The sequence below is a fragment of the Algimonas arctica genome, from assembly GCF_014652695.1.
Classification (GTDB): domain Bacteria; phylum Pseudomonadota; class Alphaproteobacteria; order Caulobacterales; family Maricaulaceae; genus Litorimonas; species Litorimonas arctica.
Map to the genome: position 1 here is coordinate 1 of NZ_BMZH01000011.1, position 56652 is coordinate 56652.

A 56652-nucleotide genomic window follows, 5' to 3' on the forward strand; every position below is an offset into this window, starting at 1 on the left:
CCTAATTTAAACTCTTCTGTATATCGAATGCGACTGCCCATAAGACACTCTCCTTGCTTCCAGTTTTACCCAACAAGGTGTCTACAAAGCTAGGGGCACATCAGGCAGAGCCCGCGCGCTTGGGGGCGCACCCAAACAAAGCCTTGTGACCCGGCAGATCTTCATCACGTCCGGGACGGTGAGACAGGATGGCGGACTTTCGGTCCGGTCCTCTCTACCGATGGATAAGAGTCGCGTCCGGTTCATCAGTTTTCACTGAAAAACCGTTCCCGTCCCACACCCATCATCAATCACTTCGTCGGATGGAACCGCGCGCGCCGCATTACCTCGCCCACCGTCCAGCCCACCAAACCCCCGCCAGCATAAGAGCAATGCCTCTCTCGTGTCCGAAGCGGGTGAGGCTAAACTGAGGGCGTTTTGGACAGCGGGGATGGGGTTGTTGGGATTGCTGTGGGGGTTGGGATGGGAGTTAGGGTGAGGGTGGATGGGACTTACGCGTCAACTTGAGACGGATTGTAGTTGTGCGCTTTAGGTGAAAGCGGACATATCTGAAAGTTTCAACAATTTGTCTCAAGCAATCCGATGAGCAATGCCCGTAAAGAGAGCAAAGCGGACAATGAAGTAAGCGTCTTAAAATGTTTAAAATAAGACACTGGACGCACTCCGGTTAAGGAGTCACTTTGTAATAATATCGATGCGCGCGCAGTCCATTAAGGAGCCAAAAATTATGCTTTCTAAGTCAATGACACGTGCACCAAACGTAATGACCTCAAGAGCCACGCTTCTTTTTCTTGTTGTTTTAGTGATGCTCTCATCCGTTTCAGGCGAGGCATTTGCCCATGCTGTCGCAGATGGTGATAAAGGCTATATCCAAGAGATTACGGGCGTAAATTTGATCGCGTTTCTCTATCTGGGCGCTAAGCATATGGTGACAGGGTATGACCATATTCTGTTCCTGTTGGGCGTCATCTTCTTTCTCTATAAAATGAAAGATATTGGCGTCTATGTCAGTTTGTTTGCCATTGGTCATTCGGTGACGATGCTCGCAGGCGTTTATTTCAATTTCGGGATTAACAGCTATATCATCGACGCAATTATTGGATTGTCGATTGTTTATAAGGCGCTCGACAATATGGGCGCTTATCAACGCTGGTTCAGGTTTCAGCCCAATACAAAAGCCGCAACCTTAATCTTTGGGTTTTTTCATGGGTTTGGACTCTCGTCTAAAATTCTCGATTATGAAATTTCATCCGACGGGCTCTTGCCTAACCTTCTCGCCTTCAATGTCGGCGTCGAAGTCGGTCAATTACTCGCCCTTGGAGCCATCTTGATTGTGATGGGATTCTGGCGACGTACCCCGAGTTTTCTAAAACATGCTTACTCAACAAATGCCGTGATGATGGGGGCAGGCTTTATGCTGATCGGTTATCAACTTACCGGCTACTTCGTCTGATAGGAGGACAACACATGTATAATACTGATATGCCAACACGCGCCGAGCTGCCCAGCAGCCGTAAACTCATCCGTTCCACACTTATTGCCTTAGCGGCCGCAGCCACTCTGCTCGTCACAGTGGTCTTGCCTGCCGAATATGCCGTTGATCCGACGGGGATAGGTAAAGTTCTGGGACTGACTGAAATGGGCGAAATTAAACAGCAACTTGCGCTCGAAGCTGCTGCGGATGAGCAAACCGCTGTGCTTATCGAGACGTTAGAGACAGCCGAAACACAAGCCGACGAGCGCGCAGCTGATCAAGTTGTTGATACTGAAAAGGTGGTATCGCTCGCGCCTGTGGAAACAGCGCCGGAGCGGACAGATGTTGTGACCCTAACATTGGCTCCGGGCGAAGCCGCTGAGGTGAAGCTGACAATGAAAAAGGACGGTATCGCGAAATATGAATGGGTAACAAATCAAGGCCATTTAAATTCTGATCTTCATGCCGACGGTGCAAATAAAGCCTTCGTAAGCTACCGCAAAGGCCGCTCCGAAACTTCCAATACGGGCGAGTTTATAGCAGGTTTTGAAGGTGTGCATGGCTGGTTCTGGCGCAATCGCAGCGATGTTGATGTTGAAGTGACGTTACGCGTGTCAGGCGCCTACAGTGAAGTTAAACGCGTTTTATAAAACAAACCCATGGAGAATTGAGGTGATTATCAGATTTGTATTATTACTGGCTGTAATATTCACCCTGACTTTCACCTCGACTAACGCTGCCGCTCATCCGCCGGAAGAAATGCCGTGGGAGGCTAAAAGAAACTCGGACTACACGGCTGAGCAAACCGAAGACCCCGTTGACGCGCAAAAAATTTGAAGCTGCGCCGAAGCCCGCCATAGACGTAAAGGTTGAAGCGACAACCAAAAGTGTAACAGTGTCAGAGGTAATCACGAGTCCGCCTGAAAGCGTTATTAAGACTGATGAGGTCAAGAAAAAAGGCTGGTTTGTACGGTTGAAAGAAAAGCGTGAAGCCTGAAAGGTAGCGAAACAGAAGCCGGAGAGTGAATAATAAGAACACTGCGAGCGACCTAAAGTCGCCCTAAGTAGGACGCTGAACTCACGTTCTCTAGGGGGCATTCTAACGGTTTCATGCGATATTGCGCGATCTCCCTGATATTTAGCAAAAAGAATGAATGGACGGGTCTCCCTAATCGTCACTTTCCTACGGGCCGCATTTAGGCTTACGATGAGGGGAGCGGAGAACCATTCATGTCAAAAACACACGCCAAGACGCCAACGACATTTATGTCCGACAGTGATGTTGTGGATCGGGTGCTGGGGCATATTGCGGCCGGGACGACGGATCGGGGCACGGACGTCTGGCGCGAGCCCGTGGATCACTATCGTTCAGAAGACCGTCTCGCCGCCGAACTCGCCCTCTTCAAATCCGTTCCGACGGCATTTTGTCCGTCCATCGCCTTGGCCAAGCCGGGCGAATATATTGCGCGTACTGCGGCGGGCACACCGTTGATTGTGGTGCGCGGCCATGACCATAAAGTGCGCGCATTTAAGAATGCATGCCGTCATCGGGGCGCTGAATTGGCGGCGGGGACGGGCTGTGCGGGCGCGTTTGTCTGTCCGTATCATGGCTGGTCTTACGGTCTGGACGGCGCATTGCTGGGGATACCCCATCAAGACGGTTTTCCTGATATTGATAGGTTAGAAAAAGGGTTGGTTGAAGTTTTCGCCACGGAGACAAAGGGCCTGATCTTTGTCTGTCAGGATGATCCGGCCTCTGACGCGGGCGATGCGCATGATCTACTGTCTGGCGTGCCGGATGTGCTGGCCTCTGACCAAATGATCTTTGCCGAGAATGAGGGGGTCGGCGAAGCCAATTGGAAGCTGCACCTCGAGAGCTTTCTCGAAGGCTATCATATCAAAGCGACGCATAAGGAGACGTTTTATCCGTTCGGCTATGACAACCTGAATGTGATCGAGGTTTGCGGTGCACATGCGCGTGTGACTTTCCCGTTTCAACGGATCACCCAACTGGCGGAGGTTGCGCCCGAGGCGCGCGACGTGTCGGACAAGCTGACCTATTTGAACCACCTGTTCCCCAATGTGATTTTGGCCGAATTGTCCCATCACCGCACGCTCGGCATTTTGGAGCCACTTGGTGTCAGCCGGACAAGAATCACGACTTATCATATGACGAAATCAAGTGCGGAAACTGATAAAGACGCGCTGCTTAAAACCGCCGCGCGAGATCTGGAATTTGTCAATGGGACGGGGCAAGTCGAAGATATCGCCATGGTCGAGGGCATTCAGCGGGGGCTGAAATCCGGTGCCAATGAGGCCTTAACCTTCGGACATTTCGAACCCGCAATCGTGCATTTCCATCAGCAGATGGCCGCGCGGCTGGGATCAATGTAACAGGTGAGGATCGGGTGGCTGACAGGTATTTTACCACCCTGATTTGCGGCTTCACTTAATATATTTGTCCATCCATCCGTCGATTAATGCGCCGTCACACCACGTTATATGTGTGGGGCTATAGCTATCGAGGCTCTTGCAGCGGGCTAACCTCGCGCCCGCTTCGATTTTATTGTCCGCGCTCATTAATTTTTCGAGCTTTATTAAATAGTCATTTGACCCTGTTGCCCCGGCTTCGGCCGCGAGAGACACCCACATATGCGCTATGATCACATCGGCTGGCGTGCCTTGCCCTTCGGCGGTCAACCTCCCAATCTGTAGAAGTGAATAAGGGTCACCGTTTGTGGCCCCATCCCTGAACCATTGATAGGCGAGTTCTGGGTTCGTATCGATACCCTCCTGAGTTTCGAAAATCCGCCCGAGCTTGGTTTTTGCTGCCGGCACGCCGGCCTTCGCCGCGTGGTTGAACGCCAATAACGCCTTGTCGGTATCCTGTTCAAGGCCGCGACCCTCTGCCAAAAGCAAGCCATATACATAGAGGCCTATCGGGTGACCCTTCAGCGCCCCTTTCTCTATCCACTTCGCGCCTTCAAGATCGTTTTGAGTGACGCCCAGACCGCTCAAATACATTTCCCCAACATTGACTTGCGCGTCGGTATTGTTTTGTAGCGCGGCTTTGTGGAGCCAGTAAAATGCGGCCTCATGATCGGGCAGTGCCAGCCGACCCATCCGAAGCTGCGCCCCAATATGCCCCTGATCGGCGGCGCGTCGAAACCAAGTTTGCGCTTGTTTCAAATCTTTTTTGAAATCAATGACATCGTCGTATAGATCATAAATATCGTCTTCATATAAGGTGCCGAGTTCGAATTGGGCGTTGGCGTCCCCGGCTTCAGCCTCCTGGAGGAGGATTTTATTGACGTATTCTGTGATGGAATCAAAGTCGTCGCTTCTGTACGATTGAGCAGAGGACAGGCTCGGGATCGCAAGTAGAACCGCAGTGCAGAAAATGATGAAATGCCGCATAAGTGGTTTCTTTCTTGGCAACTTATGGCAAATAATAAGCCGTGTTCGTTTGTAAGTTTATAGGATTATTGTAATTTCGGAACCCCTAAACTTTAAGGGGCGCTCTATGGGCCTACCGAGACTTATCCCTAAGTCGCTGATATTACACATTAAAGCGATTATCCTTGCCGATTTGTCTTTTAAATTTACCTGTGTCACTCATTAAAGCTGAAACTGCGTGCAAAGTTTGTCGCTGTTTCAGCGTCGAGGGGATGGAAGAGGTATAATAATGTTACTGTGGTTTGCATTTGCAATATTAATGGTGTGCGGTTTGTTTTTTTCTCTGCGTCTCAGGAATAATGCGTTAGAAAAAATTGCTGAAGAGTCTGAGAAAGACGTCTCTGGGACTGATGATTAAAGCCAATCTTCACGCCCGGTCGCTCAGGCGATAATAACGGATTTCCAGAGATTCTAAACGAAGGCGGCTTCAGCCTCTGCGGCCTCATAAAGGCCCAATGCCTCTAACCAGTCTTCTTCCAACCCCTCAATCTGTTTGGCGCAGAGCCCGCGGTCTTTGCTTAGGCTAAGTGCGCGGTCGGGGTCGTTTTGAAACAAGTCGGGTTTGGCCAAGGCCTTATCAATATCCGCCAGCTTTTGCGTGGCTTTGTCGAGCGCTTTTTCCAATTTTTCCGCCGCGCGTTTGAGCGGCGCGATGGCTTTGCGCACGTCGGCGCGGGCTTTGCGGTCATCCGACTTGGACGGGCCAGTATCAGTCTTAGGCTTTCGGTCCGGCCGGGCGCGTTCGGCTTGCTCCGTGCGGTAGTCATCCAGTGTGCCATCGTAATTGACGACCGTGCCGCCATCGACGAGCCAGAGCCGTTCGGTTGTCGCTTCGAGGAGCGCCCGGTCATGGCTGATGAGCAGGACCGCGCCACTATATTCATTGAGAGACCGGACGAGTTCTTCGCGGCTATCAATATCAAGGTGATTGGTCGGCTCATCGAGCACGAGCAGATGTGGTTTGTGAAAACCGATGAGGGAGAAGAGCAATCGCGCTTTTTCCCCGCCCGATAGATCGCCCGCCGGTGTTTCGGCGTTCTCCGCGCCCAGTCCGAATGACGCCAGCCGCGCACGGCGTTCGGCCTCGGTCGCGTCGGGCATCAGCGTGACCACATGGTCATAGGCGGAGGCGCTCTCGTTCAACGCATCAACCTCGTGCTGGGCGAAATAGCCGACGCGCATTTTACGGTGCGCGCGAATATGGCCGGCTTGCGCTTTGAGAATGCCGAGCAAGCCCTTGGCGAAAGTCGTTTTGCCTTCGCCGTTGCGGCCCAACAGGCCAATGCGGTCATCCGGGTCGACGGTGAGGTTCAGGTTGCGGATGATGGTTGTGTCGCCATAGCCGAGCGCAGCGTCATCAAACCGGACCATCGGCGGGGATAACAAGCGCTCTGGCCCGATCAGCTGGATCGGGGCGATGGGTTCGCTGACCATCGTCGCCATCGGCTCCATTTTCTCCAACCGTTTGACGCGGGATTGAGCTTGTTTGGCCTTGGAGGCTTGGGCTTTAAAGCGGGTGACGAAGTCTTGCAGTTTGCGGCGTTCGTCTTCCTGCTTCGCGACAAGGGCCATATCGAGGCGATTGCGCTCCGTCAGGCGGCGTTGGAAATCATTATAGCCGCCGGAATACATTGTCATTTTGCCGTGCTGCAAATGAGCGATGTCGGTGACGGCGGTATTGAGGAAATCACGGTCGTGGCTGATGACAAAGATGGTGCCAGTATATTTGCGGATATGGGTTTCAAGCCAGAGCGCGCCTTCGATATCAAGGTAGTTGGTCGGCTCATCAAGCAGGAGGATATCCGGTTGCGCAAATAACATGGCGGCGAGGGCGACCCGCATGCGCCAACCGCCCGAGAAATCACCGCAGGGTCGCTGCTGATCGTCGCCATCGAAACCAAGACCCGCCAAGATTGATCCCGCGCGGGCCTCCGCCGTGTAGGCGTCAATATCTGCGAGGCGGGTGTGGATTTGCGCGATCCGCATCGGGTCAGTCGCGATGTCCGCTTCTGCAAGCAAGTCCGTGCGCTCTATATCCGCCATCAGCACGGTATCCATCAGGGACGTCGGCCCGCCCGGCACTTCTTGGTCGACACAGCCCAGGCGCATATTACTACGCAGGGTAATCGATCCGTCATCCGGGGCGATCTCGCCTTTGATCAAGCGGAATAGCGTGGATTTGCCTGTCCCGTTACGTCCGACGAGCCCGACCTTTTGGCCTTGGCTTATCGCGAGGGTCGCTTGTGTGAACAGCGGGCGGCCTTCGATACGGTATGTGAGATCGTTGATATGGAGCATGATACGGTGAGTTAATTTGGCTCGCCGCTAACACGGCTGGACTTAGTGGTCATCCCGGATTAGGTCCCGCGCAAATTTCAATACAGCCGACACAAGGATTTATCATGGCCGTTCAACGTACTTTTTCGATTATCAAGCCAGACGCTACCAAGCGTAACCTCACAGGCAAGGTCAATGCTATGATCGAAGACGCCGGTCTTCGCATCGTCGCACAGCGCCGCATTCAACTGTCAGACGCACAAGCCAAACGTTTCTATGAAGTCCACGCCGAGCGTCCGTTCTACGGCGATCTCGTCAACTTCATGACGTCCGGTCCGGTTGTTGTTCAGGTTCTCGAAGGCGAAAACGCGATCGCGACATACCGCAATGTCATGGGTGCAACAAACCCAGCCGAAGCAGATGCGGGCACAATCCGGGCGGCTTTTGCTGAGTCCATTGATGCGAACACCGTTCACGGTTCCGATGCGCCAGAAACTGCGGCTGAAGAAATCGCTCAGTTCTTCTCAGACGATCAAATCGTCGGTTAATCGGCTAATCCATAATGCGAAAAAGGCTGGGGGTTCCCCAGCCTTTTTTTTTGCGTGTCGCCGTGGATTAAGATCTGATCCGGATTGTTTCTGTCACGATATCTTCCCCAATTGAATCGAACGCACTTTGCAATTCTTCGGCGCTATTGGCGGTGATAAACATGGTCGGATCGCTCGCACATTCCGAGAGCAGCGCATAAGCCTGATCGGTTTCATCGGAAGTAATGGTTGTTGTTGAGCCATACGAACTGTTCGTGTCATATTTGCCTGGTTCAAGACCAAATCCGATAGTGTAGATTTTGACGCCGTCATCCTTGATTCGCCGACATTGAACGAGCGTCTCTTCATCATCGGGGAGTGTCCAGCGACCTTCTTCCCAGTCATAATCATAGCGGTTGCCATTATTCCAATACCCAACTTTGTCATTAGGTTTGTGGCTTTTGCTTTTATAGTCGTACCAGCAACTCCACCCATAATTTTTGTAATTACGACATCGTTTTCGACGCCATTCTTCGGTGCCTGTTTCACTGATCCATGCAGAACTGTTATTATTGTTAGCGCCATCCGACATTAGGACAACATATCTAAGCGGAGATTTACCAGTTTCCGCGCGATGGACCGCTGTTTCGCCGATAATCCAATCGCCGGCTGTTTTCATAGGGCGCGATGAATTTGTGCCGCCATTAGCTGTCATTGCCGTTATATCACTATTAGATAGAATCTGCCAATCCATTGGTTGTTTTCGACTATGATTCACGTCTGTGTCGTATGGGATTATTCCGCTACGAAATACCCTTTTGCCCGTTTCGGATTGATCGCCAACTAAGGGCTCCAGATGATCCATGAAGCTCATGACGCTATTTTCGAGGGCCGTGATGCGGGGCATGGCACCGGACGGGGCAGAGAGTGAGCCATGGGAATTCGTCGTGTAGGGTTTGTCATCCCATGCCATGGACCCGGAATTGTCTAACACGAGCGTGACGGATGCCACATCTTTGATTTCGACCGTTTCGAAATTGACGACGCTCTTGGTCGAGAAATTGAGACTATCCATCCCCATTACATTGGCGAATGTTGTGACGGTTTTACCCGTTACTGTAACGGTCGCTTCGCGACCAACCTCATCATAAGAGACATTGACGTTGACGTTGTCGGCTCCGCCTTCCACCCAGCCTTGAAACTCATAGCCAAAATATGTGGCGGGATAATCGCCGGGAGGTGTGCCTTCCGCGCTCCCCGCGGCGGGAATAAAGTCATTCAGCCGTACAAACGCGGCAACGCTTAGCGCCACAGCATCGGCAATATCTTGGGAACGGGATTGGGCCGATGTTTTCATTGTGAAATCAATCGCCCCACCGAACATGGCGAGAATGACCATAAGCGAGATGGAAAACATCATGGCAATATTGCCATCTTCGTTCTTTGCGAAACGATGTATGTGATTAAATTTCACCTGAGTAACGCTCCTCTCGCCACACGTTGTACTTATTAGACGGGCAAGGTGCCCGTCACAGTAAAATTGTCACTGACGTGTGAGGATTACTCTAAGGGAGAAACATTAGTCGGCCATTAGGACGTAGGGTTACCAAATCATTATTATTTTTGGCGCTGAACGGTCATTACGGCCTTTGACAAAGCCCGAGGATACAGGTGGAGTTCATGGTCCAAAACTCGGCGAGCCAGTGAGTCTTCATCATCTTCAGGGCGAATTGAAACCGCCTCAAAGTCAATCACGGTCCCGCCATCGACTTCGACCACGACCCAATGAACAGACGCGCCGCCTGCGGCGTCGCCCGCCTCTATCGCGCGCTTATGTGTATTCAGACCCTTATATTTGGGCAGGAGCGACGGATGGATATTGATCATTCGGCCTTCCCAACGCGAGACGAACCAAGGCGTCATCACGCGCATAAATCCGGCGCAGGCAATGAAATCAATCTCGTGTTCACGCAAGGCCACGTCCATCGCCTGCTCAAACGCTTCGCGCGTATCGAATGCCGTATGGTCGATGGCGGTGGTCGCGATGCCCGCGGCCTCCGCGCGGCGCAGGCCTGCGGCTTTGGGCTTGTTGGACAGGACAAGCGCAATCTCGGCCGGGTAGTCGGGCGCTTGCGCGGCCTCGACCAAGGCCATCATGTTGGACCCACGTCCTGAAATCAGGACCGCCGTGCGCAAGCGCTTTGTCATGCTGCGCGCAGCTCTCCGATGACATGAGCGGCAATTCCGGACGGCTCTAGCTTGGTCAGAACATCCATCACCGCGTCAGGTTTGACGCAGAGCACCACACCAATACCGCAGTTAAACGCGCGGCGCATTTCTGTTTCCTCAATATCGCCCGTTTCTTGTAACCACCGGAAAACGGCGGGGCGATCCCAGGCCGCGAAATCAAATGCGGCGGTTAGGCGGTCTGGTAACATGCGCGGGACATTGTCAGTCAATCCACCGCCGGTGATATGCGCGAGACCAAGAATATCCCCGAGGATCGGCTTGACGGCATCGACGTAAATTGTGGTCGGCGCGAGCAGCGCTTCGCCGAGCGGACCATCGCAAAAGGGCGACGCGTCGTGAAAGGATAAGCCTGCGCGTTCGACGACGCGGCGGATGAGGGAATAGCCATTGGAATGCGGCCCGGATGACGCCAGCCCGATGAGCACATCGCCTGCGGCCATGTCGTCCATCAGCGGTAGCATCGCATCTCGCTCAACCGCGCCGACGACAAACCCTGCCAGATCAAATTCACCGTCCGCATACATGCCCGGCATTTCCGCCGTTTCGCCGCCAATCAACGCCGCGCCAGCTTGACGGCAGCCGTCGGCAATACCGGAGACCACGGAGGCTGCGCTGTCGACATCCAGCTTTCCGGTGGCAAAATAATCAAGGAAGAACAGCGGCACAGCGCCTTGCGCTAGCACATCATTGACGCACATCGCGACGAGGTCGACCCCGACCGTGTCGAGCTTGCCTGTTTCAATCGCGACTTTCAGCTTCGTTCCGACGCCGTCCGTACCTGATACGAGCACAGGGTCTGTGAACCCGGCGGCTTTGAGATCGAATACACCGCCAAATCCGCCGATCGTTCCGTCTGCGCCGGGGCGACGGGTGCTTTTGACCATCGGCTTAATCCGATCCACCAGCGCCTCGCCCGCATCAATATCGACGCCAGCATCTTTATAGGAGAGAGGGTTTTTATGGTCGGTCATGGGGTGGCGATGTGTGCTAATTTGCTCAAAATCGCAAGCCCAAGCACAGCCTTGGGGACAGGGGAGGCCGTTCGCCCACAGATCAACCCACATGTTGACCCTGACGCGCGACCTTTTCCACGGGCCAAAGCCTGCTATAGCGACCTCATGAAAAAGATCCTGACGACCGTTTTTGCGAGCTTGATCGCTCTACCCGTGCTCTCCCTTTCCTTACAGGCGCAGGCGGCTGATCCATTCACCGTCGCCAAAGTGTCCGTCGATGCGCGCGCTGAGAGCGCCATTCAGGCCCAAAGCCAAGCGGTTCAGTCAGGTTATATTATAGCGGCGCGCGAATTGTTGAACCGGCTGACACTCGAGTCAGAACGGACCGCACGGGGGCTTCCACCCCTCACGGTCAGCGTCGTTGGTCCCCTCATACGCGGGCAGACCATTGATAATGAGCGTCGCTCGAACACGCGCTATGTGGGGGATCTGTCGATTTCTTTTAATCCTGCCGCTGTGCAGCGCTTATTGCGAGAGGCCAACCTGACGATGGTCACCAGTCAGGCGCGCGAACGGCTCGCCATTCCAGTCGGAGTGACGGCAAATAGCGGACTGGCGACAGACTTGCTGTCGGGCCGTTTTGAGCATTCACTGACACCGATAAAGTCCCTCACAGCTGCGGATATAACGAGCCTTTACGGCAATGAGCCGAGCTTGGCTGAGACCCAAAAGCTGGCAACCCGTTACGGCGTCAATCAAGTCTTGATCATACGCGAAAGCACGGGCGGACAGATCACAGCGACGGACCTTTCTATCGACACAGGGGCCAGTGCGCGCCTGAGTGCCAGCGGCGGTATGGCCGGACTGGTCTCGCGTATGGAAGCGGCGTGGAAAGAAACCTCCGCCGTCACCAGTGAGAATGCGCAAACGACGACAGTCTCCGTTCTGTTTGAATCCATGGAGGAATGGCAGCGTCTGCAAGGGGCGATCAATAATAGCGCGCAAGTTCGCGACGCCCGGCTAGATGCGCTTTCGAAAGACGGCGCTTTGATGACGATCAGCTATGGCAGTCTTGAACGTCTGGCCGCTGAAATGGCGCAAAAGGGCGTACGCGTCTTAAAGGACCCGAATTTGGGTCTCGTTATTCGGCGCTAGAGCGGTTCACAATGACGACCCCGCGTCATAAAACGGGTCAAATCCCACTGGATTTGACCCCGGTGCCGGCTTTCACCTTTGACAGTTTTATCGAAGCGCCCAGCAATGCGGGGGCGTTCAATGTCGTGCGCGCCTGGCCGGCCTGGCCGGCTCCGGCGATGATGCTGCTGGGTCCGGAAGGTACCGGCAAAACCCATCTCGGCGAGGCGTGGTTGGCAATTTCGCATGGGATCTTTTTGGACGATGCGCATAGCCGGACGGAGGAGGATTTGTTCGGGATGATCAATCGGGCGTTGCGCGGAGATATTCCGGGGCTGCTGCTAGCGTCCCGCGTCCCGCCTACGGATTGGGGGGTGAGCCAACCCGACCTTACGTCTCGGCTTGGTGCGATGCCGATTATGGAGTTGCATGAACCGGATGATGACAGCCTGCCCCCGATTACGCGGGCGTTGTTTGAGCAACAGGGCCGCACGGTCGGCCGCGATGTGGTTGATTATCTGCTGAAATATACCGACCGCAGCGTGCCCGCCTTGCGCGCGACGATCCGCCTGATCGACGCAGCCGCATCCAGTGCGAAGGCGGATGTGACCAAAGTGTTTGTCGCCAAAGTGCTGCGCGAAAACCTGGACTTGTTTGACGATGACTGACGCGCGTCTTTAAAACGGTACGCGCGCCCCATCCCACGCGAACAAACCGCCCGTATCGTCCGGCCCCACTTGATCCACGACCGCTAACAATTTGAGCGCTGAGAACGCCGGTGTGAACAGTTGGCCGTCGGGCACATTGCTCTGAAACGGTTTGCTCAGGCCCGTGTCGACCGTGCCGGGATGAAGTCCGATAATGATCTGATTTGTCCAGCGCCGCTGCGTTTCAATCGACAGAGTTTTGAGCATCATGTTGAGCGCGGCCTTGGACGCCCGGTAGCTATACCAACCGCCAAGACGATTATCCGCAATCGATCCGACCCGGGCGGACAGAGCCGCGAAGACGGCTTTATCGTCGCGGCGCAGCAGCGGCAGGAAATATTTCGCCGTCAGGGCGGGGCCGAACGTGTTGACCTCAAAGCTTGTGCGTAGGGCGTCGAGGTCGAGCGCGCGCATGTTTTTCTCAGGCGCAATCCCGCCGCCTTGTAACAGGCCCGTCGCAACAATGATGAGATCGAACTTTCCGATTTCGCGCAAGGCTTCTGCGGCGGCGGACACGGACGCCTCATTTAGAAAATCAAACGTCAGGTTTTGAACTTTGGGAGAGGGATGAGCCGCGCCTGCGCGTGAGAGCGCATAGAGTGTCTCGACCCGGTCGCTGGCGGCAAGCGCGTCGACCAGCGCGCGCCCAATGCCGCCGGTGCTACCGATGACGCAGGCGCGGATAGGCGCGTTAAAACTCTCTAACATGCGACCTCACTTTTGGTTTATTCTGTCGGCAACGGTCCGAGCAATATTTGACGCTGTCCCAATCGCGCACCCATTTTTTGCGCCAGCTGAACGGCAGGCCGCAGCTCAGGCAGTCTTTGGACGGCAGATAGCGTTTGTTTCCTTTGCTCACGGCTTGTTTACGGATCGGGCATTAAAACGGTTCGAGGGGGCGGTACGTAATGACTGCATGAGCACGCTTATTCCCATTTTCGCCGATCACCTGTCGCACGATCTCTCGGCCTTGCAGTTTTCCGATAAAGCGTCGGCGCGCATCCTCATGGTGGAAGTGCGTGAAGAGGCGGAGACTGTGCCGCACCACCGCAAAAAAATGGTGTTTCTGTTCTCAGCCATGCGCCATTTTGCGCAGGAGTTACGCGACGACGGATGGTCCGTTGATTATATCGCGCTCACAGACGCGGAGAATACGCATCGCTTCACATCTGAGGTCAAGCGCGCGCTCGGCCGTCACGACATTGATGAGATTATGGTCTGTCAGCCGGGCAATTGGCGGGTTCAGGAGCTTGTCAAAAGCTGGGAGGAGATGTTCGATCTCCGCGTCACACTCACGCCGGATGACCGTTTTATAAGCGCGCCCGCTGAATTTGAGGATTGGGCCGCGGGTCGAAAACAGCTGCGGATGGAATATTTTTACCGGGAGATGCGGCGCAAGACGGGGCTGTTGATGGACGGAGATAAGCCCGAAGGCGGGCAATGGAATTTCGATAAGGAGAACCGCAAGCCACCGAAGGGCGGCATGGATTACCCTGATATACCGCGCTTTGACCCTGACGCCATCACGCGCAATGTTATCGACATGGTGGCGGCGGAGTTCCCAACGCGGTTCGGCACGTTGGACGGGTTTCACTGGGGCGTAACGCGGCAGGACGCTCTGGCATCGCTCAAGGATTTTGTCGCACACCGCATCCAGAACTTTGGTCTCTATCAAGACGCGATGGTCGGCGGTGAGCCGTTTATGTTTCACGCCCTGATCGGGTTCTATCTCAATAGCGGGCTGCTGCGCCCGCTCGAAGTCTGTGAGGCTGTGGCGAAGGTTTACACTGACGGTGACGCTCCGCTGAATGCGGTGGAGGGGTTCATCCGCCAAATCATCGGGTGGCGGGAATATGTGCGCGGGATCTATTTCCTGAAAATGCCGGATTACAAGGACGAGAACTTCTTTGGCAATCGCCGCTATCTGCCGGACTTTTTCTGGACGGGTGAGACAGAGATGAACTGTCTGAAACAGACGATCGATCAAACGATCGAGCACGCATACGCGCACCATATCCAACGGTTGATGATCACGGGAAACTTCGCCCTGATCGCTGGGATCGATCCATTCAAAGTACATGAATGGTATTTGGGGGTTTACGCCGATGCGTTTGAATGGGTCGAATTGCCCAATACGCTCGGCATGAGCCAATTCGGCGATGGGGGATTGCTCGGCTCCAAACCCTATGCCTCATCCGGCAGCTACATTAACCGCATGAGCGATTATTGTCAGGACTGCCGTTACAAGGTCAGTAAGCGCGTCGAAGATGACGCGTGCCCCTTTAATTCGCTCTATTGGGATTTTCACATCCGCAATGAGGACCGCCTACGCGGTAATCCACGACTTAATATGGTCTATCGCAATCTCGATAAGATGGATGCGGAGCTGCGGGAAGCCTTAGGACGCCGGGCGAAGTATGTGCTGGACGGGCTCACGCCCTCAAAGGCGGAAGATTACCTCTAGCGCTGTTAAAATGGTAGTGGTGAGGTCACTGTGATCCGCTCACCGCCTGTGGGTTTGAACAGGCTGAGTGTGTGCGCGTGCAACAGCAAACGGTCACTTGCGGCCAGAACATCGCCGCTGGCGTAAAACTCATCGCCTAAAATCGTGTGGCCGATAGCTTTGAGATGGACGCGGAGCTGGTGACTGCGCCCGGTTAACGGGGTCAACTCCAAGCGCGTCCGGTCGTCCAAGCGTTCCAATACGCGCCAATCTGTCTGACTGGCGCGACCTTGTTCATGACAGACCATTTGCAGCGGGCGGTTCGGCCAATCGGCCCGCAGGGGTAGGTCGATATGGCCCGTGTCCTCGGTGACCACACCGTCGACAACCGCAACATAGCTTTTGGCGAGGTGGCGGCGTTCAAACTGGAGGCCGATATGGCGCTGGGCGGGTTTATGGCGCGCAAAAATCATAACGCCCGAAGTCGCCATATCAAGACGGTGAACCGTCAGCGCTTCAGGGTGCTGTTCGCGTAATCGCCGCTCAACGCAGTCCGGCTCGGTCTTGCCCGGGACAGAGAGAAGCCCGGCGGGCTTATCAATAAAGAGCAGGTCGTCGTCAGAATAAAGGACGTCGATCAAAATCGTTCTGCAACCACATCCTCGCCGTCGAGGCGCAGACCAATCTCGCCGCGCAGCAGCGCCAGCGCATCATCGCCGAACATCGTTCTGCGCCAGCCTGTGAGCGCCGGAACGTCGGCTTTGTCGCCAAATGCGGCAATTTGGTCGATGTCACGCGCTCCCGCGACCAACCGTGTCGCGACACCTTGGACTTCGGTGCGCAGTTTGAGCAGAGTCTTGAGCATTTCAACGCGCGGGCCAAGGTTGGCGGGCATGGCAATCGGTTTTTCAATAATCGGCGCGTAATTCTCCGCATCATTCAGCGCGTCATTCATGCGCTTAATCAGACTCTGAGCGACTTTAGACCGCTCAAACCCACGCGGAATTCCACGTAAATTGCCAAGCGCGTCTAAAGTGCGCGGCTTTTGCGTTGCGAGATCATAAATCGCGTCGTCTTTGAGCACGCGGCGGCGCGGAACATTGCGTTCGATCGCTTGCTCTTCGCGCCAAGCCGCAGCGGCCCGCAAGGCGGCGAGATAGGGTTTACGCGGATTGCGAGCTTTCAGCCGTTGCCACGCCAACTCAGGATCAAACGCGTAGAGCGCCTCATCCATTTGCGGTTCCATCTCTTCCATCACCCACGACAAGCGACCTTTGTCTTCGAGCTCATCAACCAAGGGCGGAAATAAATCCCGCAAATGGGTCACATCCGCGAGGGCGTAGGCGAGTTGTTTGTCTGACAGCGGACGGCGCGACCAATCCGTAAAGCGTGCGCCTTTGTCGACATTCACACCGAGCCGACCTTTAACAAGTCCGCCATAGCCAACACTATCGCCAAAGCCGGCGGCCATCGCCGCGACTTGTGTGTCGAAGATCGGTCCGGGGACAGTTTTGTCGCAAATCTCGAAGAAGATTTCCATGTCCTGTCGGGCGGCATGCATGACTTTGACGACTTGTTTGTCGAGCAAAAGGTCAACGAAAGGCGACAGGTCAATGCCGTCCGCCATCGGATCGACGATGACTTCGTCGTCGGGCGTGGCCATTTGGATCAGGCACAGAATGGAGAAGAACGTTGTCTCACGCATGAATTCCGTGTCGATACAGACAAAGTCATGCGTGCGAGCGGCCTCACAAAAGGCGGCTAAGCTGTCCGTATCGCGGATAACGGTGATTTCGGGTTCGCGGGTTATGAGGAACCCTCCTGCGCCTGTGTCCCGTGCAGCGCGAAATGCTTGCGCAGGAGATCAAACGCCGCAGCCCAGCTTTGGTCAGCGGCAGATTTATTATATTGAAGGCCCATATCCGGACTATTGGCGTCAGGGACCATGAAAGCATGTTGGGTGTTACCAAACGCCATCAGCGTCCAGTCTCCGCCTGCCGCGGCCATTTCGGCACCAAAGGCGACGACGTGGTCAGGCGGGGCCATCGGATCATCCCAGCCGTGACAAGCAAGGATATCGGCGGTGATCTTTCCGGGTTTAAGGTCTGGCGCGTCGAGCAGCCCATGGCAGGATATCGCAGCTTTCAAATTGAGCCCGGCCCGCGCCATATCGAGCGTGCAGAGCCCGCCAAAGCAAAAGCCAATCGCGGCCATCGCGTCCGCATCGACCATTGGGAGAGCGGCGGCGGCTTTGTAACCGGCCTTCAAACGCGATCGCAGCGCTTTACGGTTCTCTTTGAGCGGACCCATGAAGGCCATTTTCTCATCAAGCGTGTCCGGTTGTGCGCCGTCACCGTAATTATCCAACGCAATTCCGACATAGCCATTGGCGGCCATTTGGATGGCCACCCCTTCGGCAAAATCATCCCGACCTGACCAGGCATGATTGACAAGGACAGTCGGACGGGCGCTGACGACGCTGTCATCCCAAGCCAGATAGCCGACGCACGTCGTCTCGCCATCTTTATATTCGAACGTTTTGGTGCTGATTGTCATGCGGACCTTCAATATTTCCCACAATAATTAGAAGGCCGATAGCCTGTCCCGAGAATAATCTAAACCCCTGCCTTGCCCGAAACCGCGCCCTTAACTGAAAATTGACTCTATTCGGGCATTCTCATCCCAAACTATTTACGGAGACTGTCATGTCCGCCCGCCTTTTACTGCTTGGAACGTCTATTTTGCTCGCGTCATGCGCGACGGCACAGGAGAATCCGAATTACCAGCATTCGACCAAATATGGCGTAAGCCAGACGCAAGTTGCCACGAACGGCACGATCACGCCCAATACGACGCCCCGCGTTCAGACGGCAAGCGCGCAAACGGATCCGCGAGTCATGCAGACAGCCGACCCACAAACGTCGAGCCAGTATGGCGCGCCAACCCATCACGCCGGAACGCAGACGAACGTGACCCATACGCACGCTATGGGGGCGGATCATCATCTATCTGCGCCACACGCGATAGAGAGCGATCATATCCAAACGGGTTATGTCGGAAATGAAGGCGTCACGCTCGCGGCCGCCAATCCGGCGCCGCCACAGACATCACCGACAGAGCGCGCCTATAATTCCAACCAAATGCAAGGCACGCCGGGCTATGAGATGATGCGCGCGCAACAATCTGCGGACGACTACTCTGCGGCGCCTGCTCCGGAATACACACCCTATACGCCGCCTCTTGCGACACCACCGGCCGCGACGGGACCGCGTCAAATTACCTATGATTACGGCGACAATGTTAGCGTGAGCGACACAGGGTCCAATCGGTCCTCTGGTCCGAGTTATGATCAAATGAGTGACCAAGGCCGGACAGGCACGGCGGCGAATATCGCCACGGGGCAATCCTATATGGTGCGTGAGGGCGATACGGTTTACTCACTCTCTCGTCGTCTTTGTGCGCCGATGGCGGATATTACGACGGCCAACGCAATCGGCGGGGATTATGCCATCTCCATCGGCCAAACACTCTATTTGCCTAATTCCCGCTGCTGATCCGACGCGGGTTTTCATGCGATTAACAGGCGTCCGTCCACGGACGTCTGCAATCTCTAGCTAAATCTGACTTTTCAGGTGCATGACAGCGCTGTCTCCGCTAGCTATGGGTCATGCGGAAACGATTTGCCAAAATTCTTGCCACGCTTGGTCCAGCCTCAGCGGCGCCGGATACAATGCGATTGCTCCATGATGTCGGGGTCGATGCGTTTCGGCTGAATTTCAGTCATGGCAGCCATGACGACCATTTGGCGAACATCACAGCGATCCGGAATATTGAAAAAGAGACTGGGCGTCCCATCGCCATTGTTGCGGACATGCAGGGGCCAAAGTTACGTGTTGGCGAAATGGGAGCCGGACTTGAGCTGCGCTATGGTGACACCGTCACGCTGCGTCAGTCCGAGGGTCCTTCCGACGGCGACATTGTTCATACCCATCCCGAACTCACAAAAATACTCGAAACCGGGCTGGTGCTAAAATTTGACGATGGCAAACTGCAAGTGACCATGCTCAACCAGACCGAGGCGCGTGTGGATGTTCCCGGGCGGCTCAAATCCCGCAAAGGAATTAACGTCGTTAATGCGGTTCTGCCTGTCAGCGCGATGACGGATAAAGACCGTGTCGATTTAGCCTTTGCGCTGGACCAAGGTGCAGATTGGATTGCGCTTTCATTTGTTCAAAATGCGCAGGACGTCCTTGATGCGCGCAAGATCATTCTGGCACATCCGAGGGGCGACAAAGCCGGGATCATTGTGAAGATCGAAAAACCGTCAGCTGTCGAAGATTTACACAGTATTCTGTCAATCGCGGATGCGGCCATGGTCGCGCGCGGTGATCTGGGGGTCGAGCTTCCGCTCGAAGAGGTCCCGGTTGTGCAGCGAAAAATCATCCGCAAAGGACGCGAACTCGGAAAACCTGTCATCGTCGCTACGCATATGTTGGAGTCGATGATTGACGCCCCAACCCCGACACGCGCCGAAGCCTCCGATGTGGCGACCGCCATCTATCAAGGCGCGGATTGCGTCATGCTGAGCGCGGAAACGGCCGTCGGGCGTCACCCGGCGACAGCGGTCGCGATCATGGACCGGATCATTACGGCGGCCGAGGGTGACCCGACCCTCTGGGAACATTTCAAGCACACGGAATTGCCCCATGAGTCCAGTGCGGAAGACGCGATCTCCCGCTCAATTGAGACCATCGCTCGGACGATCAACGCGCAAGCCGTGTTTGGCTACACGCGCACAGGATCGACTGTGCACCGCATTGCCCGCGAACGTCCGCCATGCCGGATTATCGGCCTGACCCCGGATTTACGCACCGCGTCCCAGCTTGCGCTCGTCTGGGGCACGCATCCCGTTGTGACAGAGGATCCAGAGAGTTTCGAAGCGATGCTGGATCATGTCCGCAGCATTGCGGCCGATGTCGGTCTTAAACCGGGCGACCGCATTATGATTAGCGCGGGCGTCCCCTTTGGCGTGCCGGGCACAACCAATACGCTCAAGATTGATACGGTTTAGGCCGCAAGCGCTCCGCCTCCTTCAGAGAAAAGACGCCGGCACACGACCGCTCGTTTCGTCCGCAGCCCTGTTTTGCAAAATCGAACGAAGGTCGATTGTTGGCCAATCAATATCCTCAGTCACTGTGCAACGGTTTGATGATCTAACCGTATGGCAAGATTAGGCCTTGTGACACCGCAGGCTGGGGTAATGAGGGCACAGACCGCGCTATGACACAGAACGGAAACGCGTCACTCCCAGAGCGGATCATCATAATACTCCGTAGTTTCTGGGCCAAGCCCATCATGGCGGTTTTATTTGCAACGGGCTTATTGTCCCTGACATTGTGGTTGGATCACGCAGGCCTGTCCGCCCGCATCGGGGCCATGCCGTGGCCGTTTTCGATGACCGGTGAAACAGCCAAAGAAGCCGCGACGAGCCTCGCCGGGATTGTCACGGCGCTTCTCGTTTTATTCTTTTCGATCACGCTGATTGTTCTCACCTTAGCCTCCAGTAGCCTGGGCGTGCGACTTATTGATCGCTGGATTGCGAACCGGACGATCCAGACCAGCCTATCCTTGCTCCTCGCCTTATTGACCTATTCAATTCTTTTAATTGGTGCGGTTGATCCGAGCGGTGTCGATGACCGTATTCCGCGCCTGTCCGTCTTGACCCTGATGGGGTGGCTTGTGCTGACGCTTGTCTGGCTGGCCTACGCGTTCCATCATCTGTCGCGGCGGATACATGTCGACACGTCCATCGTCGAAATTGGCCACGATCTGCGCGATGATCTCACAAGTATTTGCGCGTATACTGTTGCGACGTCACAGGTTCCAGAGACCCCCGCGATAGAGATTTACGCGCCGAAAACCGGTTATGTTGAGCATATTAATTTGGATCAATTGATTAAACTCTGTCGCAACCAAGATGTTCGGGTCCAGCTCAACTGTCAGGAGGGAGACTTTCTATTCCAAGGCGATGCTCTGTTACGCATTTGGCCTCAGGGCGCCTCTGGCGATATCGCCGACACCCATCAACGTGTGATCTCCAAAGCCGTCTCCGTCGGGGGCTTTAGAACAGATCGTCAGGGCGCCCGGTTCAGAACCATGCTCCTTGCGGAAATCGCGGCGCGCGCGATGTCCCCCGCCGTGAATGACTATTATACGGCCTATACCTGTATCGACCATTTGGCGGGTGCCTTCGCGCCGTTTCTCGCCAATGCCGCACTTGATGGATGGATGGTGGATGAAGACGGGCGTCCGGTTTTAGCGCTTAATCGCCGCCCGACGCCCGCGCTGTTAGATAACCCGCTGCGCATTATCCGCCATTGCGTTGCGCCTTATCCGGCGATGTCGCTGTATATGGGGTGGGTCTTGGTGCGTCTGATCGATCAATGCGCGCAGACCCTTGATGCAGAGTTTCTAGAGGCACAGCTCTCCCAACTGGTCCGCGCCGCATTGGATAATACCGACCTGACGGAAGACCGCGACGCGCTCAAAGCCTTGCTTGACGCGCCGCGGGATCATGAGGGTATTTTAGAACGCCTTAAAGCTTCGCGCTGACTGTGAATCGCACGTTTCGACCCGGCAAGGGCACCGTGTCTTTCAGAAACGAGGTGTGCTGACGGGCGTCTCTATCAAGTAGGTTGTGGACCCCGACGGCAAAGGTCATGCGATCACCAAAGCGATATGTGCTGAATAGATTGACCAATGTATAGCTCTGCGTTGCCCGCTCGAAGGCCGCCGTACGGTCCTGCCTGTCGTTCCAATCCACTTCGGCCCGTAAGGACAGATTATCTGTCTTGGCTTCCACGCCTGCGAGGATCGAAAGCGGCGGGATACGCGGTAAGTCTCCGGCGTCAGTCTCCGCCCGCACATATTCCGCCAATCCGTCAACGGAGGCGGACCAAGTTCGTCCCGTGTAGAGGTCCAGCGCGCCTTGCACTTCGAAGCCATAAAATTTGGCGTCAGCGGCGGTGGACTGGAAGACGGGCAATCCATCTTCTTCCGCGCCTGTTTCCCGATTGAAAATAAAGTCCTCGTAATCGGTATAGAACAGATTGACCGTCAGGGAATGACTGCCTTCACGGTGGCGGAACGCGAGCTCACCGCCTGTCGAAACCTCTTTACCTAATGTCGCATCCCCCACTTCGAACGCTTCGGTGGCGAGGTGCGGGCCGTTCGAAAATAATTCCTCTGTTGAGGGCGCGCGCTCAGACCGGAAGACTGTGCCGCCAATGCGGATGGCATCATTGATGTGCCGGTCGAGGCCGACCGAGACGGATAGTGCCGTGAAATCAACGTCGCGATTGAGCGTATCATCCGTTTGCTGGGTGACTTCGATCCGACCCGCCCCCTCAAGGTGCAAGGGGCCCTGTTCCCACTCATGGAACGTATAGGCGGCATATTGCTTTGTGGTTGTCGGCGGGACAAAGGCTTCGTCGCCGATTGCGGCGAAATCGCGCGTACGGAGTTGCACCCCATGCGCGGCCGTCCAATTGCCGCGTTCGGCTTGGATCAATTCTGCGCGGGCTTCGAACCCTTCATTGGTGAAGACTGTGCCGACGACGCCCGGGCCTTCAAATTCGGTATGTGTATAATCAGCATAGCCGCCAAAGACCTGAAAGCGCTCAAACAGACCGTCCATGTCGACGCTACCATTGACGTCAATCCGGGTTTGGCGAAGGCCGATGGTGACGTTTTCGTCTTCCTCTTCGCCGCCCTCGCCATGATCTTCATCGTCATGACCCTCATCCTCATCCTCATGCGCGTGTCCGCCGGGGATGCCGTAATCTGATTCAGAGCGGTGAAGGGCCGCGCCAAATTTTGCGCGTTCGCCGATCCAGCTTAATCCGATTGTGCCGGATTGGCTTTCAACGAAACTATTGGGCAGGCGGCCCCGGACTTCGGCCTCTTCTTCCGCGCGCAATGCGGCGCTCTCGGCAAAGTCGGGGATACGGTAATCATTGGCGTTACGGGTCGTCCCGTCGAGATGAAGGGCGAAATTATTGCCAATGGCTTGATCAATTGAGGCGGCGGCTTCGAACCCACTATCGACGCTGCTCGCGCTCATCCGCAGGTTCGCTTCGGTGCCATCAGGCATCACGTCGGGAATGCGCTCATCAATGACATTGACGATCCCGCCTGCGCCAGAACTGCCGTAGCGCAGCACACCGGCACCGCGTAAAATTTCAATCCGTTCCGCTTGTGCCGGTTCAACCGAGACGGCGTGGTCAGGGGAGGCGGAGGACGCATCGATGGACCCGATACCATTGGTCAACACACGGACCCGGTCCGATCCTTGACCGCGAATGATTGGACGTGAGGCGCCTGCGCCAAAGAAGGTCGAGGACAGGCCGGGCTCATATTTCAGCGTTTCGCCGATGGATGACGCTAAGCGTTGATCCAGATCAGCCCCGCTAATGACGGAAACGCCTGTAATGGCTTCGTCAACAGAGCGGGCGAGAGGGGAGCCTGTGACGATAATTTCGTCTTCAAACGGGAGTGTGTCTTGGGCGTGTGCTGAAACGGCAAGGGACAGGCTCAACAGAGCCACTTGGGCAGAACCCAGAAGATATTTGGACATGGAATAGACTTCACAAAAGAGAATAAGGTCAGGCCGCACCCAAGAAGGCGGGGGCCGAGATAAACGTGTGTGAGTCTAGTGGGGTGGGGCTCGCGGCGGCGGGGCACGGGCCGGATGCGTGCTATCAAAAGCGACGGTTTTGGTTGGACTGAGCGTAACGACCGGGGTTTCAACAGCTGGAATTGTCGTTGTTTCCAGCGGCACAGGCGTGACGGCCACATCTTTGCCCAAAACAGACACAGAACAGGCGACGCCGTCGTGCGCGTGGTTTGTGCCAAACTCGACAGTGTGCGCCGACGCCATACCCTGCGCGAACAGGAATAAAGCGGCAAACAGGACGGCAAGCGTCTTGATATGCGGGAAACGGATCACAAACGTTATCTAATCACATTGAAGGGCCAGATCAAGTCGGCAGAGTCAGCCTTACATCAACGTCGGATCGACATATTTCTCGACCACTTTTTTGATCGTGAGGCCCTGCACAATGATTGAGAAAATCACGATGCCGTAGGTCGCGGTGAGAATCAGCGGTTTATACTCATTATCCGGCAGGCTCAGCGCCAGCGCGACAGAGATACCCCCGCGCACACCGCCCCACGTCAACACGGGGATCGCGCCTTTGGTAAAGGTCTTGAATGTGCCGAGTGTTTTCATTGGCACGTAAACGGCGCAGAGGCGCGCCATTAAGACGAGCGGAATCGCCATCAGCGTGATCAGCCCGAATTGCGGTGACAGACCCAATACGAGCAGTTCCAATCCGATTAGCAAGAACAGCACGGAATTGAGAATTTCGTCGATCATTTCCCAAAATCCGAACAGCGCCGTGCGGGTGTTTTCACTCATCGCGAAAGCGGCGCCGCGATTGCCGATCATCAGGCCCGCGACAACAACCGCGATGGGGCCTGAGAGGTGATGGCCGAGAATATCAATGCGCTGCGCGATGGCATAGGTGCCAGCAACGAGGGCAAGGCTGATCAAGATTTCAATCGCCGCTTCGTCGATCCGCTCCATCATATGATAGCCGACCCACCCGGCGATCAAGCCGAGGGCAGCGCCGCCAACAGCGTCGACCATAAACAGCTCGACTACGTCCCATACGCCGATACCCGCTCCGGGCGCAGTGGCCATGATCGGTCCGGCGAATAAGGTTGGTTCCAACATCGCATGCGCCGCCGCCCCGCCTGTCGCGATCGCGAGAATTAGCGTGAAAATGACCACGCCGACCCCATCATTAAACAGGCTCTCGCCCGCAATTTTCGTCTCCAGCGTTTTGGGCATTTTGACCGTTTTGAGAATCGACAACACGGCCACCGGATCGGTCGGGCTAATCAAAGCGCCGAATACGAGTGCCCAGATATAGGGGAGCTCGACGTTGAATAGGTCGGCCAGCAACCAGAACCCCGTGCCGACAATAAAGGTCGACATCACAACGCCCAAAGTGGCCATGAGGCCAATCGACCATTTCGCGCTTTTCAGCTTGGCAAAATCGACATGGAGCGCGCCCGCAAACAGCAAGAATCCGAGCATGCCCTTCATCAGGGTTTCGTTGAAATCAATCTGCCCGATGGCGCCGATTAGCGTTTCATAGACTTGCAGGCCGGGGATGACAGCGTGCAGCGCAATCACAAGAAACGACGCCACAAGCGCCATGACCAACAGGCCAATTGTGTGCGGGAGTTTGAGGTAAGCCCGGTTAAACCAGGACAGCACTGCCGAGAGCACGAGGAGCAGGGCAGCAATTTCGAATAAGGACAACATGGGCACTGCTAGCAGAGGTGGGACAGGGAGGGGAAGCCGTCCTTTTTAAATTTTAGACGGATGAGCGCGGTAATTTCTCACGCAGTTTTGCGCCGCACCATTTCAAAACTGATAAATGACGTGCCAATGGATAGGGCGAGAAGTGATAGCGATAAAAGCAGATATCGAACGAGACGGTATAGTTGCAAGTAATAGTCGAAGACTCTGTCGTAGTAAGCGAAGTCAAACTTAGACAGTAAGGAGGCAAGCTCAACCATCTTTGCGGGTGTGTTGAGGCTCTGAAGACGCAGTTTCGATGCTTCTTTATCCTTAAAGTATTGACCCTCCGATTTTGCTGCTTCGGATAGAGCAACCACAAATGGATGATTCTTCAATTCTGGCTGCGCAGAATACATTAAGGCGGTCATCACCCTATTAGAAAAGTCGAGTTCAGCTGAAATGAGCGCCTCTTGATCAGCCGTTTTATCTAAATTGAGAATAAACCGGTAATCATGCCGGAGATTTATATAAAGCCCGTTTTCCGTGATGAGCGGGTTTAAGCCGTCCACTTTGTTGAACGTTAAAGCACCAAGCATGGCGCTGATCGCCAAAAGTGCGCAGCTCAGAATGAGCGACGCGCGGACCATATTTTGTCAGAGCTTTACAGTTACTCCGCAGCGGCGGGCGCGTCCGTCTCTTTCGGACGGGCAGGCGCACGGCGGCGACGTTTGGGTTTTTCGTCAGCGTCGGCTGTGGGGGCGTCTGTTGATGTGTCAGCCGATTTTTCAGCCACTTTGCGCGGTTTACGCTTCGGCTTCTCTTCAACGACGACGGTCGGCGTGTCGCTAGACGCGGTCTCGTCCCGCGTTGCGGTGGGCTGATCGGATGTGTCGTCATCCCGGCGCGGACGACGGGTGCGGGTCGGACGACGGGTCTCGCCCTCATCCGTCTCACTGCGGGTGTTATGGCTGTCGCCGCGCGAGTTTTGGGTCTCGTTGCGGTTGCTGTTATTATTATTGTTGGAATTATTATCGTTGCGATCATTCCGCTCATTGCGTTTGGCATCGCGGGCTTCGCGCGCTTCCCGTTCGGCTTCGCGTGCGGCTTCTTGCTCGTTCATAAGGCGCAGATAATGCTCCCCATGTTGGCGGAGGCTTTCGGCCTTGACCCGATTGCCCGCTAATTTGGCGTCGCTGGCGAGTTGGGTGTATTTTTCATAGATCGTGGACACATTGCCGCGAACTTTCACATCCGGTCCATTGGATTCCATGGATCGATTGGAATTGTTCCGGTTGTTGTTGCTATTGTTATTATTATTGCCGGTATTGCGATTACGGCCGCGTTGACGCTTCATCGATTTTTCCTGAACACGCTTGGGACGACAAGGGGCGCGAATTGCCGCGCTAAGTCCATCCGTGAGTGGTTGGGTCGACGTGGAAACAGAAGTTCGGGACAGAATGTCCGGCGGATATCCAACCGTGTCGACTAAGTTTTGCCTAACACCCAAGCTTGTGATGTCAAAGCGGTTTTTCAGGCGGATTTGGTTTTATCCCCGACCGATATCGGTCTTGCGCTTAAATTTGGCCGCAAACGACGCGGTCAAGGCCCGCCGGGTCAAGGATAATCCGTACATGACGGTAGCCAGATGCCAGAAATAGGGTCCTGACTGCGTCGCCCTGATCAAAGCCGATCTCGACACCCAGCCACCCCTCGGGTCGAAGAAATGCCCGCGCGCCGGGAATTAAAATCCGATACGGATCGAGTCCATCGACGCCGCCGTGCAGCGCGCCGTCAGGGTCATGTGCGCTGACTTCGCGGTCAAGCGCGGCCATGGCGGCGGTCGTGATATAAGGCGGATTGCTGAGGATCGCGTCGACGGGGCGGGCGGGAAGGTCATTAAACCAGTCAGACTGTAAGAATGTGAGGCGGTCCGTCACGCCATGCGCCTTCGCATTGCGCCGCGCGGTGCGGAGCGCGGCAGGGTCTCGGTCTGTCGCGAGCCCTGTCGCGTTCGGCCGTTCACAGAGCAGGGAAACCGCGAGCGCGCCGGACCCAGTGCCGAGGTCGATCAGGGACGGGGCCTTGATGTCGCGGATCGCCGTGAGGGCCGCGAGCAGTAACACTTCCGTATCCCCGCGCGGGGAGAGGACATGATCGACCGCGAAGCGGCGACCATAAAAGTCCCGCCAGCCCAAAATACGGTCCACCGGTTCTCCGTTTAAGCGGCGATCCGTGGCAGCATTCAGGGCTTGGCGGTGTTCGGCGGGGACAGGTGCAGCCCCGGTCATGACATAGTCGGCGTGGGTCAAGCCGCTCAGGCCGAGCAGTAAGTCGAGCGCGTCCTCATCCGCAAAGGGGAGGTCCGCCGCCGCGAACTGTTGGGCCATGGCCCGTTTGATCGCGCGATAGGTCAAACCCGAAGAGAGACTAGATGATGTGCGTTGATCCAGCGGGGACGGATCGTTTGACGGGGGAGGGGGAGGCGCGGACATAGGCGCGCCATAAAGACAGTTTAAGGTCTCGGCAAATTAAGAGGCGGCGAGCGCCGCTTTGATTTTTGCGGCAATTAACGCGGCGTCATCGGCTTTGGTCACTTTGGACAACACACGCGCGTCATCGACATCAACCAGCAAGAGCCAGCCTGTCTTGATCGCGCCGTCCAGTTCCGCACGAACGGCGGCTTCAACACCCGCGGCTGCGGCTTGGGCGTAGAAATTATCCGCATTTTTGTCCGTATAGTCGAGGGTCACGAATTCAACGCCCGGTATCGGGCCCATCGCTTGGACCGCTTTGATCTTCGGGTCGAGGATTTTGCAGCTGCTACACCAATCGGCATAGACGAGTACGGCTTTGGTCTTGGTTTCCACCTTCATCGTATCAGCGGTCATTGGCATGTCGTTCGTCGCCATGGGCGCCTCAACGATTTGCACAACAGCGGAGGTTCCCGTGTCTGCGCTGTCTGTTGCATTAGAACAGGCGGTAAGCATCAGGGCAGCGCCAATGAGGCTGGCGGGTAGGATCAAGGCGTTTTTCATGGGAGTCTCCAGTCTGTTGTATGTCCCATAGGCTGTTATTAGTCGGGCCTTCATCACAGGCGCGTCACAGTTGCGTCAGCACGGCGCTCAAAGCGGTCCAGAGGCGGTCCAAGTCCTGCGGACGGGACAGCGAATGATCGCCCCCTTTGACCACGGTGTAGCCAACCCGGTCGCTTGTCAGCGCGTTGATGATAAGGCGGGAGTGATCCGGGGAGACGACGGGATCGTCTGCGCCTTGTAGAATTTCAACAGGCCCTTCAAAGTCAATGGGTCCGTCGAGGATTTGCTGGGCGCGCCCATCCTCTATCAATGCCCGGGAATAGGCATAGGGTTCGTCATAATCAGACGGTTCATAGACGATGCCGTCCTCGATCAGCATTTGGCGCTTATGATCGTCCCATCCGGCCCAGACCATTTTTTCGGTAAAGTCCGGTGCGGGGTTGATGAGGACAAGGCCTTTGACAGCGTCCGGGCGGGCTAGCGCCGCCAGCAGTGACGCCCAACCGCCCATTGAGGATCCAATTAGCACGGTCCCGCCCGTCCCGTACCGGTCGATCATCGCCGTCACGTCCGACGCCCAGCGCGAGATTGTGCCGTCCGTAAATTCGCCCTCGCTTTGGCCATGACCAAAATAATCGAACCGGATATAGGCTTGGCCAGCCGCTTCGCACTGATCCGCCAGAAAGACAGCTTTGCTGCCCTCCATGTCGGATTTCAGGCCGCCGCACCAAATGATCATCGGCCCGTGGCCGTCCACACGATGATAGGCGAGGTCTGTGCCCTGATGCTTGATGTACTGCGCGTCCATGCTACGGCCCTTTTGTGTCGAACGATCATCCATACAATGTCCTGCAGGTCTTGCCAGAGTTGGATGCGGGCGGGGTAGAGCGCACGACCGTCGAAGTCGCGGATGCGTTAATCGCGGCGGGTCATGGGGCGTTTGTTGTCAGTGGCGGCGGGCGTTTGGTGCACAAACTGACCAAGACCGGGGCGACACATTTTACCGCTAATGTCGGTTCGAAACGCCTGCTGAGCTATCCGTGGCGGGTCGCTGCGATTCGCAAATTGATCGTGATGAATAAGATTGATGTGGTCCATGCCCGCTCGCGCGCACCCGCATGGGCGGCGTGGCGCGCCGCGATCGCCGAAGGCGTGCCCTTTGTGACGACCTATCACGGCATCTATAATGAGGGTTTTCCCGGTAAACGGCGCTATAATTCGATTATGGCGCGCGGCGATCTGGTGATTGCCAACTCGCAATTTACGGCGGACCATATCAAAACCACGCATAAGACGCCGGAGGCGCGAATCCGGGTTATTCCACGCGGCGTCGACATGGCGATGTTTGATCCGAAAGCCGTGTCTCCGGGCCGAATCGAAGCGGTCTGGAACAAATGGCATATCAACCCGGATGACCGGGTGATTTTTCTGCCGGCGCGGCTGACGCGGTGGAAAGGGCAGACGGTTGCGATCCGCGCCCTGTCGCGACTTCCTGAAGATACGGTGCTGGTCTGTGTGGGGGATCCGCAAGGGCGCGATGCCTATGTGGCGGAGCTACGCGCGCTGGCCGACAAGCTTGGCGTCGCGGGACGATTGCGCATACCGGGTCACGAAGTGGATATGCCCGCCGCCTTTATGGCTGCGGATCGTGTCACCACACCGTCAACCGACCCGGAAGCGTTCGGACGCACGGCTGCGGAAGCCCAAGCGATGGGCCGCTGGGTTGTGGCCTCTAACCATGGCGGTGCCGTCGATGTGGTCGAAGACGGCGTCTATGGTGCCTTGGTGGAACCGGGCGATGATACGGCATTGGCGCGGGCCTTATTGGGCGTGCCCGGCACCTATGATCGGCAGGCGGCCCGCACCCGAATTGCCGACCGTTTTTCCAAGCAGGCGTTGCAGGCCGCAACCCTGATGGTCTACCGAGAGGCCCTTTCACGGCCATAAGCGGTGAAAACACGGTAAAAACGGACCATTTTGCCCCTGAATATGCTTGAAAACTGATACTATCACGGCCATATCCGGCCCTTGAGCGGGATTACCCGCAAACTATTGATCGCGCGATCGCTACCTAGGAGAGTTACCCCATCGCCAGACGTCCCCATGCCGCCCAGCCGGCCAAGAAGCCAAAAGGCCCGCGTACCAACCGCGAAATCACATCCGCAAACGTTCTTCTTATTACTGAAGACGGCGAGAAGAGGGGCATTGTGCCACTCGCAGACGCGCTTGCCGCCGCGCAGCGTGCAGGGCTAGACTTGGTCGAAGTTGCTCCGGGCGAAACGCCTGTCTGTAAAGTGTTGGATTACGGTAAGATGCGCTTTGAAGCGCAGAAGAAAAAAGCGGCCAACCGCAAGAGCCAGCGTACATCGTCTCTGAAAGAGATTAAGATGCGCCCGAACATCGATACGCATGACTATATGGTCAAGACGAAGAAGATGAACGAATTCTTTGAACGCGGCGATAAAGTTAAAGTCACCGTTCGCTTCCGCGGCCGTGAAATGGCGCACATGGACCGGGGCACAAGCCTCCTCGCCCGTGTTCGCGATGATTTCGAAGAGACCGCCAAAGTCGAATTCGCGCCAAAGACCGAAGGTCGGTTGATGGTTATGGTGATGGCGCCCCGCTAGATTCGCGTCCCCGTAAGGGGTCTAAGGCTCGTAAAACGAGGCGTCGCAAATCTTGTTCTTCAGAACATGCGCCCCAAGGGGCGCACGTCTTTCGTCTGATTAAAGACATTTGTTACAGACACCCGAAATGCCCCTGCCTCGCAAAGAGCACGGCCAACACTTTACCTGCCCACCCGCTCTTGAAACGACTCTCAACTCCTGTATAGGCGCGAGCCTGCTCCTCTGAGGGGCCCGTGAGGGCTGTTCTTATGGGGTGGACGACGCAACCGGGCCAAAGTGGCATTTGCCCGGCCGTCGAGAACTCAAACGAACGGAGAAAACAATGCCCAAGATGAAAACGAAGTCTGGAGCGAAGAAACGCTTTAAGATTACGAAAAGCGGCAAGGTCCTCGCGGGCCAAGCTGGTAAACGCCACGGTATGATCAAGCGGTCTAATGACCAGATCCGCCGCCTGCGCGGGACGGTCGTGATGGCCGATTGTGACGCCAAAGTCGTCAAAAAGAAATTCATGCCTTACGGCAAGAAGAAGAAATAGGAGGGCGCACAGATGTCACGAGTTAAACGCGGCGTAACCAAGCACGCCCGCCACAAAAAAATTATCGACCAAGCCAAAGGCTATCGCGGTCGTCGTAAAAACACATTTCGTATGGCCAATCAGGCCGTCGAAAAAGCCGGCCAGTACGCCTATATCGGCCGTAAGCTGAAAAAGCGTCAGTTCCGCGCCCTGTGGATCCAACGGATCAACGCAGCCGCTCGCGAACACGGTCTGACATATAGCCGCTTCATGGAAGGTCTCAGCAAAGCCGAGATTAGCCTTGATCGCAAAGTTCTGTCCGACATGGCCGCCAATGAGCCAGAAGCCTTTAAGGCGCTGGCTGAAACAGCCAAGAAGCACCACACGCAGCCGCACACAGTGTCTGCTTAAGTCTTCTAATAAATTGAATTTGAAAGGCTCGCTTCGGCGGGCCTTTTTTTATGGGCGTTTCAGGGTGTTATCGCTAGGGTGTCGTGACCGGGCTGTGTCACCCCCTACTCTCGCTCCGCTCGCTCTGCCGCCACATTGCCGCGCAACCGTTCAATGACCCATTTATCGCCTGCGGTCTCTTTCCAGCGTGCGGCACTGTCGAGAACGCGGTCCGCATGTTCGAAGCGGTTTTCATAGATCAACGCCGGGATCATCATCATCGCCGCGTGCGGGAGGCGTAAGTGGGTGTTGCGCGCTTGAAGCCAATCCAGTGATATTTGCGCGCCAGGCGAGATGTTTTGCGTGACGGGCAAGCTGACCGCGACGCGAAATAAGTGCAATTCTGCATCATCAGGACGCGCGGCGAGGCCTTGAATCGCGGCGGCTTCGGCCGCGTCCCACAGGCTCTGCTCACTTTGCCGCTCTGAGACGCGGCCATAGGCGGTTTTGGCGCGTATTTTTAAGGCGCGTGCATGATCTGGGGTTCGCGCTAATATCCGGTCAATCGCGGCATCTGATCCGTCCCAATCTGTGACCCGCCACGCCCGAAGGGCCCGGGCGAGATCAAGCGCATTGGTCTCAACCGGCGCGGTGAGGCGCGCCCGCAGGGCGATCATCTGTTCATAGGTGAGGTCGGTATCCGGCCCGTGTGTCAGGACGAGCCGCAGGCGGTTTGCGATCAAAGCTTGCGGGCTTGGCGTGGTCGTGATGATGGCGGAGGCCGGGGCCGCAGCGGACGCCAACGGACCGAGCCGCACGCCGCCCCCTTCACGGATAATATCTTCGCGCACCCGGGTTTCCAGAGGATCATAGCGCAGGCCGAACGCCTGCTCGAAACTATCTTCACTATCAATGTTTGGTGCCCAACCATCGACGAAACGGTGCACGCGCGCGAGGCCTTCGGGTTGATCCATGACGAAATGGGCCAGCGCCCAGCTTTGCCCGTAATAGATACGTTGCGCGCGAGACGGCGGTCCCGATGAGGCGAACCGGAAATCCGGGTATTTCGCCATATTCTCGATCACCGTGCGCATCGGTAGCCAGGTTTGATTGTCTGTCAGCGGGTCTTGTTCTGGCAAAGCTCGCCCAAAGGTCGCGCGCCCATCCGCGCCCCGCGCATAGGTCGCATAATATTCTGCCAAGCCTTCCCCGAGCCAGACAGGTAATTTTCGGGCGTAACGTGTTTCTAAAATATGGTGGACCACCTCGTGGCGTAGCACCAAGCGCAATCCGTTGGGGTCCAGCGCGTTGGACAATAAATGACCGGGCTCGGTTCTGTGGCCGACAATAATGTCGTGCCCGGCCGCGCTTTGCAGATAAATCGCGGCTGTCACCCCGCCGGGCGTGATCGCTGCAAAGGTCTTGGGATCGTCAATGATATTGAGGCGGAGGGGCTCGGTCACGACCGTTTGCGTCAGGCCTAAGTCTTCGATCACGGCGCGTTGGAATGTTTCTAAATCAGACAGAATGTCCGCGGCATCAACAGGCGCATCGGAGATGAGGGAAAAATTATCGGACTGCGCGGCGACGCCTTGCGCAAGAGCGCTCTGGGTCAAAGCGGCCCATACGAGCGTGATGAAGAAGAAAATGCGTGTCATGAAGTGATAGAGTAACGTCACTTTTGACGCGGATCAAATGACGGATGCGTTAGCCACGCCTGCGAATTGACATCCGGCCTTACGGTCGGTATGGCCCGCTTTCTTTCGCGCAGACCTATTGTTTGCGCTCCGCGCTGTGCATGATGCAGACGGAGTCCCGGAGCCGACGAGTTTTCGTTCGCTGCGGCTCTTTGCGTTGTGCCGATGATGAGGTGAGCTTTGTTTGAAGCTTTAGGTGATAGACTAACCGGCGTCTTTGACACGCTGACGGGCCGTGGCGCGCTAAGCGAGCGGGACGTGGATGCTGCCATGCGCGAAATTCGCAAGGCGCTGCTCGAAGCAGACGTCGCCTTGCCTGTCGTCAAAGACTTTGTCGCCAAAGTCCGGACCGAAACTGTTGGCGAAAAAGTCATCCGCGCCGTTAAGCCGGGCCAACAAGTCGTCAAAATTGTTAATGACGCGCTGATCCAAATGCTGGGCGGCACCTTGTCCGACGACGATGCCGATATGGCCGCCGTCCGCAAGTCCGCCGAATTGAACCTCAACGCTAAACCGCCCGTCGTCATCTTAATGGCTGGTCTGCAAGGCTCTGGTAAAACGACCACGACTGGTAAGTTGGCGCTGTTCCTCAAAGACCGCGCCAAGAAAAAGGTCATGCTGGCGTCGCTCGACACCAACCGTCCGGCGGCGATGGAACAGCTCGGCATGCTGGCGGAAAAATCCGGCGCGGGCTTCTTACCCATCATTAAAGACCAAAGCCCGACCGAGATTACAACGCGCGCGCTCAAAGAAGCAGCCAAGGGCGGCTATGACGTGCTGTTCCTCGATACGGCGGGCCGGACCACGATCAACGAAGAATTGATGGCCGATGTCATCGCGGTCGCGCGGATTGCGAAGCCGACAGAAACGCTGCTCGTCGCGGATGCGTTGACGGGCCAAGATGCGGTTGAGACGGCGCGGCGCTTTAACGACGCCTTGCCGCTGACGGGTCTCGTCCTCACTCGGATTGACGGCGATGGGCGCGGCGGGGCGGCGCTCTCCATGAAGGCCGTCACCGGCCTACCGATCAAATTCCTCGGTACGGGCGAAAAACTCGATGGGCTGGAAGCGTTTGACGCGGAACGGCTGGCGGGCCGCATTTTGGGCCAAGGCGATGTTGTCGCGCTGGTTGAAAAAGCAACCGCGCTGATCGACGAAAAAGAAGCGGCTATCGCTGCAGAGCGCATGTCCAAGGGTCAGTTTGATCTGAATGACCTCGCCAATCAGCTCGGACAAATGTCCAAGCTCGGCGGCATGGGCGGGATCATGAAGCTTATGCCCGGCATGGGTAAGATGAAGAAGCAACTCGATGCGGCGGGTGGCATGGATGATAAGCTCCTTGTCCGCCAACGCGCGATCATCATGTCGATGACCCAGTGGGAACGCAAAAACCCGAAATTGATTAAAGCCTCGCGTAAAAAACGCATCGCGGCGGGGTCCGGCATGGACGTCTCCGAGGTCAATAAACTCCTTAAAATGCATCGCCAAATGTCCGACATGATGAAGAAAATGGGCAAGGGTGGCATGGCCGGAATGGCGGCGCAAATGGCGGGAATGCCCGGCATGCCGAAAGGCATGATGAAGGGTATGGGCGGTAAAGGTGGCGGCATGCCAGACCTTGCTGGCATGGACCCGGCCGAGCTTGAAGAGCTCAAGAAACAAATGGGATCAGGCGGTTTGCCAGGTCTCGGTAAATTACCGGGATTGGGCGGCGCAAAGCTGCCGGGTCTTGGTGGCGGCTTCCCCGGTTTGGGCGGCGGACCGAAATTCAAAAAATAATCGAAATCAATTCACTTAATTCAACAGACCAAACTCAAGGAAAACTCTCATGGCTCTGAAACTTCGTCTCGCGCGTCACGGCGCAAAAAAGCGTCCTTATTACCGTATCGTTGTCGCTGACTCGCGCTCCCCGCGTGATGGCCGCTTCATCGAAATCGTTGGCCGCTATAACCCTATGTTGGCGAAAGACAGCGAAGATCGCGTACAGCTGGACGTCGATCGGATCAAAGAATGGCTCGGCAAGGGCGCACGCCCAACAGACCGTGTTGCTCGCTTCCTCGGCGCCGCAGGCCTGTGGGAATGGAAAAACGGCAATAACCCTGAAAAAGGCAAGCCTGGTACCAAAGCGCTAGAGCGTATCGAAGACAAAAAAGACAAAGCCGAAGCGCGCGCCGAAGCTGAAAAAGAAGCCAAAGAAGCGGCTGCCGAAGCGAAAAAAGCGGCTGCGGAAGCGGCTAAAGAAGCTGCCGCTGCTGCAAAAGCCGCTGAAGCTGAAGCGGCTGCGGCCCCGAAAGAAGACGCGCCTGCAGAAGACGCGCCTAAGACTGAAGAGCCTAAGGCTGAAGAATAGTCGACTTTTCGTCGACCCCGAATTGAGAAAGGCCGCTCTTCGGAGCGGCCTTTCTTTATGGTGTTAGTGCGTTGTGAGCCCAATGATGGGGCCGGGTATTAGCGCCTTAAAAAAACGTCACGCCCTGATCCAGCGCCACCCGGTCCGTCCGGCACATATTGGACGGATGATCATCGACGTAACCAAAGCTCATCCCGAACAGGATGCCGCGCGATTCCGGAATATTCAGTAGCTCTTTGACTGGGCCCGGGAACTGTCCCAGCGCGCCCTGCATACAGGACTGGATACCGTTTTCTTCCAGCAGCAGGCTGAGTGTCTGGGCGTAAATGCCCATATCGACCGCGCCCATGATGCCGAGATACTTTTCCATCGTGAAGAACACCCCGTGTGGCGCGCCGAAAAACTGCCAGTTGCGACCCATCGCCTGCATCCGGGCGGGCTTGTCTTCGCGGGCAATGCCCATCGCGCCGTAAAGCGCCATAGCGGAGCCCCATTGGCGATCTTTATGCTCATCTTGATATTTGACGTTCCACGCAAATTCCGGCGACGGCGGCTTACCGCTCATCACTTCGGCTAACATCGCGTTTGACACTTTGTCTTTCATCTCACCCGAGACGACCATGACTTGCCACGGCTGTGTGTTGCAATTGGAGGCGGCTTTCAGGCTTTGCTCGAAAATACGATTGAGCAAATCTTGCGGCACCGGATCGGGTTTAAACCCACGGGCGGAATAACGGGAATCGAGGAGTGTTGCTATTGTCATGCAAAAGGCCTTAGCGCGCGGATAAGCGTGACGCCAAGACCTCTTGCGGTTCCATCAGGAATGTATCGGGAATGTGCTCTGCGTCAAAACGTTTGTCGGATTGCGCCTAGCTCTGCGCCCACGCTACCATCTGTTCTAGCGCGCCAATCATCTGCGCTTTTGATTGACCGAACTCGGCTTCACTCTTGGCACCAAGGGCGCAGTTATTCACGATGATGACGTGATCCATATAGAGCTTATTTTTATCCATCGTTGAGGTGTGAAAGCCTTGGCGCATGGCGGCCAGGGTGGTGGCGGTCAATTCGTCCATCTTCTCTTTCGTGTAGCCGAACGCTTTGCCCTGCTGATAGTTCTGGGCCATTCCGGCTTCGGCCAGTTTTGCCTGCGCGTTGGAATATTTGGTCAAGGCGTCAACCACGACCGCGCGTTGCGGGCCTTTGGTACGCGTGTCGCGTTTGATCGTATCCGCGGACAATTCACTCCACAGCGCGCAATTAGCGGGTTTCTCTTGGGCAAGCGCGGGTGTTGCGAACGCGACTGTCGCCGCAAGGATAAGAAGAACGCGTTTCATGGGAAGTCCTTTGGAAAGTGTCGGGTGGTCAGTATCATGGACATAAGAAGACCGGAATATCTCAACCGGATTTTTCGTGGATCCACAGATGTTGGGCGGCGCTAAGGCCATGATAAGTCGGTTGATCAATGCTCAATCGTTCGAGCACGGACAGGCGTAAATGATTAAATAGCGCCGGCGTTCGCCAATCGAGCGACCCATCTGCCAAGCCATCGCAGAGCCCATCCGGCTTTAGTCGGAGCGCTTTTAAACGGTCACGGCGTGCAAACGCAAAGTCGCGGCCCATTTGTGCTTCGCGCGATAATTGTGCAATCAAGTTGGCCGCAATGCGCGATTGGAACCGGTCGCGACCAGAGGCTTTGGGGGTGACTTCGGAGTCGTTCCACTCCGACAGGGCGGTGATCATCTCGGTCAAACTAGTTTGTCCGGTTTGCGTCGCGCGGGCGGGGATCGACAGGGGCGCAAGCCTGTCAGCTGCGAGCGCTTCAATACCCGCGAGTAAGAGCAGAAGGTCGATTTCAACCTCGCTAATGCGGCGGCCAATCGCGGCGCGCTCAATCGACCGTTCGGTGCCGTCACGCCAATCCCCCAGCATCGTCATACAGGCCGAGCCCCAGAACAAGGTTGTCAGCACGCGCCAGAATTGAAAGCGCGCATGATCGACAGTCCGTCCGGACGCGCTCTCGTACGCGTTGATAAAGGGAGCGATCTCACCAATGCCGCCGACGGGCTTGTCACGGCGTCCAAACCGCCAGCTCGGCGCGCAAATATAGGCTAAGTCCTGATGCGGATCGCCCAAATGCGCGATTTCCCAATCCAGTACGGCGGTCAGTCCGTGTTCGTCGATGAGCAAATTACCCATGCGAAAATCGCCATGCACCAGCACTGGCGGATCGTAGGCGGGCGGGCAATTTTCGCGCAGCCACCGGAACGCGAGCTCATAGACCGGGCGGCGCTCCCCGATGGCGGCGTAGGCGGTGTGATAACTGTCGATCAAGTCTGCCGCCCCCGCCGTCGGCACATCCGCAGGCAAGGCGTCCAGAGAAATAGCGTGGATCGCGGCCATCTCTTGAGCCAAACGGTCTGGTAGCGCGGCAAGAACGGGGGCCATGCCGTCCATTTTAAACAGGCGGGGCGGCAAGGCTTCGCCGGGCAGGCGCGCCATCACATAGGCTGCGCCAATGGGGCTATCCGGCGCAAAAATGTGGCGAACTTCGGGGGCTGTGACGCCGTTGTTGCGCGCCGTTTCAATGAGCGCGGCTTCAGTCGAAAGCGCAATCCCACCGATCCCCGTGTTCGTCTCTGCGCCTCCCGGCGCACGGCGCAGGATCAACGCCGCATCCCCCGCATTGAACGCCCAGCTCTCCATTGACGCGCCCGCCGTGAGGCGGTGGAGGTTGGTGATCGGCGCGTTCAGGGCGGAGGAGAGTGCGCTGGCAATGGAGTCGGTCATAGGTCTCACTTCACCTCACATTAATTGCGCAACATTTGGTCCGCCCGCGTGCCTCGCGGCCGGCCATTATTTTCGATTATTAATCGAAGATTTCGACGCGATGCGACGACCCACTCACCGGCCTTTAAATTCGGCTTTCCGTTTTTGCACAAAGGCCATGATGCCTTCTTTTGAATCTTCTGAATTCGCGACTCTCATTTGATATTCGGATTCCAAACGCGCCGTTTGCTCTTGGCTCGACGTCGCCGCCTCGCGCATAATTTTTTTCAGATAGCGCAGCGAGAGCGGGGCTTTTTCAGCGAGGCTATGCGCCCAGGTGACGGCCTCCATCCGCAAGTCAGCCGCCGGCACGACTTTATTGACCATGCCCATGTCGAGACAGGTTTGCGCATCTAGTCGGGTGCCTTCGGCCATTGCGGCGAAGGCGCGTTTATAGCCGAGGTGGTGGAGATAGAACCAGCTCGCGCCGCCATCCGGGACAAGACCAATGCCGATGAAAGGCGAAAACACGGTGGCGTCATCGGCCATCACGGCGAGGTCTGACCCGAGCGCGAGGCCGAGCGCCACGCCGCCGGCAAAGCCGTTAATCGCGGCGATATAGATCTTGTCAGACTTGGCCACGCCGTCGACGAGGGGTTTGTAATCCCGGATTGAATTATCAAAAAGGCCGTTCTCGGGAGTGCCGCCGAGGCCCTCTTTGAGGTCGGTTCCAGAGGAAAAGGCGCGGCCTGATCCTGTGAGGACGACAATACGGACATTATCGTCTTTTTCGGCTTTTTCTTGTGCCGCTAGCATCGCGCCGCGCAGGGCCTTGTTCATGGCGTTCATCGCTTCGGGACGGTTCAGTGTAATGATGGCGACGTGGCCGTCAGTTTCATATTGGACGAGATCAGACATTATTTACTCCGTAAGAATTTTAGCGGCGATGAGCGAGGCGACTTTCGCGGCGTCATACCCGAGCATGGTGGTGATGTCTGCGCGCGCGCCATTGATCGCGGGGAGAACTGGGTCGGCCATAGCGTAATCATTACCAAACACCGGGGCCGGGCGCGAATGCACAAATGGACCATGTTGTTTTAGACCGCCGCGTGCGCGGTTCTGCGGGTGATCCGCCGCTTCGATATAGTCGAGCACGGGCGACGTGCAGGCGTCAGTGCCATCGAAGATCGCGGCCCACTCATCGCGCGTTTTGGTTTTGAAGACCGCCTCTAACTTGGTGTGTTGGGCCGCGTGTTCGCGCTTATCCATTTGCCCGCCAAAGTCAGCCGGATCGACCTCAATGAGGCGGAGGAACTCGGCGAAAAATTGCGGTTCGATACAGCCGACGGCCATGAATTTTTCATCCGACGTTTCGTAACAGCGGTAAAACGGCATACCGCCATCCAGCAGATTGGCTTCGCGTTCGGGTTTCCATTGGCCAAGGCCCGCGAGCGAATGGAACATGCTCATCATACTATTGACCCCGTCGATCATCGCGGCGTCGATGACTTCGCCTTTGCCCGTCCGTTCGGCTTGTAAAAGCGCGGCCAGCATCCCCATGACGAGGAACATCGTGCCGCCGCCATAATCGCCGATCAGGTTAAGCGGCGGTGTCGGGGGTTCACCCTTTTTGCCCATCGCGCCCAAGGCGCCTGTGATCGAAATATAATTGAGATCATGTCCGGCTGTCTTGGCCCAAGGTCCCGTCTGTCCCCAGCCCGTCATCCGGCCATAGACCAGCTTGGCGTTGACCGCGTGACAGGCGTCCGGCCCGATCCCCAACCGCTCGACAACGCCGGGGCGCAAGCCCTCAATGAGGGCGTCGGATGTGGCGACAAGGTCCAAGAGGACTTGCGCGCCTTCGGGTTTGCGGAGGTCAATCGTGATCGAGGTCTTGCCGCGATCATGCACGGTCGGTATCGCAAAACCCGGACGGTTAATGAGGATCACCTCTGCGCCCATATCGGAGAGTAGCATACCCGCGTAGGGGCCGGGGCCGATCCCCGCGAGTTCAATGATCCGATAGCCTGAAAGGGGTTTGCTCATGGAGCCATTGTGGCGGAAGCGGGCGTGAGCGGCAAGCCGGGGGGGGAGGCTTATCGGGGGTGTGATGCTTGGAGCGTTTCAATTTTCGATCCAGCTTTCGAAAATAGCGGAAAGCCGAACGGTTACACCGTTCGTTACCGATTTACGCCGCGGTCATCCGTGCGGCCCGATCAAACAAGGCGATTGTGGCCGCGTGTAACCGCTCGCCCACAGCTTTCGGCGCGCGTCCGGCGAGGCTGCGCGCATAGGTGCCTTCGAGCAATATGCCGAGTTTGTAGCAGGCCAAAACGCCAAACCACGTCGCGCTATCCAGCGATCGGCTTGTCCGTTGCCCATAATGAGCGATCAGTGTGTCGATATCGGGAAAGCCGTCCCACGGGGTGATCTCCATTCCGACCGTGTCGCGACCGAGTGGGTCAGGCCATGTCGCGATGATCCAACCCAAGTCTAAACGGGGGTCGCCCATCGTCGCGAGCTCCCAATCGATCAGCGCCGCCAGTTCGCCGCTCTGATGCTCAAACATCGTATTGGCGAGGTGGCAGTCCCCGTGAATAAGTCCGGGGCGGTAATCCGTCGGGCGATTGCGCTCAAGCCAGTCGGCCACACGGTCTACGCCGCAAGCGAGACCGGGCCACGCGTCCACACGGGAGTAGCCCTCGAGTTGCGCCTGCCAGCGCCCAACTTGGCGTTCGAGAAAGCCGTCGGGTTGACCGAAATTTGGAAGTTCAGCATTGACTTCGGCTAACGCGGCCAGACTTTCCACATAAGACAGCCCCATGCGGGAGCGCACCGTGGGGTCGCTGGCGTGAAAGGCGGGGAGGCCTTCGCTCGGATTAAAGCCGTCGATAGGCTCCATGAGGAGGAACGCATACCCCAACTGGTTCTCATCGGGTTCGCTCGCGATGAGTCCGGGATGAGGCACCGATGTGCCCTGTAACGCGCCCAGAACCCGCGCTTCGCGGCGCATCACGTCGTGGCTTTCTTTGCGGGGCGTCGGCGGTGGACGGCGGAAGATATAATCGCGACCGCCGCGCGTGAGGCGTAATAAGATATTTTGCGTCCCGCCTGTGAGCGGCGTCACCGCCGTAAACGCGCCATACCCAAGGTGCTGGTGATCCATCCAATCGATCAGCGCTCCGAGATCGACAAACGGTTTCAATTCATCTGGCAATTGGAGCGGTTGGCCCATAGATGTGTGTCTCGGGATTTAGGAACTCAGGATGGATACAGACTTTAGCGGTCAAACCGTGCTTGTCATTGGCGGAAGCTCCGGCATCGGTAATGGGATGGCGCAGGCTTTTGCGGCGCGTGGCGCGACTGTCCATGTTTGGGGCACGCGCAACGGCGTAGAAGATTATACGACCACCGCCGGGTCGAACCTGACTGGTCTGATCTATTCGCAAGTCGATGTATCGGACCGCGCCGCGATTGACGCCTATGTGCCGACGTTTGAGACGCTCGATGTATTGATCTGCTGTCAGGGGATCGTGCGGTATGGGCGCGAAGAATTCACGCGTCCGGGCTGGGACGCGGTGATGGATGTAAACATCACGTCGGTCATGGATTGCGCCAATCGGTTTCACGACATGCTCGCGAACAATAAGGGCAAAATCATCATCGTTAGCTCGGTCTCTGGCTATCAAAGTAATCGCGGAAATCCGGCCTATGCGGCCTCGAAAGCGGCGGCTGTGTCCTTGACGAAAAGCCTCGGCGAGGCGTGGGCGCGGGATAATATTCGGGTCAATGGCATCGCGCCGGGCTTGGTCGATACAAAATTGACCGCTGTGACGACCCAAAATGAAGAGCGGATGACAGCGGCCTTGCGCGCGATTCCGTTACGCCGCGCGGGAACACCGGATGAATTGGCGGGGGCCGCGATCTTTCTTGCCAGCCCGCTTTCGTCCTATGTGGTCGGCGAAACGATTATTGTTGATGGCGGGCTAACGCTCTCGTGACACAGATAAGGATAAGAGCATGAGCATCGCCACGCGAAAGCAACAGGCGCGAGACCGCGCGCGGGAGACGCGTGCTAGCCTAACCGCGAACCCCAATGATTTTGTCCGGCATTGGCCCGGCATGGAATCGTCGGCTGTGATAGCCGGTTACTGGCCGATCAAGGATGAAGCAGATGTGCGGCCTTTGCTCGAGAAGCTCGCGCAAACCCACACGATTGTCCTACCCGTGACGCCGCGCGACCGGTTGAAACTCTCGTTTCGGCGCTGGACGCCGGGATGCGCGATGAAGACGGGGCCGTTCGGGACGTCCCATCCTGTCGGTGAGCTTGGCGATGGACGCGGTCCGGCAGTGCCAGATGTGGTGATGGTGCCGATGTTGGCATTCACCAAACAGGGCGATCGTTTGGGGTATGGCGGGGGGTATTACGATGCCACGCTGGCGGCGCTCTTGTCTGAAAATCCGGCGTTGCGAACGGTCGGCGTCGCCTATGCGGGGCAAGGCGTGAAGCTGCTACCAACGGAAGCAACCGATGTGCCGCTCGATCATATTTTGACTGAAAAAGGCCTCATCACCACACATGTTTGATGGACGTTGTCTTAGTCATCATCCCGAATAGACCGGAGCGCGTCATGGAGGCCGACTTTGGCCGACCCGGGCTTGAGCGGTTTTTGCTGGCTTTCATGCGGGGCCCATCCGGTCATCCAGACGATTTCCCACGACATTGGCATCGGCGCCTCAGGCGCGGGCCGGAGGTGTGTCTCAATATCTCGGAGCAGGTGCGGCGCAGGGCGCGTATTCCGGTCACACAGCGCATTGGTCAGGCCGAGATCGCGTAGATCGCCCGCCAATGTTTCCACTTTGCGGTAATGCACCGTGAACCGGTCGCTATCTGTCACGGGTAAAGCGAGGCCAATATGGCCGAGCAGTTGCGCCGCCGCTCGAACTTCGATCATCGGATGAATGCGCGGTGTAGGCGACCCGATCCGGTCCGTATCAATCGCGTATAGCGCATGGCGAAGCTCGTTTAAGCTGCCGCCGCCGATGAGGCTCGCAACGAACAATCCGTCCGTGACCAGCATCGCGTGAACGCCGTGCATCCAACCGCCCACCGCATTGACCGATTGTAGATGCAGCAAGCTGATGACCAGATCATAATCCTGCTCGCCAGCCCGTTCGTTTGTCTGTGGCGGTGTTTCCAACCAATCAAAGGATGCGATCTTCGTTGCGTCTGGCAGAACCTTCATAATCAGCTCGCGCCAATCGAACGGTCCGATCAAACAGGCGCGGGCGAAGGGGCGTTTGATGTCGAGTAAGCGCTCGCAGAGATCATCAACAACACGCTCAATTAGGAACGGGGTGCTACGGGACTGCCGCTGACGCGCCCGGGCAATCCGCAGGGTTTGTGCTGTTTCATTAAAGAGTGTGACTTGCGGGGTTGGCATGGTCAGGCGATAGTCTCGCTATGGCTTGGTTGCAATCACGCTTGGTAGAGATGGGACGTTTGGTCGTGGATACGGTGCTGCCGCCGACCGATGACACAGATATTTTCGACACGCTGACGTTTTTGGATGATCCTTGTTGTGCATCCTGCGGCTATCCCTTTGATCATCAGATGAGCGGTATCAGCGCGTTTGACCTGCAGTGTGCGCGCTGCTTGGCGCGCCGTCCGGCCTATGCGACGGCCCGCGCGGCGCTGCAATATGATGCGGCCTCGCGAAAACTGGTGCTGGCGTTCAAACATGGGGGCCATACGGATCGGCTCCACACGTTCGCGGCACAGATGCACCGCGCCGGACGGACGGCGCTCGCTCATGCGGATTATATCATGCCTGTGCCGTTGCACCGGACGCGTCTGATGAAGCGACGGTTCAACCAATCAGCGCTGTTGGCGCGGGCGCTCTCAACCCGCTGTGGTGTTCCGATGGACGCGCATTCTCTGTTGCGGGCCAAGCGCACACCGAGCCAAGGCGGCCTCTCAGCCAAGGGGCGATACCGCAATGTGCAGGGCGCATTTATAGTACAAAACCCAGAGCAGATCATCGGCAAACGGCTAGTTTTGATTGATGATGTGATGACGACGGGCGCGACGCTCGGCGCTTGTGCGCGGACTCTGAAACGGGCAGGCGCAGCCCGTGTTGATGCGATCTGTCTTGCCCGCGTTGTAAAGCCGCTTGCGACCCCTTAAATTCAGGCGGATAATCGATTGAAAAGGAATTAATCCATGGCTGCTAAAGTCGAAATGTATAGCAAAGTCTTCTGTCCCTTTTGCATCCGCGCCCAAGCGTTGTTGGAACGCAAGGGCGTCAAAGTCATTGTTATTCCGGCCGCCAATGACAAAGCGAAACGTGCGGAAATGAACCAGCGCTCGAATGGCCGGAATACGTTCCCGCAAGTGTTCATTAATGGCAAACATGTCGGCGGGTCGGATGAACTGGCCGCGCTGGAACGCGCCGGCAAACTTGACGCCTTGCTGGCCGGTTAAGGCGCTCTCGCAAACAATGAAAACCGCTCTGATACAATTGACCTCCGGGACGGACCCGGAGGAGAATTATAAGACCGTCGCCGCGATGGCGCGTCAGACCGATGCGGACTTTATCCTGACACCTGAAATGACGCCATTGTTGGAAAAAGACGCTGCGGCACTCAGGACGGCTGTACGACCGGAAGCGGAGACAATTGCGCCGTATCGGGAGTTGGCAAAGCGGCGCGGTATCCACTTTTTACTGGGCTCAGCCGCAATTTTACGCCGCGATGGTAAGATTGCCAATCGCTCCGTTCTAATCGACTCTGATGGGCAGGTGAGCGCGCGCTACGACAAGATTAACCTGTTTGAAGCAGCGCTGCCGAACGGCGAAAACTACCGCGAAAGCGATAGCTATGCGGCGGGGGAAACGCCGATGATCGCGAAAGTCGGAGACTTAAGCGTCGGTCTTTCCATTTGCTATGATCTCCGATTCCCCGCGCTTTATTCGCGTTACGCGGGCGAAGGCGTCGATGTCATGACCGCGCCGTCGGCGTTCACCCGGGCCACGGGCAAGGCGCATTGGGAAACACTGTTGCGCGCCCGGGCGATTGAAAGCGGGGCTTGGGTTTTGGCGCCGGCGCAAGGCGGGCATCATGCGGATGGCCGTCGGACGTGGGGCCGCACGATGGCCATTACGCCGTGGGGCGAGGTGGCCGGCGTGCTCGATCATGATGAACCCGGCATTCTGGAGATCACACTTGACCGCAAACAGGTGGCCGACGCCCGTGCGCGGATTCCGGCGTGGCGGCAGCGCTCCGGCGGATGATTAAATATGACCTCAGATGCGAGCATGACCACGGCTTTGAAGGCTGGTTTGGATCGTCGGTTGATTATGATGATCAGGCGGCAGCGGGATTATTAGTCTGTCCCGAATGCGGGTCACAGCAGATTGAAAAAGCCATCATGGCCCCCGCTGTGCGGCGGTCGGATAAAACCGCGGCTATTGCTGCGGCTATTCGTACTGAGATTGCCAATAATTGCGATGATGTCGGCGATAGCTTTACCGAAGAAGCTCGCGCGATGTTCTATGGCGACGCGCCTTCACGCGGTATTTATGGTCAGGCGACGCCGCAACAGGCCAAAGACATGGCGGAAGAAGGTATCCCCGCGCTGCCCCTGCCGAACATCCTCGACCCGAAACGGGCGAAGGGTAAATTGAATTAAGGCGGCGTCTCGGCGCTTTACGCCACGACGCAGGTCTTCACATTGCAAAATGTTAGCAAGCCTTCGCGCGCCAATTCCCGGCCATAGCCGCTGCGCTTAATCCCCCCGAAGGGCAGGCGTGGGTCAGACGCCGTCATGGCGTTGACGAAGGTTGAGCCTGCCTCGATTTCAGTAAAGGCTTGTTCCATCTCTGCGTCGTCCTGCGTGAAAATCGAAGACCCGAGGCCGAACGTGGAATCATTCGCGAGCACAATCGCATCATTCAGACTGTCGACTTTGAACAACATGACGACGGGGCCGAACATTTCCTGGCTGTAGACGTCCATCTCGGACGTGACGTTTTCGATAATGCCGGGCTGGAACCAGCTGCCGTCTTTATCGATGGCCTTGCCGCCAACCACGCGCCGCGCGCCTTGTGTGATAGCGGTTTCGACCTGTGAAGTCAGGTCCTTGACCGCATCGTCATTGACGAGCGGGCCGATGTCCGTGCCCTCTTTCATGGGATCGCCCACTGTGAGCGCCTCAAAGGCGGCCACGAGCCGATCCCGCACGTCGTCATAAATGTCAGCGTGAATGATGAACCGCTTGGCGGCGATACAACTTTGGCCATTATTTTTCGTGCGGCTATCAACGGCGACATTGATCGCGGCATCCAGATCGGCGCTTGGCATAATGATGAACGCGTCAGACCCGCCAAGCTCTAGCAAGGTCGGTTTAATCTCTTGCCCGCAAATACTGGCTACCGAGGCGCCAGCGGGTTCGCTGCCCGTTAGGGTCGCGGCGACAATACGAGGATCACGCAAGATTCGCTCGACTTTGCTGCCGCCGATCAACAGGGTTTGGAAACAGTCGGCCGGAAAGCCCGCGCGGGTGAACAGGGCTTCCAAAGCGAGCGCGCATTGCGGCACGTTGGACGCGTGTTTTAACAGGCCTGTATTGCCTGCCATGAGCGCCGGAGCGGCAAAACGCACGACCTGCCAGAACGGGTAATTCCACGGCATAACCGCCAGAACAGGGCCAAGCGGCAGCACGCGACGAAAGCTCTTGGTGCGTTCGGTCTTGACGGGTTCGTCGGCCATAATGTCCGCCGCGTTATCCGCATAATAGCGGCACGCGAGGGCGCATTTCTTGGCTTCGCCGACGGCCTGATCCAAGGGCTTACCCATCTCCATCGTCATGAGGCCCCCAAAGTGAGCGGCGTCTTCCTCAAGGAGGTCTGCGGCTTTGTGCATCCACGCTGCGCGCTGTGTGATCGTCGTCTCTTTCAATTGCGCAAATGCTGCGGCTGATTTGGCGATGGCGAGATCGACCTCGGCATCTGTATGCGGCGTGAAGGATTTTTCGATTTTACCAGTGGCGGGGTTGGTCGAAGCAATCATAGTGAACTCGTATAAAAAATAATGAGGGGGCGGGCTCAGGCCATAAGCCGTGTGTCCGGACATGGCCACAAACAGTTTAAGACTGAATGATTCCTACGTTTGAATATTTCCAATTAAGGGGCGCGAAATAACACCGTCCACTCGCCATCTTCTGACCCCCAAAGGCGGATGCCGTCTAGATCATAGCCCGTTTCGGCCCGCCGCAATCTATTGCCGATGATCTCAGTGCGTGCGCCCATGCGTAATTCGCCCCGCTGTGTGGGCGAGACAATCACGCAACGGCTTGGGTCAACCTGTCCCGACCAGCCATGGGGCATTTCAACCCAAATCATGTCGCAACCTTCCCCGAGTTCAGGACGGAGTTGAGCGCGGGTGAGGGCGGATAGCTTGTTGCCCATGGCCTGATACGGGCTCGGCGAAATGATGGAATAGGAGGCCTGGATTACCCGACCATCCGGTTGGGAGCGCAAGGACAAGACGCGCTGTTGACTGACCTTATCAAACGACGGGCCTTCATTGATTTGGGTGTAAATCCATTGCCCCGCGCCAAGCGGGTCGAGTTTGACTCGTGTCTCGCGGACGATGTCAGCCGCGATTTTTGCGCTTTTGGCTTGGTAGGTTCCGACCATACGCGTGGCCAGTTGTGCCGCGGGATCTGTGGGCGCAGTCGGGCTTTCAACCGGCGTTGTTGCGCAGCCGGCAAGAAAAAAGGCCACAATCGCCAAGTTGGAAAGGTTTGCGAAAGATTTCATAGTTACTCAACCCCCATACTCGGAACGCCTCGCGTTGACCTCGGAGACATCCGACATCCGCCTTTCCGGGACGGATATATTCTTTGTTACGTTAACGATACTTTTTCATCCTCTTTAAACACCCGTGCGCGATAATGTGGTGTCAGGTTGAAAGGATCTGTCGTCTTAGAAAGGAGCTTGTAAGATGGCTTCGCTACACACAATACCGATAACGCCGACGCCCGCCTCTGTTACACAAGCGCGTGCCGTCCGCACAGATGATCGTCAGATTCCTGTTGAACAGGCTGTCGATATGGCGCCAGAAACGCGCAAACTGCCGGACGCGCCGATCGATAAGGCTTTGTCCGACATTCGCCCCGTTATTGAACGTTTAGACGGTGCTAAGGACGTCGCTGAAACACTTGAAGTTGAAGTCCGCGATCAGGATGATCGCGCTATGCAGGCGAATGATGCCTATCAAACGCTGCGCCAACCGGATGAAGAAAAGACATCGGTCGGAACGGCTTAGTTCTTCAAACTCGCTTCGCGGCAAGCCAGCGGCGCATATTTTTGCGTCTAAACCACCCATTTTTTACATCATAAGTTCTAACGTGATGTCCGCATCCTCACCGACACACAGCCCTTGGGCTGTCCGTACGGCTTTTTTGATCGGCAGAACATAACCGCCGGTTTCTTTGCTCGGAAAGACGCTCGTCCGCCATTCGGAGGATCCAATTTTGACCTTTACCCGCACAGACCCAAACCCTCGTTTGGCTTCAGGCGCAAAGCTCTTGATGGCGGCTGATGGCTCTTCGGGTACGGTAATGAAATGCCACGTCGCGCCGTCTTTCCACAGCCAGAGCGGCGCGCTGAAGGAAAAATCGATCATATTTTATAGCCCTATACTCAGAGAATCGCGGCTTTTAAATCGGCATCCGATCCGGTGAGTTTGGTTTTATCCAGCGTCCGACCTTTTGAGAGCACCATGCGGGCGGTCATAAAGTCACGCGGCGCGTTGACTGCGTCAACGGCAAGCAAGCGGTCCCCTTTAAAGTAATAGGCAGCAAAGTTACGCGACCCCTCGGGATCACCGCGTACGACAACATTGTCATAGCCGTCTGAGAGTCCCGCGATTTGAAGCTTTAGATCGAATTGATCAGACCAGAACCACGGCAGAGCATTATATGGCTTTGGCTTACCCATAATATGCGCGGCAACGACCTTGGCTTGCTCCGTCGCATTGGGGACGGATTCGAGCCGGACATGTCGCTCGTAAAGCGGATTGTAATGGTGGCTGACATCGCCGATGGCGTAAATATCCGAGTCCGATGTTTGGCAAAAACCATTGACCTCAATCCCGTCGCCGATCGCTAGTCCTGAGAATTCGGCCAAGTCTATGTTCGGGATGACCCCAATCCCAATCACAACCAGATGCGCCGCAAAGACACGGCCACAGGACGTGTAAACGTTCAGGCCATCATACGCGCGTGTAATCTCGGCGGCCATACAGTCTTCAATGATCTCGACGCCTTCTTCCGTATGCACACGGCGATAAAAATCGCTCATTTGCGCCGAAGTGACCCGTTGCAAGATACGCGGTTGCGCTTCGAGCAGCGTCACCTCCATGCCGCGTTTGCGGAGGCTAGCGGCCGTTTCCAGACCGATATAACCGCCGCCGATAATGACAGCGCGCTGTCCCGGTTCAATCCGATCGCGGATCGCATCAACGTCTTTCGTGTCGCGTAGATAGAGGACGTGGGGCAGCTCAGCGCCCGGAATGCGCAAGTGGCGCACCCGTGCGCCCGTCGCCAACACTAAATGGGTGTAGGCAATATGTTCGCCTTGCGTGGTTTGAACGGTCTTGGCCGTTCGATCGATGGCGCCCGCGCGAACACCAAGCCTGAGGTCGATCTGCGCGGCCGCATAACTCTCTTCTGGGCGCAAAAGAATGTCCGCTTCATCTCGTTCACCCGACAGGTAATCCTTGGACAAAGGCGGGCGGTGATAGGGCGGAACTGTCTCTTCGCCTAACAGGGTGATGTGTCCGTCATAGCCGGCTTGCCGCAAACTAACGGCGGCTTGTGCTCCGGCATGGGACGCGCCGATAATGAGGGTGTGGTTTTCGGACATATCCCGACTGTAGCAGGCGTTTGAGATGCAATCAAAGCACGACTGAGCTTGCCGAGGCTCTCTCTATGCGCGACACGCACGAACATTCAAATTATAGAGGTCTTATGAACTCATACCGCGTCGCCATTCGCCAGCAAGCTTTCCAGACAACGGCTCGTTTACCGGACACGTCCCGGCTAACAGAGCCGGCGTTAAGGACTGCCATTCAGGACCGCGCCCGCACGCTCGTCCGTCATTTGCGTGAAGATAGCAAACCCGGCTTGATGGAATTGATGTTGGCTGAATATGGCCTCTCGACGGATGAGGGCGTGGCCTTGATGTGCCTCGCCGAAGCCTTGCTTCGGGTGCCGGATACCGAGACGATGGATGACCTGATTGAGGATAAAATCGCGCCGTCAAAATGGGGTCTTCATCTCGGCAAAAGCGCCAGCCCGCTTATCAATAGCTCGACCTGGGCTTTGATGATGACGGGACGGGTGCTGGATACGAAAACCCCCGTTCACAAAACACTGGGCGGCATGGTCAAGCGTCTTGGCGAACCCGTTATCCGTCGCGCCGTGCGCGAAGCGATGAAAATCATGGGGCGTCAATTTGTGTTGGGCGAAACCATCGCTGGGGCGCTCAAACGCTCCACTGGCAAATATCGCTATAGTTATGACATGCTCGGCGAAGCGGCGATGAGCACGCCTGACGCGCTGGAATATTACGGGGATTATGAAACCGCGATCCGCGCGCTCGCAGCGCGCTGTAATAGCCAAGACGTCGCGGATAACCCCGGTATATCCGTCAAACTATCCGCGCTTCATCCGCGTTATGATGAGTTTCAGCGGGATCGCGTGATGGCGGAATTACTGCCGCGCCTGACGACGCTCGCCAAAATGGCGGCCGACGCGCGAATGGGCTTTAATATTGACGCCGAAGAAAGCGAACGGCTCGAGCTGAACCTCGATATTGTCGAGGCGTTAGCCCGCGACCCGGCGCTGGATGGCTGGGACGGGCTCGGTCTTGTGGTGCAAGCCTTTGGCACGCGCAGTCCGGCTGTGATTGACTGGGTCGCGGACCTCGCCAAGGACACAGGTCGCCGTCTTATGGTGCGTCTGGTGAAGGGCGCCTATTGGGATACAGAGATTAAACGCGCGCAAGTGATGGGGCTGGACCGTTACCCGGTTTATGAGACTAAATCCGATACGGATCGGAATTATATCCTGTGCGCGGAAAAACTTCTCGCCAATCGCCCCTCGCTCTATCCACAATTTGCGACCCATAATGCGCATACAGTCGCGGCTGTTCTCGAGCTCGCGGGCGAGGATCAATCGGGTTACGAGTTCCAGCGCCTCCACGGCATGGGCGATGCGTTGCATGCCTATTTGCGCGAAAAGCTGGATCGCCCTGTGCGGATTTATGCGCCGGTCGGGGAGCATGAAGATCTGCTCGCCTATCTTGTGCGCCGCCTGTTGGAGAATGGGGCGAATAGTTCGTTCGTTTCCAAAGTGACTGACAAGGCCGTGAGTATTGACGAAATTATCGCTGATCCGTTTGAGGATATTCGCGACACGATGCTACCGCGCCCCAAAGACACGACAGAGCCGCACATAAATAGTTCGGGTTATGATTTGCGTGACCCGCTGACGGCGCAAACGCTGCTCGCGGCGAGGGCGCGTTATCGCGAGACGGTCTGGACCTTTGGCGAAGGTGTCCCGATCACAAACCCGGCGAAACCAAACGATGTCGTTGGCTTTGTCAATTTTGCCACGAAAGCCGAAACCGACACGGCCATTGCCCGCGCGCAGCCGTGGGATGTGGGCGCTGCGACCCGTGCGTCTGTGCTCACACGCGCGGCAGACGGCTTGGAAGTCGCCGCCCCTGAATTGCTTGCCTTGCTCGCACGGGAAGCGGGAAAGACCGCAGAAGACGCCATTGCTGAGTTGCGCGAAGCCGTGGACTTTTTGCGCTATTACGCGACCTTTGCGAGCGACGATGATGCCCCCCTCGGCACCGTTGCTGCGATCGCCCCGTGGAATTTCCCGCTGGCGATTTTTGTCGGCGAAGTGACCGGGCCACTCGCGGCGGGCAATGCCGTCATTGCGAAACCGGCGGAAAGCACGCCGCTCATCGCGATGCGGGCGACACAAATTTTACATGATGCAGGGGTTCCTCGAACGGCGCTGCAAACCCTCCCGGGTGACGGCGCCGTCGTCGGCGCTGCGCTGAGCAGTGATCCGCGCATTGACGGAGTCGTCTTTACAGGATCGACAGCCACCGCGATGGCGATCCACCGCAATGTGGCGCGTCATCTTGATCCAGCCGCGCCCTTGGTTGCGGAAACGGGCGGGATCAACGCCATGATCGTCGACAGCACGGCATTGCCCGAACAGGCCGTGCGCGATGTGCTGGCGTCAAGTTTTCAGAGTGCCGGTCAACGCTGCTCCGCGCTGCGGGTATTGTTTGTGCAATCCGATATCTACACGCCGTTCGTTCGGTTGTTGAAAGACGCGATGGCCGAACTGCGCTTGGGTGATCCGTGGGATCTGTCTACCGATGTTGGCCCCGTTATTGATGAACGTGCTCGGAAAGGCTTAGTCGATTATATTGCTGAGCATGATCCCCTGTTTCAATTGGGCGTGCCTGAAATAGGCCGGTTCGTCGCGCCGACATTGATCGAGGTCGATGGCTATGCCGATGTAAACCGCGAAGTCTTTGGTCCTGTTTTGCATGTCACGCGGTTCAATGCGGTAGATATCCCGGACATTATAAACAGGATCAATCAGCGCGATTACTCGCTGACCTTTGGTTTGCACACGCGGATTGATGGGCGTGTCACTGAGACAAAGCGGGCCCTGCGCGTCGGCAATATTTATATCAACCGCAACCAAATCGGTGCGGTCGTTGGGGTGCAACCGTTTGGTGGCTCTGCCCTTTCAGGGACAGGTCCCAAGGCGGGGGGGTCCGATTATGTTGAACGCTTCACCCGACAGTCTGTGAAGCGGGATAATACGCCCGATACACCCATTGTTATGGCTCAGGACGACTTGGGGCATGACCCCCAAGCTGCGATCGACGCCGCGCCGCCCGCGCGGATGGACCCGCTGTCGACAACTGAGCTTCCCGGTCCAACAGGGGAAAGCAACCGCTTGTCCGTCTATGCCAAGGGTAAAGTTTTGTGTCTGGGGCCGGGCACGGCTAACCGCGCCGCGCAAGCGGACTTAGCACAAAGCTACGGCAATAGCGCCGTTTTGCTGTCAATCGCGCCAGAGGATTTGCGTACGTTGGGCGGGTTTACGGCGGTTATTCATTGGGGGTCCGAGGCGGATCAACGTGCTTGCCGCGTGGCCTTAGCGGAGCGAGACGGCCCCATTTTGCCGTTGATTGTGTCTGATGATCCCTTGATGTTGGTGCGCGAGGAACATGTCTGTATCGACACCACCGCGTCTGGCGGGAACGCGCAATTGCTGGCAGCCGCGGAATAAGCATGGCCGCGAAAGCGGCCATCAATGCATCTAATGGCGGTTATCGCCAAAAACGACTTGATCGTCCGCCGTTGACGCTGGCACACGCAATTTAAGAATGGGCAAATAGCTCACGATCGCAGGGGAAAGTGTTGATGACGGACCACAAAAAGCCTTGGTTGAAGCTGCATGAGGAACTGGGCGTTGTTGTGCCCGAGTTTGACGGCCTGCCGCTTGGCGCGCATATTGAACGTCATGCGATCGCCCGCCCGGATGCGCCCGCTTTTCGTTATTTTTCCCGCACGCTGAGCTATGCTGAGCTGAATGCCGAAGCCAATCGACTGGCGAACGCGTTACAGGCCAACGGCATTGGTGCAGGCGATACGGTCGGGTTTCACATGCCCAATGTGCCGCAATATGTGGTTGGCATAATTGCCGTGTCTAAATTGGGCGCGCGCGGGTCGGGCGTATCGCCCTTGCTGGCGCCACCAGAATTGGTTCACCAGATTGAGGATGCGGGAATTTCTGTCCTCATGACTCTGTCGGATTTCGCGCCCGCGATCGCCGCAATGGCGCGGACGCCCGAGGGACTTCGCCATATTATCAGTGTGGGCGCCGGGGATTTTCTTGGCGCGCCCGATATTACCTCTGTCGATCGTCCCGGGGTTCAGGCCCATACTTATCAGACCTTGGTCGAGGGGCAGTCGGACGACTTTTCGCAAGTCGATATCCAGTCCGATAACACGTTCATGATCCAATATACGGGCGGCACAACGGGCAAGCCCAAGGGGGCCGAGATTAGTCATAAGACGTTGCTGCTTAATCCGATTCAAGTCGCGGCGATGGACCCGCCCAATCAGCTTTATGTAGAAAAATACGCCTCGGCGTTCCCCTTTTTCCATGTTGCGGGATTGTCGTTCATCGTTGGCGCGCTGACGTTTGGCGCGCAATCACTGTTGCTGCCCAATCCGCGCGATATTGATCATTTCGTCGCGCAATTAAAAGCGGTGCCCCCGACGCGGCTCGGCGCGGTGCCCGCGCTATACGATATGTTGTTGGCGCACCCTGAATTTGCCGACGTTGATTTTTCCGGACTGCAAACCGCGAAATCGGGCGCGGCGCCTCTGACGCGCACAACTTATGATGCACTGGCGGCCGTCATTGGCGCGGGTAAATTTGCCGATGTGTTTGGCATGACCGAAACTGGACCGTGCTACATCAACCACCCTATTGCACACTATAAAATTGGCTCTGTCGGCATCCCAATGCCCGGGGCCGATGTGCGGATTATGGATGTTGAAACGGGGACAAAGGAAATGCCACTTGGCGAGGTCGGGGAAATTGTGACCTCTGGGCCACAGCTCATGACGGGCTATCTGGGTCTTCCCGACGAGTCCGCGCGTGCTTTGCGAGAGATCGATGGTGTGCGTCACATGTATAGTGGCGACGTCGGCTATATGGACGAAGACGGCTATATTTACCTCTGTGATCGGGCCAAGGATATGCTCGTGGTCGGCGGGTTCAAAGTCTTCTCGGTTGAGATTGAAGACAAGTTGAAAGCGTTGCCCGATGTGGCTGAGTCCGCCATTGTCGGCGCCCCCGATGCGAAACGGCCGGGGAATGATATCGTTCATCTTTTTGTCCAGCGCAGCGCCGTGAGCACAGGGTCGGATGCCGAAACTGAAGGTCGCCTCCGTGCGTGGATTCGCGCGAATATGGCCCCCTATAAAGTGCCCAAACACATCCACTTCCTCGATGAAATTCCGCTGACCCCGGTTGGTAAGATCGACAAGAAGAAGATGCGGGCCACAGTCACAGACGCATAAAATGCCGATCGCCCTCCCAGATTCAGTGGTTGTTCTGGGTCCGAAAGCGCGTGCCATTGCGGCGTTGCTGCGGGACGCGCTGCCAGCGCTTTCTGTGTTGGAAGCGGGCGCGGCCCCGAAAGGCGGCTACGCGCTGATCGCCTTTACGCCAGGCCCGGAAATCGCCCGCTACGCAGATGCGGACTGGGTCCATATTGCGGGCGCAGGTGCGAACGGCGTGTTGGATCGTTTGACGGACGCGAACATGTCTCCGCACCTGATCACCCGCACTGTCGGTCGCATGGGGCAGCAGATCGGCGAATATGTCCTGTCTTATATTTTGGCGGACACACAGAAACAGGCGTTGCGGCGTCAGTTGCAAGCTGATCGAAACTGGAACCCTGTGGCGGGCACACCGGATATTGCCGCAGACCGTAGAGCGTTGATCTTTGGCACGGGCGGGATTGGCGGGGGCGTTGCGACGTCTTTGCTGGCGATT

The 56652-nt window shown here is 56.6% G+C and carries 56 protein-coding genes (1 of these 56 only partly in view); 26 read left to right on the forward strand and 30 right to left on the reverse strand.

Annotated features, from left to right (window positions below; all coding sequences use genetic code 11):
* The first annotated feature begins 805 nt into the window (after positions 1-805).
* The 3 genes from IE105_RS11855 to IE105_RS11865 all read left to right on the forward strand — a co-directional run bounded on the left by IE105_RS11855 (position 806) and on the right by IE105_RS11865 (position 3868).
* Positions 806-1453 (forward strand): HupE/UreJ family protein, encoded by a 648-nt coding sequence (locus tag IE105_RS11855; protein ID WP_373299098.1) that lies wholly within the window; start codon positions 806-808, stop codon positions 1451-1453.
* 14 nt (positions 1454-1467) lie between these two features.
* The gene (locus tag IE105_RS11860) at positions 1468-2124 is read left to right on the forward strand and encodes a transmembrane anchor protein (RefSeq protein WP_189498747.1); all 657 of its coding nucleotides are present in this window, start codon (positions 1468-1470) and stop codon (positions 2122-2124) included.
* 580 nt (positions 2125-2704) lie between these two features.
* Positions 2705-3868 carry an aromatic ring-hydroxylating oxygenase subunit alpha gene (locus tag IE105_RS11865; RefSeq protein ID WP_189498749.1) on the forward strand — a complete coding sequence of 388 codons (1164 nt, stop codon included), beginning with the start codon at positions 2705-2707 and terminating at the stop codon, positions 3866-3868.
* A 51-nt stretch (positions 3869-3919) separates the two neighbouring features.
* Here IE105_RS11865 and IE105_RS11870 read toward each other — a convergent pair whose 3' ends face one another.
* Together IE105_RS11870 and abc-f are read right to left on the reverse strand one after the other, a co-directional pair.
* Entirely contained in the window at positions 3920-4891 is a 972-nt protein-coding gene (locus IE105_RS11870) for a tetratricopeptide repeat protein (protein WP_189498751.1), read from the reverse strand.
* 450 nt (positions 4892-5341) lie between these two features.
* The gene (abc-f, locus tag IE105_RS11875; protein WP_189498753.1) at positions 5342-7228 is read right to left on the reverse strand and encodes a ribosomal protection-like ABC-F family protein; all 1887 of its coding nucleotides are present in this window, start codon (positions 7226-7228) and stop codon (positions 5342-5344) included.
* Between the two features lie 104 nt (positions 7229-7332).
* On the opposite strand from abc-f, the gene ndk reads away from it, so the two are divergent.
* A complete protein-coding gene (gene ndk / locus IE105_RS11880) occupies positions 7333-7755 on the forward strand; it encodes a nucleoside-diphosphate kinase (RefSeq protein WP_189498755.1) in 423 nt (140 codons plus the stop codon).
* 67 nt (positions 7756-7822) lie between these two features.
* Here ndk and IE105_RS11885 read toward each other — a convergent pair whose 3' ends face one another.
* From IE105_RS11885 to purM, 3 genes are all read right to left on the reverse strand, one after another.
* Entirely contained in the window at positions 7823-9208 is a 1386-nt protein-coding gene (locus IE105_RS11885; RefSeq protein WP_189498757.1) for a pilus assembly protein TadG-related protein, read from the reverse strand.
* Between the two features lie 143 nt (positions 9209-9351).
* Entirely contained in the window at positions 9352-9942 is a 591-nt protein-coding gene (gene purN, locus IE105_RS11890; protein ID WP_189498759.1) for a phosphoribosylglycinamide formyltransferase, read from the reverse strand.
* Positions 9939-10955: a phosphoribosylformylglycinamidine cyclo-ligase gene (gene purM, locus IE105_RS11895; RefSeq protein ID WP_189498761.1), complete on the reverse strand. Its 1017-nt coding sequence runs from the start codon at positions 10953-10955 to the stop codon at positions 9939-9941. Before purM ends, purN begins: the two co-directional genes overlap by 4 nt.
* Before the next feature lie 147 nt (positions 10956-11102).
* Between purM and IE105_RS11900 the strand changes: the two genes are divergently transcribed.
* Together IE105_RS11900 and IE105_RS11905 are read left to right on the forward strand one after the other, a co-directional pair.
* Entirely contained in the window at positions 11103-12092 is a 990-nt protein-coding gene (locus IE105_RS11900) for a hypothetical protein (protein WP_189498763.1), read from the forward strand.
* 11 nt (positions 12093-12103) lie between these two features.
* Positions 12104-12739: a P-loop NTPase family protein gene (locus IE105_RS11905; protein ID WP_189498765.1), complete on the forward strand. Its 636-nt coding sequence runs from the start codon at positions 12104-12106 to the stop codon at positions 12737-12739.
* A gap of 9 nt (positions 12740-12748) precedes the next feature.
* Here IE105_RS11905 and IE105_RS11910 read toward each other — a convergent pair whose 3' ends face one another.
* Positions 12749-13486 (reverse strand): SDR family NAD(P)-dependent oxidoreductase, encoded by a 738-nt coding sequence (locus tag IE105_RS11910; protein ID WP_189498766.1) that lies wholly within the window; start codon positions 13484-13486, stop codon positions 12749-12751.
* Entirely contained in the window at positions 13470-13637 is a 168-nt protein-coding gene (locus IE105_RS11915; protein ID WP_189498768.1) for a DUF2256 domain-containing protein, read from the reverse strand. Before IE105_RS11915 ends, IE105_RS11910 begins: the two co-directional genes overlap by 17 nt.
* Positions 13638-13694: 57 nt before the next feature.
* Here IE105_RS11915 and IE105_RS11920 point away from each other — a divergent pair, with 57 nt between their 5' ends.
* Entirely contained in the window at positions 13695-15242 is a 1548-nt protein-coding gene (locus tag IE105_RS11920) for a cryptochrome/photolyase family protein (RefSeq protein WP_189498770.1), read from the forward strand.
* 5 nt (positions 15243-15247) lie between these two features.
* On the opposite strand, the gene IE105_RS11925 is transcribed toward IE105_RS11920, so the two are convergent.
* Genes IE105_RS11925 through IE105_RS11935 form a run of 3 tightly spaced genes read right to left on the reverse strand, consistent with a single transcriptional unit; the run spans position 15248 to position 17777 of the window.
* Positions 15248-15862 carry an RluA family pseudouridine synthase gene (locus tag IE105_RS11925; protein ID WP_233354134.1) on the reverse strand — a complete coding sequence of 205 codons (615 nt, stop codon included), beginning with the start codon at positions 15860-15862 and terminating at the stop codon, positions 15248-15250.
* On the reverse strand, positions 15859-17031 hold the full coding sequence (gene rnd, locus IE105_RS11930; RefSeq protein WP_308429107.1) for a ribonuclease D: 1173 nt from the start codon (positions 17029-17031) through the stop codon (positions 15859-15861). Before rnd ends, IE105_RS11925 begins: the two co-directional genes overlap by 4 nt.
* Complete coding sequence (locus tag IE105_RS11935) at positions 17028-17777, reverse strand: dienelactone hydrolase family protein (RefSeq protein WP_189498772.1); 750 nt, start codon at positions 17775-17777, stop codon at positions 17028-17030. Before IE105_RS11935 ends, rnd begins: the two co-directional genes overlap by 4 nt.
* A gap of 149 nt (positions 17778-17926) precedes the next feature.
* On the opposite strand from IE105_RS11935, the gene IE105_RS11940 reads away from it, so the two are divergent.
* The 3 genes from IE105_RS11940 (at position 17927) to IE105_RS11950 (ending at position 21833) form a co-directional block, all read left to right on the forward strand.
* A complete protein-coding gene (locus tag IE105_RS11940; protein WP_189498774.1) occupies positions 17927-18775 on the forward strand; it encodes a LysM peptidoglycan-binding domain-containing protein in 849 nt (282 codons plus the stop codon).
* Between the two features lie 113 nt (positions 18776-18888).
* Positions 18889-20292 carry a pyruvate kinase gene (pyk, locus tag IE105_RS11945; RefSeq protein WP_189498775.1) on the forward strand — a complete coding sequence of 468 codons (1404 nt, stop codon included), beginning with the start codon at positions 18889-18891 and terminating at the stop codon, positions 20290-20292.
* 209 nt (positions 20293-20501) lie between these two features.
* Positions 20502-21833, forward strand: a complete 1332-nt coding sequence (locus IE105_RS11950) for a DUF2254 domain-containing protein (protein WP_189498777.1) — start codon at positions 20502-20504, stop codon at positions 21831-21833.
* On the opposite strand, the gene IE105_RS11955 is transcribed toward IE105_RS11950, so the two are convergent.
* The 8 genes from IE105_RS11955 to IE105_RS11990 form a co-directional block, all read right to left on the reverse strand.
* The gene (locus IE105_RS11955; RefSeq protein WP_189498779.1) at positions 21817-23856 is read right to left on the reverse strand and encodes a TonB-dependent receptor; all 2040 of its coding nucleotides are present in this window, start codon (positions 23854-23856) and stop codon (positions 21817-21819) included. The two genes, IE105_RS11950 and IE105_RS11955, sit on opposite strands and share 17 nt — an antisense overlap.
* 75 nt (positions 23857-23931) lie before the next feature.
* Entirely contained in the window at positions 23932-24228 is a 297-nt protein-coding gene (locus IE105_RS11960) for a hypothetical protein (RefSeq protein WP_189498781.1), read from the reverse strand.
* A 51-nt stretch (positions 24229-24279) separates the two neighbouring features.
* Positions 24280-25614, reverse strand: a complete 1335-nt coding sequence (locus tag IE105_RS11965) for a cation:proton antiporter (protein ID WP_189498783.1) — start codon at positions 25612-25614, stop codon at positions 24280-24282.
* A gap of 77 nt (positions 25615-25691) precedes the next feature.
* Positions 25692-26240 (reverse strand): hypothetical protein, encoded by a 549-nt coding sequence (locus IE105_RS11970; RefSeq protein WP_189498785.1) that lies wholly within the window; start codon positions 26238-26240, stop codon positions 25692-25694.
* A gap of 20 nt (positions 26241-26260) precedes the next feature.
* Positions 26261-26947: a DUF4167 domain-containing protein gene (locus IE105_RS11975; RefSeq protein WP_189498787.1), complete on the reverse strand. Its 687-nt coding sequence runs from the start codon at positions 26945-26947 to the stop codon at positions 26261-26263.
* Between the two features lie 220 nt (positions 26948-27167).
* Positions 27168-28085 carry a peptide chain release factor N(5)-glutamine methyltransferase gene (prmC, locus tag IE105_RS11980; RefSeq protein WP_189498788.1) on the reverse strand — a complete coding sequence of 306 codons (918 nt, stop codon included), beginning with the start codon at positions 28083-28085 and terminating at the stop codon, positions 27168-27170.
* 36 nt (positions 28086-28121) lie between these two features.
* Positions 28122-28628, reverse strand: coding sequence for a thioredoxin domain-containing protein (locus IE105_RS11985; RefSeq protein ID WP_189498790.1), 507 nt, complete (start codon positions 28626-28628; stop codon positions 28122-28124).
* 64 nt (positions 28629-28692) lie between these two features.
* Positions 28693-29436: an alpha/beta hydrolase gene (locus IE105_RS11990; RefSeq protein WP_189498792.1), complete on the reverse strand. Its 744-nt coding sequence runs from the start codon at positions 29434-29436 to the stop codon at positions 28693-28695.
* A gap of 14 nt (positions 29437-29450) precedes the next feature.
* Between IE105_RS11990 and IE105_RS11995 the strand changes: the two genes are divergently transcribed.
* The 4 genes from IE105_RS11995 to rplT all read left to right on the forward strand — a co-directional run bounded on the left by IE105_RS11995 (position 29451) and on the right by rplT (position 32180).
* The gene (locus IE105_RS11995) at positions 29451-30575 is read left to right on the forward strand and encodes a glycosyltransferase family 4 protein (protein ID WP_189498793.1); all 1125 of its coding nucleotides are present in this window, start codon (positions 29451-29453) and stop codon (positions 30573-30575) included.
* 140 nt (positions 30576-30715) lie between these two features.
* On the forward strand, positions 30716-31255 hold the full coding sequence (gene infC / locus IE105_RS12000; RefSeq protein ID WP_189498929.1) for a translation initiation factor IF-3: 540 nt from the start codon (positions 30716-30718) through the stop codon (positions 31253-31255).
* 322 nt (positions 31256-31577) lie between these two features.
* The gene (rpmI, locus tag IE105_RS12005) at positions 31578-31790 is read left to right on the forward strand and encodes a 50S ribosomal protein L35 (RefSeq protein ID WP_189498795.1); all 213 of its coding nucleotides are present in this window, start codon (positions 31578-31580) and stop codon (positions 31788-31790) included.
* Between the two features lie 12 nt (positions 31791-31802).
* Complete coding sequence (gene rplT, locus IE105_RS12010; protein WP_189498797.1) at positions 31803-32180, forward strand: 50S ribosomal protein L20; 378 nt, start codon at positions 31803-31805, stop codon at positions 32178-32180.
* Between the two features lie 104 nt (positions 32181-32284).
* On the opposite strand, the gene IE105_RS12015 is transcribed toward rplT, so the two are convergent.
* Positions 32285-33817 (reverse strand): hypothetical protein, encoded by a 1533-nt coding sequence (locus IE105_RS12015; protein WP_189498799.1) that lies wholly within the window; start codon positions 33815-33817, stop codon positions 32285-32287.
* A 219-nt stretch (positions 33818-34036) separates the two neighbouring features.
* Here IE105_RS12015 and ffh point away from each other — a divergent pair, with 219 nt between their 5' ends.
* Together ffh and rpsP are read left to right on the forward strand one after the other, a co-directional pair.
* On the forward strand, positions 34037-35635 hold the full coding sequence (gene ffh, locus IE105_RS12020; RefSeq protein ID WP_189498801.1) for a signal recognition particle protein: 1599 nt from the start codon (positions 34037-34039) through the stop codon (positions 35633-35635).
* Between the two features lie 49 nt (positions 35636-35684).
* Entirely contained in the window at positions 35685-36206 is a 522-nt protein-coding gene (gene rpsP, locus IE105_RS15710) for a 30S ribosomal protein S16 (RefSeq protein WP_189498803.1), read from the forward strand.
* A 106-nt stretch (positions 36207-36312) separates the two neighbouring features.
* Here the strand turns inward: rpsP and IE105_RS12030 are convergent, their stop codons facing one another.
* The 6 genes from IE105_RS12030 to IE105_RS12055 all read right to left on the reverse strand — a co-directional run bounded on the left by IE105_RS12030 (position 36313) and on the right by IE105_RS12055 (position 42207).
* Positions 36313-36969: a nitroreductase gene (locus IE105_RS12030; RefSeq protein WP_189498805.1), complete on the reverse strand. Its 657-nt coding sequence runs from the start codon at positions 36967-36969 to the stop codon at positions 36313-36315.
* Positions 36970-37075: 106 nt separating this feature from the next.
* Positions 37076-37540 carry a hypothetical protein gene (locus tag IE105_RS12035; protein WP_189498807.1) on the reverse strand — a complete coding sequence of 155 codons (465 nt, stop codon included), beginning with the start codon at positions 37538-37540 and terminating at the stop codon, positions 37076-37078.
* 61 nt (positions 37541-37601) lie between these two features.
* Positions 37602-38993 carry a phosphotransferase family protein gene (locus IE105_RS12040; RefSeq protein ID WP_189498809.1) on the reverse strand — a complete coding sequence of 464 codons (1392 nt, stop codon included), beginning with the start codon at positions 38991-38993 and terminating at the stop codon, positions 37602-37604.
* Positions 38994-39107: 114 nt separating this feature from the next.
* Entirely contained in the window at positions 39108-39890 is a 783-nt protein-coding gene (locus IE105_RS12045; RefSeq protein ID WP_189498811.1) for an enoyl-CoA hydratase/isomerase family protein, read from the reverse strand.
* A gap of 3 nt (positions 39891-39893) precedes the next feature.
* Positions 39894-41018, reverse strand: coding sequence for a CaiB/BaiF CoA transferase family protein (locus tag IE105_RS12050; protein ID WP_189498813.1), 1125 nt, complete (start codon positions 41016-41018; stop codon positions 39894-39896).
* Between the two features lie 142 nt (positions 41019-41160).
* Positions 41161-42207 (reverse strand): phosphotransferase family protein, encoded by a 1047-nt coding sequence (locus IE105_RS12055; protein ID WP_233354135.1) that lies wholly within the window; start codon positions 42205-42207, stop codon positions 41161-41163.
* Between the two features lie 31 nt (positions 42208-42238).
* Here IE105_RS12055 and IE105_RS12060 point away from each other — a divergent pair, with 31 nt between their 5' ends.
* Both IE105_RS12060 and IE105_RS12065 read left to right on the forward strand, forming a co-directional pair.
* Positions 42239-42973: an SDR family NAD(P)-dependent oxidoreductase gene (locus IE105_RS12060; protein WP_189498814.1), complete on the forward strand. Its 735-nt coding sequence runs from the start codon at positions 42239-42241 to the stop codon at positions 42971-42973.
* A gap of 19 nt (positions 42974-42992) precedes the next feature.
* The gene (locus IE105_RS12065) at positions 42993-43559 is read left to right on the forward strand and encodes a 5-formyltetrahydrofolate cyclo-ligase (protein ID WP_189498816.1); all 567 of its coding nucleotides are present in this window, start codon (positions 42993-42995) and stop codon (positions 43557-43559) included.
* 11 nt (positions 43560-43570) lie between these two features.
* Here the strand turns inward: IE105_RS12065 and IE105_RS12070 are convergent, their stop codons facing one another.
* Positions 43571-44416 carry a hypothetical protein gene (locus IE105_RS12070; protein ID WP_189498818.1) on the reverse strand — a complete coding sequence of 282 codons (846 nt, stop codon included), beginning with the start codon at positions 44414-44416 and terminating at the stop codon, positions 43571-43573.
* Between the two features lie 20 nt (positions 44417-44436).
* Between IE105_RS12070 and IE105_RS12075 the strand changes: the two genes are divergently transcribed.
* The 4 genes from IE105_RS12075 to IE105_RS12090 are packed head-to-tail and all read left to right on the forward strand — an operon-like array spanning position 44437 to position 46662.
* Positions 44437-45159, forward strand: a complete 723-nt coding sequence (locus tag IE105_RS12075; RefSeq protein WP_189498820.1) for a ComF family protein — start codon at positions 44437-44439, stop codon at positions 45157-45159.
* 36 nt (positions 45160-45195) lie between these two features.
* Positions 45196-45456 carry a glutaredoxin 3 gene (gene grxC / locus IE105_RS12080; RefSeq protein ID WP_233354136.1) on the forward strand — a complete coding sequence of 87 codons (261 nt, stop codon included), beginning with the start codon at positions 45196-45198 and terminating at the stop codon, positions 45454-45456.
* A 16-nt stretch (positions 45457-45472) separates the two neighbouring features.
* Entirely contained in the window at positions 45473-46264 is a 792-nt protein-coding gene (locus IE105_RS12085; protein WP_189498822.1) for a carbon-nitrogen hydrolase family protein, read from the forward strand.
* Complete coding sequence (locus IE105_RS12090) at positions 46261-46662, forward strand: DUF1178 family protein (RefSeq protein ID WP_189498824.1); 402 nt, start codon at positions 46261-46263, stop codon at positions 46660-46662. Before IE105_RS12085 ends, IE105_RS12090 begins: the two co-directional genes overlap by 4 nt.
* A 17-nt stretch (positions 46663-46679) precedes the next feature.
* On the opposite strand, the gene IE105_RS12095 is transcribed toward IE105_RS12090, so the two are convergent.
* Together IE105_RS12095 and IE105_RS12100 are read right to left on the reverse strand one after the other, a co-directional pair.
* Positions 46680-48041, reverse strand: coding sequence for an NAD-dependent succinate-semialdehyde dehydrogenase (locus tag IE105_RS12095; protein ID WP_189498826.1), 1362 nt, complete (start codon positions 48039-48041; stop codon positions 46680-46682).
* Between the two features lie 113 nt (positions 48042-48154).
* The gene (locus tag IE105_RS12100) at positions 48155-48793 is read right to left on the reverse strand and encodes a CpcT/CpeT family chromophore lyase (RefSeq protein ID WP_189498827.1); all 639 of its coding nucleotides are present in this window, start codon (positions 48791-48793) and stop codon (positions 48155-48157) included.
* Between the two features lie 184 nt (positions 48794-48977).
* On the opposite strand from IE105_RS12100, the gene IE105_RS12105 reads away from it, so the two are divergent.
* The gene (locus tag IE105_RS12105; protein WP_189498829.1) at positions 48978-49301 is read left to right on the forward strand and encodes a hypothetical protein; all 324 of its coding nucleotides are present in this window, start codon (positions 48978-48980) and stop codon (positions 49299-49301) included.
* Between the two features lie 63 nt (positions 49302-49364).
* Here the strand turns inward: IE105_RS12105 and IE105_RS12110 are convergent, their stop codons facing one another.
* Both IE105_RS12110 and IE105_RS12115 read right to left on the reverse strand, forming a co-directional pair.
* Entirely contained in the window at positions 49365-49661 is a 297-nt protein-coding gene (locus tag IE105_RS12110; protein ID WP_189498831.1) for a DUF1905 domain-containing protein, read from the reverse strand.
* 17 nt (positions 49662-49678) lie between these two features.
* Positions 49679-50902 (reverse strand): NAD(P)/FAD-dependent oxidoreductase, encoded by a 1224-nt coding sequence (locus tag IE105_RS12115; protein ID WP_189498833.1) that lies wholly within the window; start codon positions 50900-50902, stop codon positions 49679-49681.
* Between the two features lie 104 nt (positions 50903-51006).
* Here IE105_RS12115 and putA point away from each other — a divergent pair, with 104 nt between their 5' ends.
* The 3 genes from putA to IE105_RS12130 form a co-directional block, all read left to right on the forward strand.
* Positions 51007-54369 (forward strand): bifunctional proline dehydrogenase/L-glutamate gamma-semialdehyde dehydrogenase PutA, encoded by a 3363-nt coding sequence (gene putA / locus IE105_RS12120; protein ID WP_189498835.1) that lies wholly within the window; start codon positions 51007-51009, stop codon positions 54367-54369.
* Positions 54370-54503: 134 nt separating this feature from the next.
* The gene (locus tag IE105_RS12125; protein WP_189498837.1) at positions 54504-56174 is read left to right on the forward strand and encodes a class I adenylate-forming enzyme family protein; all 1671 of its coding nucleotides are present in this window, start codon (positions 54504-54506) and stop codon (positions 56172-56174) included.
* A 1-nt stretch (position 56175) separates the two neighbouring features.
* On the forward strand, positions 56176-56652 hold the 5' portion of the coding sequence (locus tag IE105_RS12130) for an NAD(P)-dependent oxidoreductase (RefSeq protein ID WP_189498839.1). The gene runs 459 nt beyond the window's last position; 477 of the gene's 936 nt are visible here — the first part of the coding sequence; the start codon lies at positions 56176-56178; the stop codon falls past the right edge of the window.

What these genes read in the sequence shown, in the direction of transcription:
- IE105_RS11855 (WP_373299098.1), top strand. Translation starts at nt 806, where the DNA reads ATGCTCTCATCCGTTTCAGGCGAGGCATTTGCCCATGCTGTCGCAGAT.
- IE105_RS11860 (WP_189498747.1), top strand. Translation starts at nt 1,468, where the DNA reads ATGTATAATACTGATATGCCAACACGCGCCGAGCTGCCCAGCAGCCGT.
- IE105_RS11865 (WP_189498749.1), top strand. Translation starts at nt 2,705, where the DNA reads ATGTCAAAAACACACGCCAAGACGCCAACGACATTTATGTCCGACAGT.
- IE105_RS11870 (WP_189498751.1), bottom strand. Translation starts at nt 4,891, where the DNA reads ATGCGGCATTTCATCATTTTCTGCACTGCGGTTCTACTTGCGATCCCG.
- abc-f (WP_189498753.1), bottom strand. Translation starts at nt 7,228, where the DNA reads ATGCTCCATATCAACGATCTCACATACCGTATCGAAGGCCGCCCGCTG.
- ndk (WP_189498755.1), top strand. Translation starts at nt 7,333, where the DNA reads ATGGCCGTTCAACGTACTTTTTCGATTATCAAGCCAGACGCTACCAAG.
- purN (WP_189498759.1), bottom strand. Translation starts at nt 9,942, where the DNA reads ATGACAAAGCGCTTGCGCACGGCGGTCCTGATTTCAGGACGTGGGTCC.
- purM (WP_189498761.1), bottom strand. Translation starts at nt 10,955, where the DNA reads ATGACCGACCATAAAAACCCTCTCTCCTATAAAGATGCTGGCGTCGAT.
- IE105_RS11900 (WP_189498763.1), top strand. Translation starts at nt 11,103, where the DNA reads ATGAAAAAGATCCTGACGACCGTTTTTGCGAGCTTGATCGCTCTACCC.
- IE105_RS11905 (WP_189498765.1), top strand. Translation starts at nt 12,104, where the DNA reads ATGACGACCCCGCGTCATAAAACGGGTCAAATCCCACTGGATTTGACC.
- IE105_RS11910 (WP_189498766.1), bottom strand. Translation starts at nt 13,486, where the DNA reads ATGTTAGAGAGTTTTAACGCGCCTATCCGCGCCTGCGTCATCGGTAGC.
- IE105_RS11920 (WP_189498770.1), top strand. Translation starts at nt 13,695, where the DNA reads ATGAGCACGCTTATTCCCATTTTCGCCGATCACCTGTCGCACGATCTC.
- IE105_RS11935 (WP_189498772.1), bottom strand. Translation starts at nt 17,777, where the DNA reads ATGACAATCAGCACCAAAACGTTCGAATATAAAGATGGCGAGACGACG.
- IE105_RS11940 (WP_189498774.1), top strand. Translation starts at nt 17,927, where the DNA reads ATGTCCGCCCGCCTTTTACTGCTTGGAACGTCTATTTTGCTCGCGTCA.
- pyk (WP_189498775.1), top strand. Translation starts at nt 18,889, where the DNA reads ATGCGGAAACGATTTGCCAAAATTCTTGCCACGCTTGGTCCAGCCTCA.
- IE105_RS11950 (WP_189498777.1), top strand. Translation starts at nt 20,502, where the DNA reads ATGACACAGAACGGAAACGCGTCACTCCCAGAGCGGATCATCATAATA.
- IE105_RS11955 (WP_189498779.1), bottom strand. Translation starts at nt 23,856, where the DNA reads ATGTCCAAATATCTTCTGGGTTCTGCCCAAGTGGCTCTGTTGAGCCTG.
- IE105_RS11965 (WP_189498783.1), bottom strand. Translation starts at nt 25,614, where the DNA reads ATGTTGTCCTTATTCGAAATTGCTGCCCTGCTCCTCGTGCTCTCGGCA.
- IE105_RS11970 (WP_189498785.1), bottom strand. Translation starts at nt 26,240, where the DNA reads ATGGTCCGCGCGTCGCTCATTCTGAGCTGCGCACTTTTGGCGATCAGC.
- IE105_RS11975 (WP_189498787.1), bottom strand. Translation starts at nt 26,947, where the DNA reads ATGAAGCGTCAACGCGGCCGTAATCGCAATACCGGCAATAATAATAAC.
- prmC (WP_189498788.1), bottom strand. Translation starts at nt 28,085, where the DNA reads ATGTCCGCGCCTCCCCCTCCCCCGTCAAACGATCCGTCCCCGCTGGAT.
- IE105_RS11985 (WP_189498790.1), bottom strand. Translation starts at nt 28,628, where the DNA reads ATGAAAAACGCCTTGATCCTACCCGCCAGCCTCATTGGCGCTGCCCTG.
- IE105_RS11990 (WP_189498792.1), bottom strand. Translation starts at nt 29,436, where the DNA reads ATGGACGCGCAGTACATCAAGCATCAGGGCACAGACCTCGCCTATCAT.
- rpmI (WP_189498795.1), top strand. Translation starts at nt 31,578, where the DNA reads ATGCCCAAGATGAAAACGAAGTCTGGAGCGAAGAAACGCTTTAAGATT.
- rplT (WP_189498797.1), top strand. Translation starts at nt 31,803, where the DNA reads ATGTCACGAGTTAAACGCGGCGTAACCAAGCACGCCCGCCACAAAAAA.
- IE105_RS12015 (WP_189498799.1), bottom strand. Translation starts at nt 33,817, where the DNA reads ATGACACGCATTTTCTTCTTCATCACGCTCGTATGGGCCGCTTTGACC.
- rpsP (WP_189498803.1), top strand. Translation starts at nt 35,685, where the DNA reads ATGGCTCTGAAACTTCGTCTCGCGCGTCACGGCGCAAAAAAGCGTCCT.
- IE105_RS12030 (WP_189498805.1), bottom strand. Translation starts at nt 36,969, where the DNA reads ATGACAATAGCAACACTCCTCGATTCCCGTTATTCCGCCCGTGGGTTT.
- IE105_RS12035 (WP_189498807.1), bottom strand. Translation starts at nt 37,540, where the DNA reads ATGAAACGCGTTCTTCTTATCCTTGCGGCGACAGTCGCGTTCGCAACA.
- IE105_RS12040 (WP_189498809.1), bottom strand. Translation starts at nt 38,993, where the DNA reads ATGACCGACTCCATTGCCAGCGCACTCTCCTCCGCCCTGAACGCGCCG.
- IE105_RS12045 (WP_189498811.1), bottom strand. Translation starts at nt 39,890, where the DNA reads ATGTCTGATCTCGTCCAATATGAAACTGACGGCCACGTCGCCATCATT.
- IE105_RS12050 (WP_189498813.1), bottom strand. Translation starts at nt 41,018, where the DNA reads ATGAGCAAACCCCTTTCAGGCTATCGGATCATTGAACTCGCGGGGATC.
- IE105_RS12055 (WP_233354135.1), bottom strand. Translation starts at nt 42,207, where the DNA reads ATGGGCCAACCGCTCCAATTGCCAGATGAATTGAAACCGTTTGTCGAT.
- IE105_RS12060 (WP_189498814.1), top strand. Translation starts at nt 42,239, where the DNA reads ATGGATACAGACTTTAGCGGTCAAACCGTGCTTGTCATTGGCGGAAGC.
- IE105_RS12065 (WP_189498816.1), top strand. Translation starts at nt 42,993, where the DNA reads ATGAGCATCGCCACGCGAAAGCAACAGGCGCGAGACCGCGCGCGGGAG.
- IE105_RS12070 (WP_189498818.1), bottom strand. Translation starts at nt 44,416, where the DNA reads ATGCCAACCCCGCAAGTCACACTCTTTAATGAAACAGCACAAACCCTG.
- IE105_RS12075 (WP_189498820.1), top strand. Translation starts at nt 44,437, where the DNA reads ATGGCTTGGTTGCAATCACGCTTGGTAGAGATGGGACGTTTGGTCGTG.
- grxC (WP_233354136.1), top strand. Translation starts at nt 45,196, where the DNA reads ATGGCTGCTAAAGTCGAAATGTATAGCAAAGTCTTCTGTCCCTTTTGC.
- IE105_RS12085 (WP_189498822.1), top strand. Translation starts at nt 45,473, where the DNA reads ATGAAAACCGCTCTGATACAATTGACCTCCGGGACGGACCCGGAGGAG.
- IE105_RS12090 (WP_189498824.1), top strand. Translation starts at nt 46,261, where the DNA reads ATGATTAAATATGACCTCAGATGCGAGCATGACCACGGCTTTGAAGGC.
- IE105_RS12095 (WP_189498826.1), bottom strand. Translation starts at nt 48,041, where the DNA reads ATGATTGCTTCGACCAACCCCGCCACTGGTAAAATCGAAAAATCCTTC.
- IE105_RS12100 (WP_189498827.1), bottom strand. Translation starts at nt 48,793, where the DNA reads ATGAAATCTTTCGCAAACCTTTCCAACTTGGCGATTGTGGCCTTTTTT.
- IE105_RS12105 (WP_189498829.1), top strand. Translation starts at nt 48,978, where the DNA reads ATGGCTTCGCTACACACAATACCGATAACGCCGACGCCCGCCTCTGTT.
- IE105_RS12110 (WP_189498831.1), bottom strand. Translation starts at nt 49,661, where the DNA reads ATGATCGATTTTTCCTTCAGCGCGCCGCTCTGGCTGTGGAAAGACGGC.
- IE105_RS12115 (WP_189498833.1), bottom strand. Translation starts at nt 50,902, where the DNA reads ATGTCCGAAAACCACACCCTCATTATCGGCGCGTCCCATGCCGGAGCA.
- putA (WP_189498835.1), top strand. Translation starts at nt 51,007, where the DNA reads ATGAACTCATACCGCGTCGCCATTCGCCAGCAAGCTTTCCAGACAACG.
- IE105_RS12125 (WP_189498837.1), top strand. Translation starts at nt 54,504, where the DNA reads ATGACGGACCACAAAAAGCCTTGGTTGAAGCTGCATGAGGAACTGGGC.